Source organism: Actinosynnema sp. NPDC023587 (genome assembly GCF_040640215.1).
Classification (GTDB): domain Bacteria; phylum Actinomycetota; class Actinomycetes; order Mycobacteriales; family Pseudonocardiaceae; genus Actinosynnema.
In genome coordinates this window covers 1-57,671 of sequence record NZ_JBFABG010000018.1, presented here as the reverse complement: position 1 = coordinate 57,671, position 57,671 = coordinate 1, and the positions used below count along the sequence as shown (strand labels likewise).

Genomic DNA, 57,671 nt, shown 5'->3' with positions numbered 1-57,671 from the left:
TGGCCGGCCAGCAGCGCCAGGCGCACCGCGTTCGGGTCGACCTTCTGCGCCCGGAGCTTGGAGACGAAGACCAGGTTGCCCCGCGACTTCGACATCTTCTCGCCGTCCAGCCCGATCATGCCCGCGTGCACGTAGTGCCGCGCGAACGGGTGCTCGCGGGTGAGCGCCTCGGCGTGCGCGGCGCTGAACTCGTGGTGCGGGAAGACCAGGTCGGAGCCGCCGCCCTGCACGTCGAAACCGCTGCCCAGCCGGTTGAGCGCGATGGCGCTGCACTCGATGTGCCAGCCCGGCCGGCCCTCGCCCAGCTCGGACGGCCACGACGGCTCGCCGGGGCGGGCGGTGCGCCACAGCAGGGCGTCGAGCGGGTGGCGCTTGCCGGGGCGGTCCGGGTCGCCGCCGCGTTCGCCGAAGTACTCCAGCATGGTGGCCTCGTCGTAGTTCGACTCGTAGCCGAACCGGCCGGACGCGGTGTGGTCGAAGTACACGTCCGGGTGATCCGGGTCGTCCACCCGGTACGCCGCGCCGTTCGCGAGGAGCTTCGCGACCGCCTCCACGACCTCCGGGATGGCCTCCACCGCGCCGATGTACTCGCGGGGCGGCAGGACCCGCAGCGCCACCATGTCCTCGCGGAACAGCGCGGTCTCGCGCATCGCGAGCACCACCCAGTCGTCCTGGTCGCGCTCGGCGCGCTCCAGCAGCGGGTCGTCGACGTCGGTGACGTTCTGGACGTAGTGCACCTCGTGGCCGTTGTCCAGCCACAGCCGGTGGACCAGGTCGAACGTCAGGTAGGTCGCCGCGTGACCCAGGTGGGTCGCGTCGTAGGGGGTGATGCCGCAGACGTACAGCCTGGCGGTGTCACCGGGGGCCGTGGGGCGCACCTCGCCGGTAGACGTGTCGTACAGCCGTAGCGGGCGCGGCTCGCCCGCTACCCGCGGGACAGGGGTGGATGACCAGGTCTGCATGGTTTCGACCCTAACTCGCGCCCTCAGGTGCACGTCCGCCTGGCGGGACGTCGGGCGTACCCCGGCGGATCGGCCGAAAGACCCGTTGGTCTGCCGACTGCCCGGCCGAGTGATTGCCCCGGTAGGCGATCAGGTGGACCATGTGAAGTGGCTCACGCCCTGGGACGAGGGAGGCAGTTTCCATGACCGCGCTCAAGCCGGCACCCGTGGTCACGCACCCGGGTGCGGCGCGGCGACGACCCCGGGGCGCGGTGCTGCTCGGGCTGTTCAAGACCACCGACCCGAAGCAGATCGGTCTGCTCTACCTGACCACGTCGTTCGTGTTCTTCATGGTCGGCGGCCTGATGGCGCTGCTGATCCGCGGCGAACTGGCCCGGCCGGGCCTCCAGTTCCTGTCCACCGAGCAGTACAACCAGTTGTTCACCATGCACGGCACGATCATGTTGCTGCTGTACGCGACGCCGATCCTGTTCGGGTTCGCCAACTACGTCCTGCCGTTGCAGATCGGCGCGCCCGACGTGGCGTTCCCGAGGCTGAACGCGTTGTCGTACTGGTTGTACCTGTTCGGCGGGACGGTGGCGGTCGCCGGGTTCGTGACGCCGGGCGGCGCGGCGGACTTCGGCTGGACCGCCTACACGCCCCTGTCCGACGCCGTGCACTCCCCCGGCGTCGGCGCGGACCTGTGGATCATGGGCCTGGCGGTCAGCGGCCTGGGCACCATCCTGGGCGGCGTGAACATGGTGACCACGGTGTGCTGCCTGCGCGCGCCGGGCATGACCATGTTCCGGATGCCGATCTTCACCTGGAACATCTTCGTCACCAGCATCCTGATCCTGCTGGCGTTCCCGATCCTCACCGCGGCGCTGCTGGGCCTGGCGGCGGACCGGCACCTGGGCGCGCACGTGTTCGACCCGGCGAACGGCGGCGTGATCCTGTGGCAGCACCTGTTCTGGTTCTTCGGGCACCCCGAGGTGTACATCGTGGCGCTGCCGTTCTTCGGCATCGTGAGCGAGATCTTCCCGGTGTTCAGCCGGAAACCGCTGTTCGGCTACAAAGGACTCGTCTACGCCACGTTCGCCATCGCGGCGCTGTCCGTGACGGTGTGGGCGCACCACATGTTCGCCACCGGCGCGGTGCTGCTGCCGTTCTTCTCGTTGATGACGTTCCTGATCGCGATACCGACGGGGATCAAGTTCTTCAACTGGATCGGCACGATGTGGAAGGGGCACTTGACGTTCGAGACGCCGATGCTGTTCAGCATCGGGTTCCTGGTCACGTTCCTGCTGGGCGGCCTGACCGGCATCATCCTGGCGTCGCCGCCGCTGGACTTCCACGTGACCGACACCTACTTCGTCGTGGCGCACTTCCACTACGTCCTGTTCGGCACGATCGTGTTCGCCACGTACGCGGGAATCTACTTCTGGTTCCCCAAGATGACCGGGCGGATGCTCGACGAACCGCTGGGCAAGCTGCACTTCTGGACCACGTTCCTGGGCTTCCACCTGACGTTCCTCATCCAGCACTGGCTGGGCAACGCGGGCTTCCCGCGCCGGTACGCCGACTACCTGCCCGGCGACGGCTTCACCACCCTGAACACCATCTCGACCATCGGCGCGTTCCTGCTCGGCGCGTCGGTGCTGCCGTTCCTGTGGAACGTGCTGCGCAGCTACCGGTTCGGCGACCCGGCGGAGGGTGACGACCCGTGGGGCTACGGCAACTCCCTGGAGTGGGCCACGTCCTGCCCGCCGCCCCGGCACAACTTCACCGAGCTGCCCCGGATCAGGTCGGAGCGCCCGGCGTTCGAACTGCACTACCCGCACATGGTCGAGCGGATGCGCGAGGAGGCGCACTTCTCGCTGACGAAACCGGGCAAGCGGGACGTGTCGCCGGACCCGGCCACGGAGACCGCGCTGGCACCGACGGACCGGAACACGAAGAGCGACTAGGGCGTCGGGTCCGGGCTCACCTTCCCCGTTCCGGGCGGCCAGGTCACGCTACCGGGGTGCGCCGGAGGCGAGGGCGGTCCTCCGGGCGGGTGTCCAGGCTGATCGCGCGCTTGGCCCGCTCCAGCGACTCCTCGGACGCGCCCTGCCCGGGGTTCTCCGTGGCCAGCGCCTGGTTCACCTCGACGAACGGCCGCAGCCGACGGTCGTAGCGGGTCAGCGCGGCAAGGGGGTCGTCCGCGTCACCGAGTTCGTCGGCCAGCACGTACGCGCCCACCAGGGCCAGGCTCGTGCCCTGGCCGGACAGCGGGGACGCGCAGTGCGCCGCGTCGCCGACCAGCACGACCCGCCCGCGCCACCAGCTACCCATGCGCACCTGCGCCATCGCGTCGAAGTAGAAGTCCGACGCGTCGCCCATCGCCTTGAGCAGCCTCGGGGTTTCCCAGCCGACACCGGCGAACCGGTCGGCGATGAGGGCTTTCTGGTGCTCGACGTCGTGGCGGTCGTGGTCGAGCGGGTCCGAGGTGAAACCGAGGGTGGCCCGCAGTTCGGTGTTCCCGCGCGCCGGGTAGAGGCAGTAGCTCGCGGTGCGGGCGTCGTCGTGCAGCCACACCTGCCAGTCGTCCAGGCCGAGGAAGTTCCCGGTGCTGAACACCCCGACGTACGAGCCGAGGTGGTGCACGAACTCGTCCTCGGGACCGAACACCAGCCGGCGCACCGCCGAGTGCAGGCCGTCCGCGCCGACCACCAGGTCGAACGTGCGCGGCCCCCCGTGCCGGAAGGTGACGCGCACGCCGTCGTCGTCCTGGTCGAGGGCGGTGATCGCGTCGCCGAACAGGTACTCGACCCCGTCCCGCGCCCGGGTGTGCAGCAGGGCGGTGAGGTCGTCGCGCAGCACCTCGATGTCGTCGCCGTCGAGGCGGCCGGCGCTGAGGGTCATCTCGGTCGACCGCCACTGCTCGGTGCCGTCCGCGTCGAGCACCGCCATGCCGCGCATCCGGGTGCGCGCCCGCCTGGTCCGGCCGAGCAGGTCCATCCGGTCCAGCACGTCGAGGGCGACACCCCGGACGTCGATCGCCTGGCCGCCGGGGCGCGGGGCGGGCGCGCGCTCCACGACGGTGGGCGCGTAGCCCCGGCGGTGCAGCCAGTGGGCGGCGGCCAGTCCTGCGACACCGGCACCGGAGATCAGCACGGTCTTCATCGGGAGTCCCTTCGTCTGCGCTCTGCGAAACTGAATTTACGCAGTACGCACAGCCGAAACAAACCCTGTCCTAGCACAATAACGCCTGTTCAGGACGTTGGTACTGGTAGCTTCTGTACTAGTACAGGAGGAGGTACCGCATGATCCCGCCCTACCAGCGCATCGTCGCCGAGATCACGCGCCGCATCACCGACGGCGAGCTGAACCCCGGTGACCGCGTGCCGTCCGCCCGGCAGGTCGCGAAGGAGTGGGACGTCGCGCTGGCCACCGCAGCCAAGGCGTTGACCGCGTTGCGCCAGGAAGGGCTGGTCGAGGCGGAACCCCGGGTCGGCACCGTCGTGGCCGCCGCCCGGTCACGGCCGCGCGCGGCGGCACCCGAGCGCGAGCTGACGCGGGACCGGGTGGTGCGCGCGGCGATCGACATCGCGGACGCCGAGGGCCTGGCGGCGCTGTCGATGCGCGGCGTCGCGGCCCGCCTCGGGGTCGCGGCGATGTCGCCCTACCGGCACGTGGCGAGCAAGGGCGACCTCGTGCTGATGATGGCCGACGCGGTGTTCGGCGGGATGACCCTGCCTGCGCGGCCCGACCACTGGCGCGCCCGGGTCGAGGTGGGCGTGCGGGCGCTGTGGGCGCTGCACCGCGAACACCCCTGGCTGGCGCAGCTCGGGCCGCTGTCCCGGCCCTTGCTGGTGCCGAACCTGCTGGCCTACTCCGAGTGGGTGCTCGACGGCCTGGCCGGGCTGGGCCTGGACCCGAGGACCACGTTCGACCTCAACGTCCTGCTCTACAGCCACGTCCTGGGTCTGGCGGTCCACCTGGAGCGGGAGGCGCACGCCGAGGGGGCCACCGGTCTGTCCACCGAGCAGTGGATGAACGGCCAGGCGCGCGCCCTGGACCGCCTCGCCCCGGCGCACCCCACGTTCGCCCGCCTCCTGACGTCCTTCGCGGAGACCGGCTACGACCTCGACCTCGACGCGCTGTTCGAGCTGGGCCTCCGGTCGGTCCTCGACGGGATCGAGCGCCGGACCTCCTAGCCGGAGGACGTGCCGCCCCGGCGCGTCACTTCGTGGCCGGGGCCGGGGCGGGCGTCGGGAGATCGCCCTTCGACACCCGGATGACGTCCGCGCCGTACCGCTCCGCCAGCGCCGCGCGGTCGGCTTCGCTGCCGTCCGCGGTAGTCACGTCCACCGCCGAGCCGTCCACCGCCGGCCCCCACGTGGAGATCCGCACGGTCGTGGTCTTCCAGTGCTCGGCGTCGGCCGCGATCCGGTCGGTGACCTCCTTGAGGCGGCTCAACGGGAACTTCGCGTCGACCAGCGCCAGTCGGACCCCGTGCGCCGCCGCGCGGGCCGCGTCGTCCAAAGCCCGGTCCGGCAGCCGGTGGACGACGACCCGGTCGCCGTCGAGCCGCACGCCGGCGTAGGTCTGCGGGAAACCGCTTTCCAGCAGCGGTCCGAGCGCGGATGCGGCGGCCTCGGCTGCCGGGTCGTTGGTCGGGGTCACCGAGGACGACGGCGGCGGTGTCGCCGCGTCGCCCGCGATCTGGTCCACACCACAGCCACTCACCGCGAACGCCCCTGCCGCCACTACCGCGAGCACCACCCGGTTCACCGCTCCCGACCTCCTCGCGCCGTCCTGCCCGTCGGTGTCAGGACGGGACGGGCAGGCCGGGCGGTTGCACCACGACGAACGCCGGGCCGGGATCGCGCTCGCGGACGATCTTGCCGAGTGCGCGGGTGAAGATGGCGGTGTTCGGCGCTGGTTAGTGGAGGCGGATTCCGGGGGAACTTCGCGGGACTGGTCGCGGATTCCTGGGCCAGGTCGCGGTGGCTGAAGGGGCCGACCGCTCAGGAGCGGCTAGACCGCTCAGGAGCGGCTAGCCGACCTGCAAGACGAAGAACAGGAAGCCGAGGAAGTTCGGGCCTGCGAACCTGCTGAACTCTTCGGGGAACAGGTCGCGGGCGGCGGGCGCGGGCGGCGGCTCGCTGATGACGTCGATGCGGAAACCGGCCGCCGTGAAGGCGTCGGTCATCGCGTGCAGCGGGCGGTCCCAGAAGCTCATCTGGGCGGTCTGCCCGCCCATGGCCCATTCCTCGGTCCGGTTGCGGATCTGGAAGTAGTCGGGCTTGCCCCCGGCCAGGTGCTGCATCAGGGTGATGACGAACGGATGCTCGACCGAGACGATGAGCCGCCCGCCGGGTACCAGCACGCGTCGCAGTTCGGCCAGTGTCGGCCCCCAGTCCCGCAGGTAGTGCAGCACCAGGGATGCGACGACGTCGTCGAACGCGCCGTCGGGGAAGGGCAGCGGGTCGGCCAGGTCGGCGACCCGCAGGTCCGCGTCGGCACCCAGCCGCCGCCGGGCCAGCTCCAGCATGCCCGCGCTCGCGTCGATGCCGGTCACGGCAGCGCCCCGATCGCGCAGCGCGGCGAACAGGGGCCCCGAGCCGCAGCCGGCGTCGAGGATGCGCCGGTCGGTCACGTCCCCGGCGAGTTCCAGCATCGCGGGCCGCTCGTAGTACGCGTTCATGAGACTGGTCTCGTTCTCGGCCGTGTAATCCTCGGCGATGCGGTCGTAGTCGTTGACCTGAGCCGAATCGGTGAGAGACGCACGGCCTTCTGAAATCGACGTCATGCCACCAGGACGTCCGAGCGGTGCGGAGGTTGGGCGGGCAGTCGACGAGCAGGTCCCGGATCGGCACGATCGACCAGTGCTGCTCGCCTGCGCGTCACCGGGACCAGCGGTCCGCAGACCAGGTCCGCCGTCACCGTCGAGTAGTACGGGGTGCGCGGGGACGCGGTGTGGGCCGCGACCACGCCGAAGTGCTCAGCGCCGGCGGCGGGACCTGAGGTAGTCGCCCACCACGGCCGCGCCCAGGCCGTCCTCGTCCGGCGCGACGACCCGGCCGCCGCCGCGTCGCGCCACCAGGTCCACGAACCGGGCCAGCCTCGGGTCGTCGCCCAGCCGGAACACCGTGATCGACGCGCCCAGCCTGGCCAGGCCGTCCACCTCCACCAGGGTCTTCGCGATGGTGCGCGGCAGCGGCGGGTAGGTGAACTCGGCCTGCCCGTCCGCCTCCAGGTGCGCGGTCGGCTCGCCGTCGGTCACCACCAGGACCACCGGCTGCGCGTCCGGGTGCCGGCGCAGGTGCCTGCCCGCCAGCAGCAGCGCGTGGTGCAGGTTGGTGCCCTGCTCCCACACGCCCTCCAGCGCCGTCAACTGGCCGATGTCGACCGCTTCCGCGTGCCGGCCGAACGTGATCAGTTGCAACGCGTCGGTCCGGAACCGGGTGCTCACCAGGTGGTGCAGCGCCAGCGCGGTGCGCTTCATCGGCACCCACCGGCCGTCCTGCACCATCGACCACGACGTGTCCACGCACAGCGCGACCGCCGCCCGGGAGCGCTGCTCGGTCTCGCTGATCTCGACGTCGGCGACGTCCAGGCCGATCTCGCCGACCCCCGCGCGGAGCACGGCGTTGGTGATCGTGCGCGGCACGTTCCACGGCTCGGTGTCGCCGAACCGCCACGGGCGCGTGCTGCCCAGCAGCTCGCCCGCCGCGCCGGCCTGCCTGTTCTCCCGCCCGCCCCGCGCCCGCACGCTGTCGATCACACCGCGCAACGCCGTCTCCCCCAAGCGCCGCAGCGCTTTCGGCGTCAGCCGCAACGAGCCGTCCGGTGCGCGTTCGAGCAGGTTCTGCCGCCGCAGCTCGCGTTCCAGCTCGGCCAGCCGGCGCGCGTCCACGCCTGCCTCGTCGCCGAGCTGGCGGACCAGCGACTCCACGTCGAGGTCCTCCAGGCGCGCGCCGGGGTAGGACTGGGAGAGCTGCTCGGCCAGCGCGTCGAGCTCGGCCAGGTCCTCCATCGCCCGCGCGCCCTCGCCCAGCCCCAGCGGCTGCCCGCCCCGGAAGCGCGCCGAGCCGGTCCAGTCCTCGCCGGGCCGCAGGCCCCGCAGCAGGGAGTCCAGGGTGGACAACTGGGAACCGACGCCCGAGTCGCCGAACGCCTGCTGCGACAACGCGTTCAGCTCGTCGCGCTGCTGCTCGGTCATCGAGTTCGCCATCCGCTGCGCCGCCGCCGACCGCGCCGCGAGCGCGTCGACCAGCTCCTGCACGGTGCGCGGGTTCTCCGGGAAGAACTCGCCGTGGCGGCGCATGAACTCCTGGAACCGCTCGGTGGTGTCGGTGCCCTGGGCGTGCTCGGCCAGCAGGGCGTTGAGGTCGGTCAACATCTCCTGGATGCGCTGGACGTCCTCCTGCCCCACGCTCCGCATGGCCTGCTTCAGGCCCTGGAACCGCTGGTCGAGCAGCTCCCGGCCGAGCAGGTCGCGGATCTGCTCGTAGGACTCGCGGGCCTGCGGCGAGCGCCAGTCGTACTCGGCGAGCTCCCGCACGGCCGCCGCCGTGCCCTGCGGCAGGGCGGCGAGCTGCGCCTCGCGGAACCGCGCGTCGTCGTCCGGGTCGGGGAACAGCGCCGTCCGCTCGGCCTCCAGCGCCCGGTCCAGCAGCTCGCGGACCTCCTGGAGCGTGCCGTCCAGCCGGTGCCGGCGCTGGATGGCCGAGCGCCGCTGCCACAACCGCGCCGTCAGGTCGTCCAGGCCGCGCGCGCCCGGCACACCGCGCCGGAGCAGCTCGCGCAACGCCGACTCCGGGGACGCGCCCTCCATGACCTCGCGCCCGAGCTCGTCCATCGCCGCCCGCAGGTCGGCGGGCGGCGCGAGCGGGTCGGGCCCGTCGACGTAGCGGTCGTAGCGGTAGCCGGTCACCCGTAGACCGTCCGGTCCTCGTCGGTGTCCTTGGCCAGCCGGCGGGTGAGGTAGAGCGCCTCCAGGGCCAGTTCCACCGCGGACGCGATCCGGCCGGGCGGGTCCGCCGGGCCCGCGCCCACCCGCCGCGCCACGTCGTGCAGCACCGGGAGCTCGGGCAGCGCGGCCAGCACGTCCGCCGCCGGCACCTGCTCGCCGGTCGCCACCGGGTGGCCGGCGGATACCAGATCGGCCAGCGACCGCAGGTCCAGCCCGGCGAACGCGGCCCGCGCGGTGTCCGCGATCGCGCGCCGCAGCAGGTGGGTGAGCACCTCGTGCTCCCGCCCCTCCTCCCCCGCCTCGAACTCCAGCTTGCCGCGCAGCACGGCCGGCACCGAGTACAGGTCCACCGGGCGGGCGATGGGCGGGTGCTCGCCGATCAGCGCGCTGCGCCGCAGCGCCGACGCGGCCACCGTCTCCGCCGCCGCCACCGCGAACCGCGCCGAGACGCCCGACCGCTGGTCGATCGCGGGCGACTCGCGCAGGTGCCGCACGAACCGCGCCACCGCCTCCAGCAGGTGGTCGCCCACCTCCGCGACCAGCTCCGACTCCTGCCGGACCAGCGCCACCTCGGCGTCGACCTCCAGCGGGTAGTGCGTGCGGATCTCCGCGCCGAACCGGTCCTTGAGCGGGGTGATGATCCGGCCCCGGTTCGTGTAGTCCTCGGGGTTCGCCGTCGCCACCACCAGCACGTCCAGCGGCAGCCGCAGCGTGTAGCCGCGGATCTGGATGTCGCGCTCCTCCATCACGTTGAGCAGCGACACCTGGATCCGCTCGGCCAGGTCGGGCAGCTCGTTGACCGCGATGATGCCCCGGTGCGCGCGCGGCACGAGGCCGTAGTGGATGGTCTCCGGGTCGCCCAGGCTGCGGCCCTGCGCGACCTTCACCGGGTCCACGTCGCCGACCAGGTCGCCGACGCTGGTGTCCGGCGTGGCCAGCTTCTCCGCGAACCGGTCGGCGCGGTGCTTCCAGGCCACCGGCAGGTCGTCGCCGAGCTCGGCGGCCCGCCGCCGGGACTCCGGCGTGATCGGCACCATCGGGTGCTCGTGGAGCTCCGCGCCGTCGATGACCGGCGTCCACTCGTCGAGCAGGCCGACCAGCGAGCGCAGCAGCCGGGTCTTGCCCTGGCCGCGCTCGCCGAGCAGCACGACGTCGTGCCCGGCCAGGATCGCGCGCTCCAGTTGCGGCAGCACCGTCCGGTCGAACCCGACGATGCCCGGCCACGGGTCGCGCTTCGCGCGCAACGCCTCCACCAGGTTGTCCCGCAGTTCGGCCTTGACGCCGCGCGGCGCGTACCCGGCGGCGCGCAGCCCGCCCAGGGTCGTGGGAAGTCCAGGGGTCACCCCTGCGACGCTACGCACACCTCGGCGTCAGGTCGACGTGGAGCGACTCCAGGGAGCCGCTCCACGCCGACGGCTACTCCTGGAACTGGGGCAGGACCCAGTAGTTGCTGTCGTGCCACGTCTCGGTCGGGAAGCCGCCGTGCACCCCGTAGTGGTAGACGCCCGCGCCCGGCTCCACGATGAACGGGGCCTGGAGGATCGTGGCGGTGAAGTAGTTCTCGGACGCCCGGTAGCCCCACGACCGGTCGCTGAAGTACGACACGACGTAGTCCTGACCGGGGTGGACCGGGATCGGCGTCGGGAAGTCCACCCACTCGCGGCCGGTGCCGGGCGAACCGGACAGCGCGTCCGCCACCAGGTCGCCGCCGCCGGTCCACAGGCGGGTCCTGATCGGGCCGGTGTGGGTGCCCCGGTCGACGGTGACGCCGGTGATCGTGCCGGGCCGGTCCACCTGGAACTCCAGACCGAGTTCGACCGGCTCCCGGTCCGGGTCCAGCACCTGGTCGAACACCGGCAGGGTCAGCCCGTTGTTCGCGTCGTGGATTCGCGGCAGCGGGCCGGGCGTCGCGCCCACGTGCACCGTGGTGGCCGGGCTGGGGTGACCGGTCGTCGACCGGGTATGCGCGCGGGCGATCACCGCGACGTCACCGGGCGCGGTGGGCGTGAACCGGAACCTCCACTGCTCCCGCGACTCCTCGGCGGGCTGCCAGGTCGTGCCGCCGTCGACGGACACGTCGACCGCCGTGATGCCGCCCGCCTCGCCGTTCACCGCGCCGCCGGTGACCAGCAGGGGTTCGCCGACGGCCGCGTACGAGCCGGTGCGCGGGGTGTGGATGCCGGCGGTCGGGTGGTCCTCCGCGTACGCCGTGCCGGAGCCGGCCAGGATCGCCGCGAACACCGCCGCGAGCAGCCTGGGTAACCGTGCCATGAGCCCTCCTCGGGCTGTCGGTGGGACGGGCTGTCCGAGGAGCATCGTCCGGTGCGGGCCTGCCGCTACGGCCCGCCGGCGGTATCCGGCACCATTGGACCGATGAGGTGACCTGGGTGCGGTTCCGTGCGCCTGTCCACCGCCGCCGGCCCTACGATGCGCCTCCCGGTCACCGCACCGGGTGATCGGCGTTGGAGGGGCATGTGGCGCGGGTGGTGAACGATTTCGACGACGTCGGAGGCCCCGAGTTCGTCGTGGCGACCGCCGTGACCGCCACGGGTCTCTGGGGCTACTTCGCCTTCTTCGTCGGCGATCCCGTCTCCGGCGGTGTGCTGGGCTTCGCGATCGTGATGGGTGCGTACCTGGTCAACGGCTTGGCGCAGACCGCCCTGTTGCTGCTGCTGCGCGCCTGCCACCCGCTGCGGGTGAGGCTGGTGCTCGGGCAGATGGACAGCTCGGCGAGCGGGACCCGCTTCGCCCGGAGCAGGCCGCACGGGCAGTGGCTCCGCAGGGCCACCCACCTCGGCCCGGTGATCCTCAACTCGTACGCCATGCTGGTCTTCACCCCCGCCGGGACCTCCTCCGGTTCCGACGACTTCGGCATCACGATCTTCCTGTTCACGCTGCTCGGCGTGGCCGCGACGTTGCTCGGCGCGGTGGCGTACTTCTTCTTCGTGCTCCCCTTCACCGGACTCGTGGGAGCGCTGCTCCCCGAATCGCTGGGCCGGATCGAGGCGTCCCGCGCGGAGGTCGCCGCCAGGTCGTGGATCTTCCCCTGCACGGCCCTGTTCGGGGTTGCCATGGGCGTCGGCGAGGAGATCCGGGACTCCGACGCCGGTCGGTGGTTCGTCGACGAGCTCGGCTCGCCCCTGCCGCTGCCCGGTGTGCTGCTGGTGGTGTCCGTGGCCGGGATCACCACCCTCACGGTCATCAACAACCGGGCCCGCCGCAAGCACAGGCGGGCGTCCGGGCGGGTCTGAACCACAGCCCGCCGGCAGGCCCGGACGCGCGCCCCGCTCCTCAGGGGCGGCGGGTGGGGACGGCCGACTGCCCCACCCGCCGATCGTCCGGCAGGGCCGCGCCGCTACCCGGTGATCCGCAGCGCCAGTTGCTCGTTGTTGGAGGTGAAGCACAGGTACTCGAACGACAGGTCGTGCTCGGCCACGTACTCCCGCCACGCGAGGTGCTCGTGGACCTCCCAGCCGGGGTAGTTGAAGTACTCGTCGAACAGCACCACGCTGCCCGGCCGCAGGCGCGGTCCGACGTGCTTCAGCGCGGTGACCGTCGAGGAGTACAGGTCGGCGTCGAGGTGCAGGAACGCCACGTCACCGGGGTGCTCGGCCATGAACTCCGGCAGCGTGTCGTCGAACCAGCCCGCCACGATCCCCGCGCCCGGCACCTCCGGCATGTCGTCGTTGCGGAACCAGCCGGCGGGGCGCTTGGGCCGCCAGTCCTCGGGCAGGCCCTCGAACGAGTCGAAGCCGTAGACGCCCTCGCCGCCCCGGGTGTCGGCGATGATCTTCAGGGTGGTGCCCCGGTACACGCCGAACTCCAGGGCGAGCCCGGTGGCCGGGGCCTGGGCGAGGGCGTGCCGCAGGGTGTCGAACCGGTTGTCGAAGGTCGTGGCGTTGAGCAGGTTCTCCCGGACGAACCGCTCCGTGGTGCGCAGCGCGTACCGGTCGGCCTCCGCGAGGATGTCCCGCCGGCCCTCGTGCTCGATCTCCCGGACGGCCGCCACCAGCCGGTCCGTCTCCTGCCGTGCGACGTCCTCGTACTCGCGGCGCAGTCGCCGGACGAGGTCGTCGCGGTCCACCGCGGCACCCGCCATCCGGGTCAACGAGCCGCGCACCGCCTCGCGCAGTCTGTCGAGCACTGGGGTCTCCTCTCTGCCGACCCCCAGTCAATTACCCGGTCCGGAGGACGACGGGAAGACCGTGACCTGGAATATCCGGTATTCGGCCGGGGCGAATAGTGGCGACCCTACGTGGAATGGCCCCGGATGAAGCTCCCCCACGCGGAGGAATCGACTCGACCCCGGCCGCCGGCGGCCGGGGATCGTTCAACAATCCCCACGTGTCAGGCGTCAGCGGAGTTGGCACCTCGACGATTGAGTCGGCACCTGGTCGGCGTTCGTGACACCGGCCTTGGCGCGTCCTGGTCAGCGCGACGCCCGGTCGTGGGGCTCAGTGTGGCGGCTTCGGGATGGCGGCGACGAGGGCGTCGAGGAAGTCGCCGTGGGATCGGTCGCCGTCGCGGTGCCGACGCAGGACCTCAAGTGGCGGGATGCTGATCAGGACCACGTCCACGAGCCCGAGGCGGCCGGCCGCGAAGGCAGTGCGCACCGCGGCGAACTCGTGCTCGAACCGGGCGCGGGCGCTGCGCCGATCATGCTCAGGCACCAGCCGTAGTGCAGCTTCACCGGGTCGCTGTCACAGACGGCCAGTCCGGTCGCGCTCTCGGCGTGGCGTGCCCGCGCCCAGCGGTGGCTGTTCACCGTGACCCAGTAGTCCGCCTGAACTGACAGGTCGGTGTCGTCGGGCTCGGTCCCGGCAGGCGCATGCTCCGGTATGACGCCGGCTGCCGCCACGTGCCGCCGGCGCACTGGCCAACTGTCTGCGATCCCGAAGCCGCTTCCGCTCGGCGGACCGACAGCCGGCGGAGCGATCGGGAAATAGGCCCGCGACCACCACCCGAACCGTGGCCGCCGCAAGTTCGGCCACTACACCTTCACGAACGAAAACCGCCAACTGAACCGACGCGCCACCGGCGGGCACCGACAGATCAACGGGCACCCCACCAGGTCCGCATCCTGCGCCTCGCCAACTACAACGCCGCCAGACACCACGTCAACGCCCGGCGGGCAGGGCGGGACGGTGGCGGCTGGTGCGGGTCGGTGATGTTCGGTGCGGGTCGGTGATGTTCGGTGCGGGGCGGTGGCGCTCAGTGCCGGCCCGCGCCCTGGTCGGACAGCACCCGCACCGCCTCGTCCACCGCCGCCAGGCGGGCCCGGCGGACCGCTTCCGACAGCGGGCGCAGGGCCTCGTCCCGCCCCGCCTGCGCCGAGGCCGACATCGCCCCGCCCGGCGCGTCCGACGCCGCCACCGCGAGGATCGCCGCCACCTCGGCCGCCCGCTGCAACACCCGCAGCGCGCGCGGCGGCATCCCGGCCGGCCACGCCAGCTTCGAGTGCTCGGCCGACAGTTCCGCGATCTCCGCCCGCACGTTCGGCCGGTGCCGCGCCACGTCCAACGTGACCAGCGCCGTCGCCGCCTCGCGCATCGCCGACGCCAGACCGTGCTCGGCCTCGCCGATCGGCACGTGCTCCACCGCGGTCACGGTCGGCAGGTCGAACACCGTCCACCTCATCACGCCGTCCGCGACCAGCTTCGGCACCAGGCCGAGACCGACCTCCGGCAGCACCGCCGCGTGCCCGACGCTCAGCGCGAACCGGCTCAGCGGCCCCCGGCCGCCCAGCCCCCGGACGTCGCCCGGGATCGGCAGCACCAGGCGCGCGGTGGTCGCGTCGGCCCGGCGCAGCGCGGCCAGCAGCAGCGCCGGGCCCACCGGGCGCTCGTCCGGGCCGGGGAGGTCGAGCGCGGTGGCCGTGCCGTCGTCGTCGGCCACCACCTCGTGCAGCCCCGCCCAGAAACCCACAGCGTCGAGGACGTCGTCAGCCGCAGCCGCGCCATGCAGCCAAGCAGACGTCCACACGACCAGCGTCGCACTCGCACAGGACACGCTCGCCAAGGTTACGCGCGCCCCGGCGCGGTTCAGGCGGCCGGGCCGACGTGTTCCACCAGCAGGGACCGGAACCGTTCAACGTCATCCGTTCCGGTGAAGGCGCGGTGCGGCACGGCGTACATCGCGGCCGTGCCGGTGCGGAGCACGAACCCGCGCGGCGTTTCCGACCAGCCGGGCAGCTCGGCCCAGGCCAGCTCGCTGCGCGCGGCCTCGCCGACGGCCATCCGCACCGCGCGCCCGTCCGCCGAACCGGTGACGGTCTTCGCCGCCAGCGGGTGGTTGTGGAAGTTCAGCGCCGTGCCGATCGGCACCAGTGCGATGATGATCACAGCCAGCGCGAGGCCGAACACGCCCGCCCAGGTCATGTCCAGGAACAGCACGACCACCCCGAGCACGCCCGTCGCCAGCCCGAACCACGGGGCCCACCGGTAGAGGGGCACCGCCGTCCGCAACGCGTCGCGCCAGTCCGCCGCACGCGGCGACCAGGTGAAGTCGACGCTCACCGCGCGGGCCTCTTCGGCGGTTCGCAGCACAGCGGCGCGCACAGCTCGCCGTTCACCGTGCACCCGGACGCCGGGAACGCGGACAGCTTGCGCGCCGGCGCGCCCGCCAGGTGCTCGGCCACCAGCTCCGCGACCAGCCGGGCGAACCGGGGGTCGTCGTTGGGCGTGGCCGCGCGGGCGAAGCCCAGCCCCAGCTCCACCGCCCGGTCCTTGGCCTCGGTGTCCAGGTCCCACACCACCTCCAGGTGGTCGGAGACGAACCCGATCGGGCACACCACCACGTTCGCCACGCCCTTGGCGTGCAGCGCGTCGACGTGGTCCACGATGTCCGGCTCCAGCCACGGCACCTGCGGCGGCCCGGACCGGGACTGCCACACCACGTCGTAGTCGTCCACGCCGACCGACCGGGCGACCAGCCGGGACGCCTCGGTCACCTGCCGGGAGTAGCGGTGGCCGCCCTCGGCGGGCGGGCCGGCGGCCAGGTCGGCGGACGAGGGCACCGAGTGCGCGGTGAACACCAGGCGGTACTCGGCGAAGTCCGCGGCGGCGGCGCGCACCGAGTCCGCGAAGGACTCGACGAACAGCGGGTGGTCGAAGAACTGGCGCAGCTTCACCAGCTCCGGCGCGTCCGGCACGGCGGCGCGGGCGCGCAGGATGTCCTCGTCGTACTGCCGGCACGCCGAGTAGCCGCCGTAGGCGCTGGTGGGGAACACCAGCGCGCGCCGCACGCCGGCCGCCTTCATCTCGGCGAGGGTGTCCTCGACCATCGGGTGCCAGTTGCGGTTGCCGAAGTAGATCGGCAGGTCGACCAGGTCCGCCACGGCCGCGATCGCGGCGCGGTTGAGGGCGTTGATCGGCGAGACGCCGCCGAAGTGCCGGTAGTGCTGCTCGACCTCGTCCAGGCGTTCGGGCGGCACACCCCGGCCGCGGGTCACGTTCTCCAGGAACGGGCGGACGTCGTCCGGTCCTTCCGGTCCCCCGAAGGACAACCAGAGCAGCGCGTCGTAGCTCACCCCGTCATCCTCGCCCCGACCGCTCCGGGCCGCACAACCGGGTCGGCGTGATCGACGGCACGCCGACCCGGTCGGGTGGCCGGGTCCGGTCCGAGCGGGGCCGGGACGCGGTCAGCGGCCGGTCACAGGCCCAGGAAGTGCACGCCGCCGTCCACGAACACCATGGAGCCGGTGGTGGCCGGGAAGAAGTCGGACAGCAGGCCGCACACCGACTTGGCGACCGGCGTCGCGTCGTCCACGTCCCAGCCGAGCGGGGCCTTCTCGCCCCACATCGCCTCCAGGTCGGCGAACCCCGGGATCGACTTGGCGGCCATCGTGCGCACCGGACCGGCCGAGATCAGGTTCACCCGGATGCCCTGCGGGCCCAGGTCGCGCGCCATGTAGCGGTTGACCGACTCGAACGCCGCCTTGGCCGCGCCCATCCAGTTGTAGGCGGGCCACGCCTGGCGGGCGTCGAAGTCCAGGCCCACGACGGACGCGCCGCGACCCAGCAGCGGCAGCGCGGCTCGCACGAGCGCCTTGTACGAGAACGTCGAGACGTGCATGGCCGTCGCCACGTCCTCCCACGGCGCGTCCATGAAGGGCGCGCCGAGGCACGAGGCCGGGGCGTAGCCGATCGCGTGCACCACGCCGTCCAGCCCGTCGACGTGCTCGCGCACCCGGTCGGCCAGCGTGTCCAGGTGCTCCTGGTTCTGCACGTCGAGCTCCACGACCGGGGCGGGTCGCGGCAGCCGCTTCGCGATCCGCTCCACGAGGCTCATCCGGCCGAACCCGGTGAGCACCACCTCGGCACCCTGCTCCTGGGCGACCTTGGCCACGTGGAAGGCGATCGACGCATCCGTGATCACGCCGGTGATCAGCAGCCGCTTGCCTTCGAGCAGACCCGTCACGTGTGTTTCCTCCGAGAGTTGTGTTGTGCGGTCGGTGCGTCAGTGGCCCATGCCGAGGCCGCCGTCGACCGGCAGCACCGCGCCGGTGATGTAGGCGGCGGCGTCGGAGGCCAGGAAGGTGACGGCGGCGGCGATCTCCTCGGTGGTGCCGTACCGGCCGGCGGGCACCTGGGCGAGGATCTGCTTGCGGCGTTCCTCGGGCAGCGCGTCGGTCATGTCCGTGGTGATGAAACCGGGCGCGACGACGTTGGCGGTGATGTTGCGCGAGCCCAGCTCGCGGGCGATCGAGCGGGCGACGCCCACCAGGCCCGCCTTGCTGGCCGCGTAGTTGACCTGGCCCGCGCTGCCCAGCAGGCCGACCACGGACGAGATGAACACGATCCGGCCGTACCGCTTGCGCAGCATCCCCTTGGACGCGCGCTGCGCCACCCGGAAGGAACCGCCGAGGTTGGCGTCCACGACGCGGGTGAACTGCTCGTCGGTCATCCGCAGCAGCAGGGTGTCGTCGGTGATGCCCGCGTTGGCGACCAGCACCTCGACCGGCCCGTGCGCGGCCTCGACCTCGGTGAACGCCGCGTCGACCTCGGCGCTGGAGGTGACGTCGCACCGGACGCCGAGCAGGCCGTCCGGAGCGCCGGACCCCCGGTGGGTGACCGCGACCTTGTCGCCCTGCGCGGCGAACGCCCGCGCGATCGCCAGGCCGATCCCCCGGTTGCCGCCGGTGACCAGTACGGACCTCGACACGCCTTGCTCCCGTCGCCGCTGGTTGGTGCCGGGCGAGGCTATCCCCTACCCCTCGGTACACCACCACTGGCCGGGGTGGATCACAATCACCTGGTGACCGGATTCGTCGAACGGCTGCGGGCCGCGGTGGACGGGGACGTGCTGGCCGACCCGGCCGGCCGCGCGCTGTACGCCGCGGACGCCTCCAACTACCGGCACGTCCCCCGGGTCGTGGTCCGGCCGCGCACGACCGACGCGGCGGTGTCGGCGGTCCAGGTCGCGGCGGAGTTCGGGGTGGCGGTCACCAATCGCGGCGCGGGCACCAGCGTCGCGGGCAACGCGACCGGGTCCGGGCTGGTGCTCGACTTCTCCCGGTACCTGGACCGGGTGCTCTCGATCGACCCGGACGCGCGCACCGCCGTGGTGGAGCCGGGCGTGGTGCTCGACCGGCTCAACGACGCGGCCCGGCCGCACGGACTGCTGTTCGGCCCCGACCCGTCGACGCACTCGCGGTGCACGATCGGCGGGATGATCGGCAACGACGCGTGCGGCGCGCACTCCGTGGCGTGGGGCAAGACCAGCGACAACGTGCGGGGCCTCGACGTGCTGACGGGTGACGGCCGGCGGTTCGACACCCGCACGCCCCCGCCGCTGCGGCTGCCCGAGGTGGACCCGGCGTGGTTCCCGGCGCTGGACCGCCGCGTGTCGGGCTACCGGCTGGACGCGCTGCCGGACCTGACCCGGGCGCTGGTCGGCACCGAGGGCACCTGCGTGACGGTGCTGGGCGCGACGCTGGACCTGGTCGAGGCCCCGCCCCGGCGGGTGCTGGCGGTGCTCGGGTTCGACGGCCCCTACGGCGCGGCCGACCTCGCCGAGCAGGTCCGCCACCTGGACGTGCTGGCGGTGGAGGGCATCGACCGCGCGCTGGCCGAGGCGGCGGGCGGTGCGCGGCGGCTGCTGCCGCGCGGCGTGAGCTGGCTGTTCGTGGAGACCTCGGACGAGGCGGTGGCGCACCTGGCGGCGGCGCTCGCGCCGCACTCGGTGGTGGTGACCGACCCGGCGCGGCAGCGGGCGCTGTGGCGGGTCCGCGAGGACGGCGCGGGCCTGGCGACCCGGATGGCCGACGGCGGCGAGGCGTGGCCGGGCTGGGAGGACGCGGCGGTGCCGCCCGAGCGGCTCGGGTCCTACCTGCGGGAGTTCGACGCGCTGCTGGCCGGGCACGGGCGGCGGGGCGTGACCTACGGGCACTTCGGCGAGGGCTGCGTGCACGTCCGGATCGACTTCGACCTGCGCGCCGGGCACCGGTCGTTCCTGGAGGACGCGGCGGACCTGGTGGTCGCGCACGGCGGCTCGCTGTCCGGCGAGCACGGCGACGGCCAGGCCCGCTCGGAGCTGCTGGCCCGGATGTACCCGCCGGCCGCGATCGCCGCGTTCGGCCGGTTCAAGGCGGCGTTCGACCCGGCGAACCGGATGAACCCCGGCCGGATCGTGGACCCGCTGCCGCTGGACGCCGACCTGCGGGTGGTGGTCGCGCCGCCGACCATCCCGACCCGGGCGGCGCTCGCGCTGCGCGCCGACGGGGGCGACCTGGCGGCGGCGGCGCGGCGGTGCGTGGGCGTCGGGAAGTGCCTGAACACCACCGGCGGCGTGATGTGCCCGAGCTACCGGGTGACCCGCGAGGAGAAGCACTCCACCCGGGGCCGGGCGCGGCTGCTGTTCGAGATGCTCAACGGCTCGGTGGTGCGCGACGGGTGGCGGTCGGCGGAGGTGCGCGACGCGCTGGACCTGTGCCTGGGGTGCAAGGGCTGCAAGCGGGACTGCCCGGTCGACGTCGACATGGCCACGTACAAGGCGGAATTCCTGCACCACCACTACAGGCGGCGGCTGCGGCCGTTGGCGCACTACTCGATGGGGTGGCTGCCGCTGTGGCTGCGGCTGCGCCTGGTGAACCGCGTGACCACCCGGTTCGCCCGGTTCGCCGGCGTCGCCGCCGAACGCCCGCTGCCCGTGCCCGCGCGCCGGTCGTTCCAGCGCGGGTTCGCCGGCGGTGGGACGGGTGATCGGGTGCTGCTGTTCCCGGACACGTTCACCAACCACTTCGACCCCGTGGTGGGGCACGACGCGGCGGCGGTGCTGGCGTTCGCCGGGCAGGGCGTCGAGGTGCCGGGGTCGGCGGTGTGCTGCGGTCTGACGTGGTTCTCCACCGGCCAGGTGGACGTGGCGCGGCGGGTGGTGCGGCGGACCGCGCGGGCGCTGCGGCCGTGGACGCGGGCCGGGGTGCCGGTGGTCGGGCTGGAGCCGGGCTGCACGGCGTTCCTGCGGTCGGACGCGCTGGAGGTCGCGGGGGACGACCACGACGTGGTGCGGCTCGCGGAGTCCGTCCGGACCTTCGCCGAACACCTCGCGCCCCTGCTGGAACCGTTGCCGCGCAGCGCTTCGGCGGTCGTGCAGCCGCACTGCCACCAGTACGCCGAGATCGGCCTGGACGCCGACCGGGAGCTGTGGGCGAAGGCCGGGGTCGAGGCGTCGGAGCTGGCCGGGTGCTGCGGGCTGGCCGGGAACTTCGGGTTCGAGAAGGGGCACCACGAGGTGTCGATGGCGGTGGCCGAGCAGACGTTGCTGCCTGCGGTGCGCGCCGCGTCGCCGACGACCGCCGTGGTGGCCGACGGCTTTAGCTGCCGCACCCAGGTCCGGCAGGGTGCCGGTGTGGAGCCCGTGCACACGGCGACGTTGGTGGCGCGGGCGCTGGGCGTGGCTAGCGGGTCTGCGCGGTGATCCAGGCCAGGTAGTCGGTGCTGCCCCCGAGCACGGGCAGTGCCAGCACCTCGGGGGTGTCGTAGGGGTGGTTGGCCTCGACGAATTCGGTGAGGGCGTTGAGGCGGTCGTAGGTGGTCTTGATCCAGAGCTGCCACTCCCGCTCGTCCTGGACCGCGCCGTCCCAGCGGTAGATGCCGCGCACCGGAGCGCTGATCTGCACGCAGGCCGCCAGCCGTGCCTCCACGACCGCGCGGGCCAGGGTGGCGGCGGCGTCCTCGCTGTCGGTGGTCGTGATCACCACCACGTGGTTGTCGCTCATCCACGCAGCGTAATGCGGCCGGGGTTTCCTATCCTGTGCACGTGACCCCTGACGAGGCCGTGGCCGTGCTGACCGATCCGGCTGCCGCAGCGGATGTGCGCTACCAGGCGCACGCGGACCTGAGGGCGGCTGCGGCGGGCGGTGACGCCTCGGCGGAAGCGGCGCTGACGTGGCTGCGCTTCTCCCGGTCGGAGCGCTCCGCGTGCGAGGTGGAACAGCCGTGAACTGCCCCTGCGGGCTGGGTGAGCCGTACGGGACGTGCTGTGGCGCGTTCCACTCCGGATCGAGGACCGCGCCCACGGCGGAGGCGCTGATGCGGTCGCGGTACTCGGCGTTCGCGGTGGCGGACGGGGCGTACCTGCTGGCCACGTGGCACCCGACCAGCCGACCGGGGGAACTGGAGCTGGACCCGGACCAGGAGTGGTTGCGCCTGGAGGTCCTGGGCCGCACGGGCGGCGGTCTGCTGCACACGACGGGGACGGTGGAGTTCCGCGCCGTCTACCGGTGGCGGGGGAAGCGGGACGAGCTCCACGAGACCAGCCGCTTCACCCGCGACGACGGCCGCTGGCTGTACGTGGCACCCGTCGGGGACTGAACCGGCGGCGGTGGGGTCGTCACGGGCGGTCGTCGGCCCGGGGCCGCGCCGCCGAGGCGGCACGTCCGCGCCGGGACTACGTCTTCCGCACCGAGTCGAGCAGGTTCCGGGCGACCACCCGCAGCTTGGTGTTGTGCGTCTGCGACTCCTCCACCAACCGCTGGAACGCCTCGGCGTCGCTGATCCCGTGCGCCGCCATGAGCACGCCCTTCGCCTGCTCGATCTCGCCGCGCGACGCCAACGCGCGCTCCAGGTTGTCCACCAGCCCCCGCGTGCGCTCGTAGCGGCGGAAACCCGTGATCGCCGCCGCCGACGCCGTCGTGAACAGCCGCAACAGCGCCTCGTCGAACGGGTCGAACGCGGCCTCGACCGAGCTGTAGAGGTTCAGCGCGCCCAGCACGTCGCCCTCCACCACCAGCGGCGCGGACAGGTACGCCCGCACGCCGGCCTTCTCCGCGGCAGCCGCGAACTCCGGCCACTTCTCCCGTCCGCCCTCGGCCGTGGCCCGTACCGGCCGGTGCGTCTTCGCCGCTTGCAGGCACGGTCCGTTGCCCGCGGCGTACTGGTCGGTGTCGATGGCGACGACCTTCCGGTCGGTCGCGGCGGCCGTGGTCGCCCCGTCCGGGCCCACCACCGTCACCGAGACGTTCTCCGCGTCCGGGATGACCCGCGACGCCGACTCGGCCAACTGGTGCAACACGTCGTCCAGCGTTTGCTCCTCGGCCAGCACACCGGCGAGTTCTTCCAGCGCCTCGCTGGCCTCGTCGAGCTGGGAGGCGGGCACGCGGTCTTCGATGCTCACCAGCATTGTCTACACCGCGCACGCCATAATCGCCGCTACCGGTCGAGGGGGGTGGGCCCGTGCGGGTGCTGCTGGTCGAGGACGACGACGGGGTGGCCAACGCCCTGCTGGAGGCGCTGGAGGCCAACGGCCACCGCCCGGGGCGGGTCGCGCGGGGCGCGGACGCGCTGCTCCGGCACCGGGACTTCGACCTGCTCCTGCTGGACCTGGGACTGCCCGACACCGACGGGCTGGAGGTGCTGCGCAAGATCCGCAAGGTCGCCCGGACGCCCGTCGTGGTGCTGACCGCGCGCGGCGACGAGCGGTCCGTCGTGCGCGGCCTGCGGCTGGGCGCGGACGACTACCTGGTGAAGCCGGTGCGGCTGGGCGAGCTGCTGGCCCGGATGGACGCGGTGGTCCGCCGCACCGCCCTGGTGGGCCCGGCGGACCGGGTGGTCCGGGTGGACGACGTGGCGATCGACCTGGAGGCCCGGCGGGTCACCGTGGCCGACCGGGAGGTCTCGTTGACCACCAAGGAGTTCGACGTGCTGGCGGCGCTGGCCGAGCGGGCGGGCGCGGCGGTCAGCCGGCAGCAGTTGATGGACCAGGTGTGGGGGGACGCGTACCTGGCGGTGTCGCGGTCGCTGGACGTGCACCTGACCGGGCTGCGCGCCAAGCTGGGCCGCCCCGGGCTGCTGACCACCATCCGCGGCTTCGGCTACCGGCTCGGCGACTAGTGCGCCGCCGGCTGCTGCTGGTGCTGCTGCTGTTCTCGGCGGCGGCCGTGACCGCGTTCGCCCTGCCGCTGCTGGCCTCCACCGCCGCCGAGCGCACCCAGCGGTTCGTGATCGATCGCACCTCCGGGCTGGACCGGTTCGCCGTGCTGGCGCAGCAGGCCGAGACCACCGGCGACACCGCTGCGCTGGTGGAGGAGGTGGCGGCGTACGTGCGGCTCTACGGCGAACCGGTCGTCGTGGTGAACGCGCGGCGACAGCCCGTGGCGCAGGCCGGGTCCGCCGCCGACGACCCGGAGCTGGCCGACGTGCTCGACGCGGCGCTGCGCAACCAGCCCGCGCCCACCGTGGCGACGGTGCTGCCGTGGTCGTCGGGCACGGTGGTGTTCGCGCGCCCGGTCGGCACCGGCACGCGGGTCGCGGGCGCGGTGGTGCTGCGCGCGTCGGTGGACCGGGCGGCCTCCGACGTGGCGCGGCGCTGGCTGTGGGTGCTGTCGGGCGCGTTGGCCGCCGGGGTGGGCTCGGTGCTGCTGGTGCTGGCGGTGGCGCGGTGGCTGCTCAAACCGCTGGCGGACCTGACCGCCGGGGTGCGGGCGGTGGCCGCCGGCGAGCGGCGGGCGCACGTGCCGGAGCGCAGCGGGCCGCCGGAGGTGCGCGAGCTGTCCGAGTCGTTCAACCGGATGTCCGACGCGGTCACCGAGGCGGCCGACCAGCAGCGGCGGCTGATCGCCGACACCTCGCACCAGTTGCGCAACCCGCTGGCCGCGCTGCGGCTGCGGGTGGACACGTTGGGCGGTCAGGTGAAACCCGGCGGCGTGCGCGCCTACACCGCCGGCGTGGCCGAGATCGAACGGCTGGAATCGTTGCTGGACGGGCTGTTGGCGCTCGCCTCGGCCGAGAGCGCGGCCACCGAGGTCGCGGCCGGGGGACGGCGGCCGGAGCTCTCGGACGTGGGCGCGGTGGCGGTGGAGCGGGCGGAGTTCTGGCAGGTGCCGGTGCCGGCCGTGCCGCCGCTCGCGGTGCTGGTCCGGTGCCCCGAGGGGGACCTGGCGCAGGTGCTGGACGTGCTGCTGGACAACGCGCTCAAGTACGGAGGGGGCGAGGTGCGGGTGGCGCTGGGCGCGGACCGCGCGGCGGGCGTCGGCTGGGTCGAGGTGTCGGACGACGGACCCGGGCTCGGTCCCGCCGAGCTCGCCCTGGCCACGTCGCGGTTCTGGCGCGGCCGGTCGGACCGCCCCGGCACGGGGCTGGGCCTGGCGATCGCGGACCGCCTGGCGCGCGCCCGGGGCGGCGTCCTCGAACTGTCCTCTGTGGACGGACTGGTGGCGCGGCTGGTGCTGCCGCTGGAGCCGGCGCTGTGAACCGCCGGGCGTTCCTGCTGGGCCTGCTGGCGACCGGGTGCGCGGCCGGTGGCTGCACGGCCGGCGGGCCGGCGGCGGCGCTGTCCGTCGCGGCCGGCGAGCGCGGCGGGATGTACTTCGACTTCGCGACCCTGCTGGCCGCTCAGCTCGACCCGCCCGGCCGGGTGGTGGAGACCCGGGGCAGCCTGGCGAACCTCGACCTGCTCGGGTCCGGTGCCGCGCAGGTCGCGCTGACGTTGGCCGACGCGGTCGGCGCGGCCGACCCGGCGCTGCGGCTGCGGGCGCTGGGCCGGGTGTACGAGAACTACCTGCAACTCGTGGTGCGCGCCGACGACCCCGCGCAACACGTCGCGGACCTCGCCGGGCGCACGGTGTCGCTGGGCGCGGCGGGCTCCGGCGCGTCCCTGTCCGGCGAGCGGATGCTCGGCACGACGGGCCTGGCGACGTCGGTGCGGGTGGAGCACTACCGGCTGGCGGACGCCGTGCGGGCCCTGGTCGACCGGCGGGTCGACGCGCTGCTGTGGTCCGGCGGGGTGCCGACGCCGATCCTGGCGCAGGTGGCGGACATCCGCCTGCTGCCGCTGGCCGAGGTCCTGCCCGGCCTGCGGGCGGCGCACGGCCGCGTCTACGAACAGGTCGCGGTGCCGGCCGGCGTCTACGGCGCGCCCCGCGAGGTGGCCACCATCGGCGTGGCGAACCTGCTGGTGTGCCGGGATTCCCTGCCCGACACCGTGGCCGGCGCGGTGACCCGGACGCTGGTGTCCAGGGCGGCGGCGCTGGTGCCCGAGCAGGCGCTGGGCACCCAGTTCCTCGACGTGCGCAGCCTCATCGGCACGACCGGCCTGCCACTGCACCCCGGTGCCGCTGCGGCGTACCGGGATCTGCACGGCTAGCGCCGAGCCGGCCCGCCCGCGAAGCGGACCCGCTCCGCGACCCGAGGGGCGCGGAGCGGGTCCGGAAACGTCGGGGCGTCAGGGCAGGCGTTGCCCCAGCAGCAGCGCGGCGGCCAGGGCCGCCAGGCCGATCAGCGTGCCCAGCACCACCCACGGGCGGCTGGCGTCGGCCTGCTTCTTCTCGTAGCCGATCTGCTCGCCCAGCGTGTCGTAGACCCGGCGCAGCTCCTCGGCGCTGGCCGCCTTGAAGAACTCGCCGCCGGACAGCTTCGCGATCTCCTTCATCGAGTCGTCGTCCACCGGCACCTCCTGCCGGCGGCCTTCGATCTCGACCACGCCGTCCTCGGTGCCGAAGGAGATCGTGGAGATCGGGATGCCCGCCTTCTTCGCGTCCTCCGCCGCGTCGAACGCCCGCCGCGTGCCGACCGTCTCCTTGCCGTCGGTCATCAGCACGACGCGCGCCGGGGGCGGCCCGTCCGCTCCCCCGACGACCTTGCCGAACGAGTCGATCGACGCCAGCGCCGCGACGAGCGCGTCACCGGTCGCGGTCGCCTGCGCGAGCTTGAGGCCGTCGATGCTCTGCGTCACCGCGCCCCGGTCCGTGGTCGGCGCGACCAGCACGGTGGCCGACCCGGCGAAGGAGATCAGGCCCAGGTTGATGCCCGGCGTCAGACCGTCGGCGAACGACTTGGCCGCGACCTGCGCCGCCTCCAACCGGGACGGTCGGACGTCGGTCGCCTTCATCGACAGCGACGTGTCGATCACCAGCATCACCGTCGCCCGGTTGCGCGGCACCTTCTGCTCGGCGGTCGGCCCGGCCAGCGCCACCGTCAGCAGCAGGAACGCCACCAGCAGGAACACCGGCGGCACGTGCCGCCACCAGCCCTGCCGCTTGGGCGCGACCTTCTCCAGCATGGGCAGGTTGGCGAAGCGCAGCACCCGCTTGCGCAGCACGCGCTGCATCACCACGTAGCACGCCGCCACCGCCGCGACGGCGAACAGCAGCAGGAACCACCACGGAGTGGCGAAACCCGTGAAGCTCATCAGGCCACCCCTCCCGACCAGCGGCGCTTGCGGGCCACCACGAAGCGCACGACGTCCGCGATCCAGTCCGAGTCGGTGCGCAGCACCAGGTGCCCGGCACCGGCCTGCCGCAACCCGGCCGCCACCGCCGCGCGGTGCTCGGCCGCGGCGGCGGCGAACTCGCGGCGCAGCAACGGCGACGCGGTCACCTCGCGCTGCCTGCCGGACTCCGGGTCGGCGAGCACGACGGTGCCGATCTCCGGCAGATCGATGTCGCGCGGGTCGACGACCTCGATCGCCACCAGGTCGTGCCGGGCGGACAGCGCGCGCAACGGCCGCTGCCAGTCCGTCTCGCCCAGGAAGTCCGAGAGCACCACGACCAGGCCGCGCCGGCGCGGCGGTCGGCGGAGCTGCTCGACCAGGTCGGCCAGCGAACCGCGCGTGCCCTCGGGCGCGCGCGGCGTCTCGGCCACCTTGCGGACCAGGCCCCGGGAGTGGGCCAGGCCACCCCGCGCGGGCACCCGGACCAGCTCGGCACCGGTCGACACCAGCGCGCCGATCCGGTTGCCGCCGCCCCGGGTCAGGTGGGCGACGGCGGCCGTGGCGGCCACCACGAGGTCGCGCTTCTCGCACGCGGCCGTGCCGAAGTCCAGCGAGGGCGACAGGTCGATCGCCAGCCACGTCTCCAGTTCGCGGTCCGCGACCGTCTCCCGGATGTGCGGCACGGTGGTGCGGGCGGTGACCGCCCAGTCCATCCGGCGCACGTCGTCACCCGGCTGGTAGGGCCGCGCCTCGCCCGGCTCGGAGCCCGGACCGGGCACCAGGCCGAGGTGGTTGCCCTGGAGCAGCCCGTCCAGCCGGCGGCGGACCTCCAGTTCGAGCGTGCGCAGCGCGGCTTCCATCCGGCCGTCGAGCAGGGCGGGCGGTGCCCACCTGGGGCGGTCGGGAGCCGCGTCGCCGGGGTTCGCCCCGTCGGGGTTCGCCTCGGAGGTCACGGCCTGCCCGCGGGCTGCGGTGCCGCCTGCGCGGGCCGGGCGGAGACCTGCGGCAGCGGCACGGTCTGGAGCACGCGCGTGATGATGTGGTCCAGCGGCACGCCGTCGGCCAGCGCGTCGTAGGACAGCACCAGGCGGTGCCGCAGCACGTCCGGCACCACGTCCACGACGTCCTGCGGCAGCACGTAGTCCCGGCCGCGAACCAGGGCCAGGGCGCGCGCGGCGGCGATGATGCCGAGGCTGGCGCGCGGCGACGCGCCGTAGGCGACCCAGCCGGCCACGTCGGTGAGCTGGTGCTCCTTGGGCGCGCGGGTCGCGATCACCAGGCGCACCACGTAGTCCACCAGCGCGTGGTGCACGAACACCCGCGCGGCCACGCCCTGGAGCCGGACCAGTTCCTCCGGGCCGAGCACCTGCGACGGGACGGGGGCCTCGACACCCATCCGGTAGACGATCTCGCGCTCCTCCTCGGCCGTCGGGTACTCGACCTGGATCTTGAACAGGAAGCGGTCGCGCTGCGCCTCGGGCAGCGGGTAGACGCCCTCGTTCTCGATGGGGTTCTGGGTGGCCAGCACCAGGAACGGGTCGGGCATCGGGAAGGTCTTGCCGCCGATCGACACGTGCCGCTCGGCCATGACCTCCAGCATCGCGCTCTGCACCTTGGCGGGCGCGCGGTTGATCTCGTCGGCGAGCACGAAGTTGGCCACGACGGGGCCGAGTTCCACGTCGAAGCTCTCGCTGGCCTGCCGGTAGATCCGGGTGCCGAGGATGTCGGCGGGCACCAGGTCGGGCGTGAACTGCACGCGGGAGAACGATCCGCCGACCACGGTCGCGAACGTCTCCACGGCGAGCGTCTTGGCCACACCGGGCACGCCCTCCAGCAGCAGGTGGCCCTTGGCCAGCAAGCCGACGAGCATCCGCTCGACCAGCCGGTCCTGACCGACGATCACCCGCTTGACCTCGAACACGGTGCGTTCGAGCAACTGGGCGTCACGAGCCGGCGTGTTGGGCGCCTCGGCGGCGGGCTCGGACAACAGGTCCTCCTACGACAGGGATGTGCGACGGTGCCAAGTCTTCCCTGTCGCCGGTATGGCTCTTGTGAAGGGGTAGGCAACCGCCGGGGGACCCGGCGCGCGGTGACCGCCGGCACCGCGAACACGCCGGAAGAACCGCGTCAGCCGCCCAGGTCCGCCGGTGTGTCCACGTCCCGCGCCTCGCCGGGCAGCGCCACGACCGGCACGGGGTCGAGCGGGCCCAGCACCGAGCGCATCGACACGCCGTGCGGGTCGTCGGGCAAGGCGGTGCGCAACCGGTCGGTCCGCCACGCCCCGGCCAGCCACTGCGACCGGCCGTCCTCGTCCACCAGCACGGCGGGTGCGCCGGTGGCGAGCAGGCGTTCCACAGTGGACGCCGTGACGCCGGGCTGGTCGACGGCGAGCACCACCACCACGTCCGCGCGCACGTGCCGCAGTCCGGCCGCGACACCGGCCGCCGGTCCCCCGCCGGGCGGGTCCTCGCGGGTCCACAGCACGCCCGGAACGTCCTTCTCCGGTCCGACGACGACCACCCGCCCGGCACCGCGCACGGCGTCGAGCGCGTGCTCCAGCAGCGTCCGGCCGCCGATCCGCACCGCCGCCTTGTCGACGCCGCCCAGCCTGCTGCCGCGACCCCCGGCGAGGACCACGGCGTCCCACTCATCCCGCACTGTTCTCCCCGTCCGCCGACTCCGCGCCGGCGCGGACGTGCCCGGTCGTCCCGAGGACCTCGTCCAGCTCGGCGGACACCGGCATGACCACGTCCTTTCCGGGTGGGACCGCCGTCAGGCCGGATTCTCACGGCTCGGCCCCGGTCCCGCCCGACGATCATCCCCCGCCGGCGACACGCCACCCGTTCGGCCCCGGGGTGCTCGCCGGGTGCGGATCGACGGGTGTCGTCGGGTCGGTGCACCTGCCCGACGACACCCGTCACCCCCCAGGTGATCCGCTCGCGCGGCATCCGAACCCCCCGCGGATGCCACCCGGCACCGTCGCCCCGTACCTTCCCCCCGCGTGGTGCGACCGGCATCCACGAGGATGCTCCACCCCGTCGGAACGTTTCCTGAACGATTCTTGAATCCGCAGGTCAACGGCTTGCGAACGGGGTCGCGGCCGGACCCGGCGACGCTCAGAGCAGGCGGGTCGCATACGGCATGATGCCGCCGTAGCGGACCGGCGCGATGCGCACCGACGAGCCCGAGTACGGGGCCTCGACCATCATGCCGCCGCCGAGGTAGAGCGCCACGTGCGTGCCGCCGCCGGGACCCCAGAACAGCATGTCGCCGCGCGCCGCCTGGGACAGCGGCACCTTGACGCCGGCGTTGTACTGGTAGCCGCTGTAGTGCGGCAGGTAGACGCCGGCACCCGCGAACGCGTACATCATCAGGCCCGAGCAGTCGAAGCCGACGCTGTAGTAGTCGCCGTAGGAGTCGGCCACGCCGCCGTCGCGGATGCCGATCGTGGGGCCGTCGTAGTTGCCGCCGCCCCACGAGTAGCGGACGCCGAGGTGCGCCATCGCGCGGGCCACGACGGTCTCCACGCCACCGCCGGGCGCGACCGCGACCGGCGTGCCACCGGTGGCCGGCGCGGTCGGCAGGGTCGCGCCGAGGGCCGCCTCGCGGGCGGCGTCCTCCTCCTCGCGGCGCTTGTCGTCGACCCACTGGTCGTACTGGGCGCGCTGCCCCTCCAGCCCCTCCACGGCGGTGAGCGCCCGGGTCAGCTCGCCCTCGACGCGGGTCTTGTCGCCCTGGATCGCGGCGGCCTGGTCGGCCTGCCCCCGCTGGGCCTGCTCGGCGAGCTGCCGAACGGCGTCGGCGTCCCGCGCGGCCTGGTCGGCCACGGCCTGCTTCTCGTTCGCCAGGTCCAGCGCGGCGCGGGCCGAGGAGTCCTTGTTGACCTTCTCCGAACGGGCCCGCTCCACGTCGTCCAGGGCGTCGAGGCCGGAATCGCCGACCGCCGCGAGCAGTTGCGAGCGGGCCAGCAGGTTCTCCGGGCTGGTCGAGCCGAAGTAGGCGGACAGCGAGCCCATCGTGCTGCCCTGCTGGAAGCTGGCGGCGGCGAACTCGTCGAGCTCCGCGCGGGCCTCCTCGACGGCCCGTCCCGCAGCGGCGGCTTCGGTGCCGGCGGCGTCCGCGTCCCGCTTGGCCCTGACCGCCGCGTCCTGGGCGGTCTCCAGGTCGACGCGGGCCTTGTTCGCCAGCTCCATCTTGAACGCGACGTCGTCGGTGAGCCGCTGGAGCTCGGCCTCGGCGGCGGTGAGCCGGCTGGTCAGCTCGCCTACCCGGGCGGCCTTGGCGTCCGCCTCCTGGCGGCTGGTGCCGATCTCGTCGTCGCCCGGGTTGGGCGGGGGCGGTGGGACGGCCGTCGCCACGCCGGGGAACAGGGTCAGCACCGCGATCACCACGATCAGCCAACGAGCCACGACACCCGCCTCCCCGCCACCACCCGGTCGATCCGCGTTACACCGAATGGCGTCACCCGGACACGTTCCGGAACTGTGCCACCTGAACACCGAGGTTTCCAATTGACCCGGCAATAACTTCAGCCACACGGGTCACACGGGTTTCACCGCGGAAAGTGTCAGTTGACCTCGCGATCCAGCCCTGACCAGTACGGTTCGCGCAGCTTGAACTTCTGCACCTTGCCGGTGGCGGTGCGCGGGATGGCGTCGCGGAACTCCACGGACGTGGGAGCTTTGAACCCGGCGAGCCGCGCTTTGCAGTGCGCGATCAGCTCCGCCTCGGTAACCTCCGCGCCCGCCACCCGCACGACCAGCGCTTTGATCGTTTCGCCCCACTTCTCGTGCGGCACCCCGATCACCGCCGCCTCGGCCACGGCCGGGTGGCCGAACAAGGCGTCTTCCACCTCGATCGAGGAGACGTTCTCACCGCCCGTGATGATCACGTCCTTGCGCCGGTCGGAGATCGAGAGGTGCCCCTCGTCGTCGAGCGACCCGCCGTCCCCGGTGTGGAACCAGCCGCCCTCGACCGCCTCGGCGGTGGCGTCCGGGTTGTCCCAGTAGCCGGCCATCACGTGGTTGGACCGGGCCAGCACCTCGCCGCTGTCCGAGATCCGCAGCCGCACGCCGAGCCCCGGCGCGCCGGCGCGGGCCAACCTGCGGGCGCGCTCCTCGGCGGGCAGCGCGTCGTCACCGGGGCGGGTGCGGTTGACCGTGAGCAGCGGAGAGGTCTCGGTCAGGCCGTAGAGCTGGAGGAACTCCCAGCCGAGCTCGTCGCCGACGCGGGCGATCGTGCGGCTGGGCGGCGGCGCACCGGCGCACACGACGCGGACCCGGCCCCGGCCGGGGATCTCGCCGTCCCACGTCCGCGCGGCGTCCAGGACGGCGTTCCAGACGGCGGGCGCACCGCACATCAGGGTCACGCCGTGCCGGTCGACGCGGCGCAGGATCTCGGTGCCGTCGACCTTGCGCAGGACCACCTGGGGCACGCCCAGACCGGCCAGGCCGAACGGCATCCCCCAGCCGTTGCAGTGGAACATCGGCAGGACGTGCAGGTAGACGTCCCGCTCCCAGGCGCGGGTGTGCAGGGCGAAGGTGACCGCGTTGAGCCAGATGTTGCGGTGGGTCAGCCGGACGCCCTTGGGGCGGGCGGTCGTGCCGGAGGTGTAGTTGACGGTGGCCGTGGCGTCCTCGTCGGGATGTGCCCACGGGCGGGGCTCGGTGTCGAAGCGGAGCAACTGGTCGCTCTCGTCGCCGAGGGTGGCGCGGTGCCGGGCGGTGACCCGGTCGAGCTCCAGCTCGGGGTCGACCAGCAGGACCGACGCGCCGCTGTGCTCCACGATGTAGGACACCTCGTCCGGCCGGAGCCGGAAGTTGATCGGCACGCACACCCGGCCGCTCGCGGGGACGGCGTGCAGGAGTTCGAGGAGGCGGGCGGAGTTGTGGCTGACCACGGCCACCCGCTCGCCCTCGCCGACGCCGAGCGCGTCCAGACCGGCCTGCCAGGCGCGGACGCGGGTGGCGAGGTCGCCGTAGGTGGTCGTGGGGAGCGGCGTGGCGGGTTGGTCGGGCTCGTCCACGGTGGCGGTGGTGTCCGCGAAGACCTGCGCGGCACGGTCGAGGAAATCGGCGACGGTCAGGGGTACGCGCATGCACCGTCACCTTATTGACCGGCACCGGGCTCGGCTACCGCTCGGTCACGCGGAGTTCGCACCCGGTGTTGGACCACATGGGCGAGGTGTGGCGCGGGGCGACGAGGTCACGCAGGCGGGCCGCGAACCCCGGTGCCGGCCCACCCCGGGGGGTGATCACCAGGTGCTCGGGTCGCCCCAGGTCCGAAGTGGACCGGACTCGACGACCGGCACGGCCACCAACTCCGGCAACGACTCCCCCACCGGCCCGCGCACCACTGCGGTCGCCGTGGCGTCGTAAGGCGTCGGTTCGTCGTTGCAGATGACCACCGGCGTGCCGACCCGCACGGCCAACCCTACCAACGCCGCCGCGGGATCGACCGCCAACGAGGTCCCCGCCACCAGCACGAGATCGCAGTCCAGCACCGCGGTCCTGGCCTCGCGCAACACGTCGGCGTCCAACGGCTGTCCGAAAGCGACCGTCGAGGACCGCAGGACACCGCCGCACGCGGGGCAGTCCGGGTCCTCCTCGCCCGCCCGCACCCGGTCCAGCGCCGCGCTCATCGACCCCGTCGCGCCGCAGTCGACGCACACCGTCCCCGACCACGACCCGTGCAGCTCGACCACCGCGACCGACCCGGCGCGCTGGTGCAGCCCGTCCACGTTCTGCGTCAGCAGCGACCGCACCCGGCCCGCCCGCTCCAGCTCCGCCAGCGCCCGGTGCGCCGCGTTCGGCTCGGCCGCCCACACCGGGTGCGCGAGCCGCACCCGCCACGCCGCCCGCCGCACGGCAGGGTCGGACAGGTAGTCGTCCAGGGTGAACTCGCGCCCGAGGGCGGTCCCCGCCCCGCTCGCACCCCGGAAATCCGGGATGCCGGAGTCCGTCGACACCCCCGCGCCGGTCAGCGCGGTGACCCGCCGCGCCGCCGCCACCACGTCGCGCGCTCGCATCCCGCCACCATTCCACGCCCCGGGTTTGCGAGCATGGGGACGTGCGCGGGACTTGGGGTGCGGTGGTCGGGGTTGTCGGCTTGGTCACAACCGTGGTGGGGACGTTCCTGCCGTGGCTGCGATCGGGATCGGTCACGAGGGACAGTTACGAGGTGCTCGCGCTCCGTGGTTTCGCGGGGTTGGACGGCACGTGGGGGGAGGTCATCCGGGCCGTTTGGGTGGGCATCACGCCCGTGGCCGTGGTCTGCGTGGTGCTCTGGTCGGTACGACTTCGCCGGTTCGCCGCTTTTTCGGCCCTGGTCTTTGGCACGATTGCGGGAACGGTGGGGGCACTTGCCGCCGTCCAAGGGGGTAACGAGGGAGCGCTGGTCGGGATCAGCCTGACCGGGCCGGTCGTCACCCTCGGTGGTGCTGTGCTGGGGATCGCGGGGGCGATCACGGTGCTCACCGCGAAGACCCGCACAGCGATCAGTCCAGGAGGAGCACCGTGAGCCACCCAGGCGGCGGCGGTGGCGAATGGCCACCCCAGAACAACCCGTACGGCCAGCCGCAGCAGGGCGGGTGGCAGCAGCAGCCCCAGGGGAACCCCCAGCAGGGCGGCTACCAGCAGCCCCAGCAGGGCGGTTACCAGCAGGGATACCCCCAGACCGGTCCGCAGCCCCAGCAGCAGGGCTTTCCCCAGACCGGCCCGCAGGGTTTCCCGCAGCAGGGCTACGGCCAGCAGTTCGGCGGCCAGCAGCCGCCCTACGGCCAGCAGCCGTTCGGCTACGCGGGCGGTGAGCCGCCGAAGAAGAAGCGGACCGGCCTGGTCGTCACGGCCATCGTCGCCGTCCTCGCGCTGGCGGCGGGCACGTTCTTCACCGTGCGCGCGCTGCGCAGCTCCGATTCCGTCGCCGCCGGCTCCGAGAACCCGCAGACCGCGGCGAACAACCTGCTCAGCGCGCTGGGCAGCGGTGACGTGCTGGGCATCATGAACGGCCTGGCACCCGCCGAGGCCAAGCTCAGCAAGGACTACACCGAGGCCACCGTCAGCGAGGCCAAGCGGCTGGAGATCCTGAAGCCCGACGCGGACCCGCAGAAGATCAGCGGCGTCACCATCAAGAGCGAGGGCATCAAGTTCGACGAGGCCGCCGCGGAGAAGGTCAACGACCGGATCACGATCAACAAGGTGGTCGAGGGCAGGATCACGGTCACCTCGGACGTCAAGCAGATCCCGCTGACCGACAAGCTGGTCCAGGCCATGGGCTCCAAGGCGGACCAGGCCCCGGAGACCGAGACGCTGGACTTCGCCAAGGAGAAGGCCGACCGCAAGGGCAAGCCGATCGGCATCGCCACGATCAAGGTCGGCGACGAGTGGTACCCGTCGCTGTTCTACACGCTCGCCAACGCGGCGCTGGAGGAAGACGACCTGAAGTGGCCCGCCCAGGGCTTCGCGCCCGCCGGTGCGGACTCCGCCGAGGCCGCCGCCAAGGGCGTCCTGGAGAAGGCGCTGGCCGGTGACATCAAGGGTGTCATCGCCCTGCTGCCGCCGGACGAGATGGGCGTGCTCCAGGACGTCGGCCCGGTCATCCTGGACAAGGTCGGCCGGGTGCCGAACACCGGCGCGAAGCTGATCGAGCTGGAGACCGACGCCAAGGACGTCGAGGGCGGCAAGCAGCTCACGGTCCGCAAGCTGGTCCTGGACGTGAAGGGCTCGAAGGGCGAGATCACCCGCGACGGCGACTGCTACACCGCCAAGGCGGACGGCCAGACCCAGCGGCTGTGCGCGGACGAGATCGCGGACCTGGTCAAGCAGCAGGGCGGTCGCAAGATGCCGCAGGCCGCGGTGGACGTGATCGCGCGGATCGGCGCGCAGGTGCTCAAGGACGGCGTCGGCGTGGTCGCGACCGAGGTCGACGGCAAGTGGTACGTCAGCCCCATCCGCAGCTACAGCGAGATCTTCCTGACGCTGATGCGCGGTCTGGAGCCGAAGGACATCGACGAGCTGCTGAAGCTCGCCAAGTAGGGGTCCCGCGAGTCGGGATTGCGTGGGAGGAGCCCCCGCCGGTGCGCCGGCGGGGGCTCCTCCGCGTTCGCGGTCCGGCGTCCGGGCCGACACCGCGACGACGGCGATCCGGCGGCACCGGAGCCCCGGCACCGGGTCCCCGTGGACGCGGCAGCGCCGGTCTTCAGGGCAGGCTTGGCCGATCCCGGCTAGTTCCGGCGGGGGCCGAGCACCCGGGACAGCCAGGTCGCGCCCACCACGAGCGCGACCGCGCACCCGGCGGACACCAGCAGGTGCGGGACCAGGTCGTACTCGTGGCCGAGCGCGCCGAGCAGGTTCCCGATCGGCGGGCTCTGGCCGAACAGGTACGCGAGCACCACGAGCGCGGCGGCGGCCAGCACGGACCAGCCGTGCCCGGTGATCACCGGACGCGCGCACAGCACGCCCACGCCGACCCCGACCAGGCCGCACACCAGCAGCGAGGCGAACCCGAGCGCCACCGCGCCGGGCGGGTGGGGGCGGCTCTGGACGAGCACCGGCAGCAGCGCCGCGACGGCCGCCACCACGGTCACCAGCAGGCACGACAGCACGCTCACCGCCGCCTGGGACCGGCCCCACCCGCCGGCGGCCACGACGGTCACCGCGCGCCGCACCGGGTCCTCGGCGGTGGCCACGACGACGGTCAGCCACACCGCGACCGGGTACAGGAACGCGCACGACCCGGCGTAGGAGGACGGCGGGGGCCCGGCGTCGCCGGCGTTGAACACGGCCAGCACGGCGGCGAAGGCCAGCAGCGGCGGCAGGTAGCGCTGGGTGCGCAGGACGTCCGCGAGCAGGTACCGCACCAGGGCCGTCACGAGCGCACGCTCCGCACCGAGCAACCCAGCCGCAGCGCCTCGGCCAGCACCCGGTCGCTGTACCCGGGCTCGACCTCGACCCGCGCGCCGCCGCCGACCACCCGCGCTTCCCGCACCCCCGCCAGGACGCTGAGCTGCTCGAACGCCTCCCCCACCCGGTCCAGCTCGACCACCACGCCGGTCCGGCGGGCACCGAGCGCGAGCTCCCGCGCGCCGGGCAGGTCGTGGCCGTGGTGGTCGGTGACGAGCCGGGCCACCGCGCCGCCGGTGACGAGTTCGGCGAGCACCGCGCCGGCCTCGGCGTCCAGGCCGGACCACGGTTCGTCGAGCACCAGCAGGCCGGTCGCGGCGAGCGCCTGGGCCAGGGCGACCTTCTGGGTGTTGCCCTTGGACAGGGTCGCCATCGGCGCGTCCGGGTCGCCGACGAAGCCGAGGGCCTCGACCAGGTCCCAGCGCGCCGGCACGCCGCGCACGGCGGCCTGGTGCCGCAGGTAGTCCCGCGCGGACAGCTTCACGCCGGGCGGGAACCGCTCGGGCAGGTACCCGACGGAGGCCGGGCGGTGCACCCGGCCGGTCGTGGGGCGGCTCAGCCCGGCGGCGATCCGCAGCAGGGTCGACTTGCCGGAGCCGTTGCCCCCGGTCACCACGACCGTTTCACCCGGTTCGACGACGAGCGCCACCTCGCGGAGCACCCACGGGCCGCGCCCGTACCGCTTGCCGACTCGATCAAGACGGACCACGGGTGTGATGATGCCCCGATCTAGGTAGGACCGGGTTGAAGCCGAATACAGGACACGCGTACTGTTTACGGCGAAGGAGCGCCGCGCCGGCGGGTGCGGAAGACTCACCAAGCAGTTCCCAACCGACTTTGCGCGTCACCAGATGGAGTTTCACGTGACTGCACCAGCTAGCAAGGACAGCTTCGGCTCCCGTGGCACGCTCACCGTGGGGGACTCCTCGTACGAGGTGTTCCGGCTGAGCGCGGTCGAGGGTGCCGAGCGCCTGCCGTACAGCTTGAAGATCCTGCTGGAGAACCTGCTGCGCACCGAGGACGGCGCGAACATCACCGCCGACCACGTCCGCGCGCTGGGCAACTGGGATCCGACAGCCGCTCCCGACACCGAGATCCAGTTCACCCCGGGCCGCGTCGTCATGCAGGACTTCACCGGCGTGCCCTGCGTGGTCGACCTCGCCACCATGCGCGAGGCCGTCACCCAACTGGGCGGCGACCCGACGAAGGTCAACCCGCTCGCGCCCGCCGAGCTGGTCATCGACCACTCGGTGATCGCCGACATCTTCGGCCGCCCGGACGCGTTCGAGCTCAACGTGGACCTGGAGTACCAGCGCAACAAGGAGCGCTACCAGTTCCTGCGCTGGGGCCAGACCGCGTTCGACGAGTTCAAGGTCGTCCCGCCCGGCACCGGCATCGTGCACCAGGTCAACATCGAGCACCTGGCCCGCGTGGTGATGGTGCGCCGCCTGCCCGGCAGCGGTGACGACGCGCTGCCCCAGGCGTACCCGGACACCCTGGTCGGCACCGACTCGCACACCACGATGGTCAACGGCATCGGCGTGCTCGGCTGGGGCGTCGGCGGCATCGAGGCCGAGGCCGCGATGCTCGGCCAGCCGGTCTCCATGCTGATCCCGCGCGTGGTCGGCTTCAAGCTGCACGGCGAGCTGCCCGCCGGCGCGACCGCCACCGACCTGGTGCTGACCATCACCGAGATGCTCCGCAAGCACGGCGTGGTCGGCAAGTTCGTCGAGTTCTACGGCTCGGGGGTCGGCGCGGTACCGCTGGCCAACCGCGCCACCATCGGCAACATGAGCCCGGAGTTCGGCTCCACCTGCGCGATCTTCCCGATCGACGGCGAGACGATCGACTACCTCAAGCTCACCGGCCGCACCGCCGAGCAGCTCGCGCTGGTCGAGGCGTACGCCAAGGAGCAGGGTCTCTGGCACGACGCCGAGCGCGAGCCGGTGTACTCCGAGACGCTGGAGCTGGACCTGTCGACGATCGTCCCGTCGATCGCCGGCCCGAAGCGCCCGCAGGACCGCATCGACCTGGTCAACGCCAAGCCCGCCTTCCGGCAGGCGCTGGGCGCGTACGTGTCGAACACCGACGCCGACGCGAAGTCCAACGTCGACGAGGCCGTGGACGAGACCTTCCCGGCCAGCGACCCGACCGCGGTGTCCAACGGCGACGCGGGCGGCGAGCCGCACGTGTTCCACTCCGCCGCCCGGGGCGCGGACGGCCGGCCGTCCAACCCGGTGAAGGTGAGCCTGGACGGCGCGGAGTTCGAGCTCGACCACGGCGCGGTCGCGATCGCCGCGATCACCTCGTGCACCAACACGTCCAACCCGTCGGTGATGATCGGCGCGGCGCTGCTCGCGAAGAAGGCCGTGGAGAAGGGCCTGGAGCGCAAGCCGTGGGTGAAGACCACCCTCGCGCCGGGCTCCAAGGTCGTCATGGACTACTACGAGCGCGCGGGCCTGATGCCGTACCTGGAGAAGCTGGGCTTCCACCTGGTCGGCTACGGCTGCACCACGTGCATCGGCAACTCCGGTCCGCTCCAGGACGAGATCTCCGCGGGCATCGGCCAGGGCGACCTCGCCGCGGTGTCCGTGCTGTCGGGCAATCGGAACTTCGAGGGCCGGATCAACCCGGACATCAAGATGAACTACCTGGCGTCCCCGCCCCTCGTGGTGGCGTACGCGCTGGCCGGCTCGATGGACATCGACATCACCACCGAGCCGCTGGGCACCGACCAGAACGGCGAGCCGGTCCACCTGGCCGACATCTGGCCGTCGGCGCAGGAGATCTCCGAGGTCGTCGCGGCGTCCATCTCGCCGGAGGGCTTCACCAAGGGCTACGCGGACGTGTTCGCGGGCGACGAGCGCTGGCAGTCGCTGCCCACGCCGACCGGCAAGACGTTCGAGTGGGACGCGCAGTCCACCTACGTGCGCAAGCCCCCGTACTTCGAGGGCATGGAGATGGAGCCGAAGCCGGTCACCGAGATCGGCGGCGCGCGCGTGCTGGCCCTGCTGGGCGACTCGGTCACCACCGACCACATCTCGCCGGCCGGCGCGATCAAGGTCGACTCCCCGGCGGGCAAGTACCTCACCGAGCACGGCGTGGAGCGCAAGGACTTCAACTCCTACGGCTCGCGGCGCGGCAACCACGAGGTGATGATCCGCGGCACGTTCGCGAACATCCGCCTGCGCAACCTCCTGCTGGACGACGTCCAGGGCGGCTTCACCCGCGACTTCCTGGAGGAGGGCGCGCCGCAGACCACCATCTACGACGCGTCGGAGTCCTACGCCGCCGCAGGCGTGCCGCTGGTCGTGCTGGCGGGCAAGGAGTACGGCTCGGGCTCGTCGCGCGACTGGGCCGCGAAGGGCACCTCGCTGCTCGGCGTGCGCGTCGTGATCGCCGAGTCCTTCGAGCGCATCCACCGCTCGAACCTGATCGGCATGGGCGTCCTGCCGCTCCAGTTCCCGGAGGGCAACACGGCCGCCGACCTCGGTCTGGACGGCACGGAGACGTTCGACTTCACCGGCATCACCGCGCTGAACGACGGCGACACGCCGCGCACGGTGCACGTGGTCGCCACGAAGACCGACGGCGCGAAGGTGGAGTTCGACGCGGTCGTCCGCATCGACACCCCCGGTGAGGCCGACTACTACCGCAACGGCGGCATCATGCAGTACGTGCTGCGCAAGATGGTTCGCAGCTAGTCACCCGTTCCACGTCGAAGGGCCGTCCACTCCGGTGGGCGGCCCTTCCGCGTATGACGAAGCCGTGCACCGGGCGGCCACCATGGCGCGATGGCTCGCACGGCCATCGCGGACTTCGGCTGCGTCGCGCTGGAACCCTTCGAGTGCCGCACACCTCTCCCCCGCCGCGCTCGGTCCGGTCGCCGCCGATGCCGCACTGCAAAGGCCCTCGGGGGTCAGCCGAGGCGGTGGCCGCTACGTGGGGCGTGCCGGAACGACCCGTGGCGCGCCCCGGGCGTGCGGTCGTTCGTCGACGCCACTGAATCCGCGCCGGTCGGACGCGGGTCGCTAGGGTGTGTCGCTTCAGGGGGTGGGGCGCGGTGGCTTGGCTGCCTTTGGTTCTGGTCGGGCTGCTCTGCGGGATCTGGGAGCACGGCTCGCTCGCGGGTGTGGTGGTGCTGCTCGTCGCGGCCGGCTGGATGCGGGATCGGCGACTGGTGGCGGCGGACGCGGTGTTGGTGGTCGCGGTGGTCTACGGGTCGCCGCCGCTGCCGGCCGTGGTGGCGGGCACGGCGGCGCTGCTGCTGGCCGCGCACGACCTGCACGCCCGTCGCCCCGGGCTCTGGTTCCCCTTGCTGACAACGGGACTGGGGGTGTTCCTCGTCTGGCTGGGCGGGTTGTGGCTGGTCGACGAACCACTGCGGGCGTGGGCACCGGTGGTGCCGGCGACCGGCGAGTCCACGATGTCGTCGGTGGCGTACGAAGACCACGTCCCACCCGTCGACCTGACGTGGATTCCCGTCGCCGTCCTCGCCGTCCTGTGCGGGGGTGCGGCGATCGCGTTCGCGCGGGATCGGGAGTGGGTGCCGTTGGCCGTGGTGGGACCGCTCAGCGCGGTCTGGGAGTACGGGCCGCTGGTCGGGATCGCCGTGCTGACGGTGGTCGCCGGGTTCCGGCGCGATCCCCGGCTGGTCGCGGCGACGGCGGCGTTCGGGGTGGCGGCTCTCGTGGACCGGCAACCGTTCCCGGCGGTCGTGGCACTGGCGGCGGCCCTGCTGATCGCGGCGCACGACCGGCACGCGCGCCGGCCCGGCGGCTGGTTCCCGTTGCTCGCCTTGGGCTTGGGCGTGGCCGTGGCGACGTTCGACACCGCCTCGCTGCGAACGCCGTCGCCGCCGATGGACTACGAGGTGCACTCGACGGAGCTGTCGAGCCACGCGATGAGCGCGGCGACGTCCTTGGCGCTGGAGATGAGCGCCGAGATCCACGCGGCCCGCGTCCTCGCCGCGGTGATCGCGGTCGGGCTGGCGCTCTGGGCGTGGCGGTCACGTGACCTGCTGGTCACCGTGACCGCCGCCGCCTACTGGGCGCGGCCTGGTACGTGCCGGGGCACCCGGAGCTGGTGGTCCTGGCGGGTGCGGTGGTCGCGGTCGCCCGCGACCACCGCACCCGGACGACCTAGAAGGGCTGGGCGTTGGGCTGGAAGACCTGCCCGTCGGCCGGTGCCCTGAGGTTCACCAGGTAGTCGGTCACCAGGGTGTCCGCACCCGCTGCCTTGCCGAGGATGCAGTGCCCGAACGCGTCGACGGTGATCAATCGCGCGTTGCCGAGCTGGCGGGCCATCCGCTGCGAGAACTTGTACTGGGTCGCCGGGTCGTAGTGGTTGCCCACCACGACGACGGGGTTCGGCGTGCGCCTGTTCCACGGGCCGGCCCACCGGTCGGGGTCGCGGACCGGCCACGTCGGGCAGGTCAGCAGGTCGGACGCGGCCTGCTGGCGGCCGAACGTGGGCGACTCGCGCTCCCACTTCGCGGCCACCGCCGGGAACAGCCCCGGCACCCGGAGGAACGGCTTGTCGGTGCAGTTGACGCCGTAGTACGAGTCGTCGGACAGGTACTCGGCCTCGCCCACGACACCCGCGTTGACGTCCGCCAGGCCGTTCTTGTTGGCCAGCGGGGCCGCCGGCACGGGCGTCTCCTGCACGGACAGCGCCGCAGACGGGTGCAGCACGCCGTAGACCGCCTGCAACCAGGCGGCCAGCGGCTTCAACCGGGCGATGCTGTACAGGTCGCCGCTCACCCGGCCGACGTAGCTCTGGTAGGTGACGACCTCGCCGGAGGGCAGGGTGATCGGGTTGTCCCGCAGCGAGTCGCGCACCTCGTCGAACTTCGCGCGCGGGTCGCCGTCGCTGTAGGCGCACTTCGCGCCTTCGGCGTCGCAGCGCTTCAGGAACGCGTCCAGGGCCAGCTCGAAGCCCTGCGCGCGCTGCCGGTCGTACTCCGCGCCGTTGGTGGTGCGCAGCGCCGGGTCGACGTTGCCGTCCAGCACCAGGGCGCGGGACTTCTGCGGGAAGATGTTGGCGTAGGTCGCGCCGAGCAGCGTGCCGTAGGAGAAGCCGACGAAGGTCAGCGCCTTGTCGCCCACGCCCTGGCGCAGCAGGTCCAGGTCACGCGCCACGTCCTCGGTGGACATGTGCCGGAGCAGCGGACCGGCGTTGCGCCCGCACTCGGCCGTGTACTCGCGCGTCGCCCGCGTGGTGTCGCGGATCTCGGCGCGGGTGATCGGGGCGGAGGAGATGCGGCCGAAGACGTCGTCGGCCTCTTCCTGGGTCTCGAAGCAGCGCAGCGGCGCGCTGCGGCCCACGCCGCGCGGGTCGAACCCGATCAGGTCGAACCGCTCCATGACCTCCGGCTGGAAGAACGAGGTGCCGAACGCGGAGTAGATCAGGCCGGCCCCGCCGGGGCCGCCCGGGTTGATGAACAGCGAGCCGACCTTGTTCGCCTGGTCGGTCGCGGGTGCCTTCATCAGGGCGATGGTGATCTTCTCGCCGCGCGGCTCGCGGTGGTCCAGCGGCACGGGGTGGTTCGCGCAGGTCACGCGGTCCCGCTGCGCGGCGGGGATCGAGGCCAGCACGTCGTCGGCGCACTTGCTCCACCGCACCGGCGACGCGCCCCGGGCCTCCTGGGCGACGGCCGCGCCGGTCGCCACGAGGCCGGGCACGGCGGTGCCCAGGACCATCGCGACGACCAGCGCTCTGCTTCCAAGCTTCACGGGACACGCTCCTCACGTCCGGCGACGCCGCCCCTCGTTCCGACAATCCACGGCGTCGTCGCGCGAGGCTCTCACCCGCAGGAGTGGTAGCGCACCCGCAGAACGGATGATTTCTTCACGCTGTGTCAGCCCACGACTCGGGCGAGTGACAACGCGAAGCGTTCCTGCGGGTCGGTCCACCAGCGGTGGAGCTCGAACCCGGCGGCGGTGAGCTCGCGCTCCACGCCTTCCCGCCGGAACTTGGCCGACACCTCCGTGCGCAACTCCTCCCCCTCGGCGAACTCGACGTCGAGCTCCAGCGCCGCCACGTGCGCCCGCACCGCGCGGACCGCCCGCAGCCGCATCTCGATCCACTCCTGGTCGGCGTTCCACAGCGCGACGTGCCGGAACGCCAGCGGGTCGAGGTCCGCGCCCAGCTCGCGGTTGAGCACCCGCAGCACGTTCCGGTTGAACTCCGCGGTGACGCCGCGCGCGTCGTCGTAGGCGCGCACCAGCACCTCGGGGTCCTTCACCAGGTCGGTGCCCAGCAACAGCCACTCCCCCGGTTCCAGCACGTCCCGCACCGAGGTCAGGAACTTGTCGCGCTCCTCGGGGATCAGGTTGCCGATGGTGCCGCCGAGGAACGCCACCAGCCGGGGCGACGAGCCCGGCAGCAGGCCCAGGTGCTCGGTGAAGTCGCCGACCACGCCGTGCACCGACAACCCGGGGTAGTCGGCGAGGATCTGCCGGGCCGCGTCGGTGAGCGCGCTCGCCGACACGTCCAGCGGCACGAACTCGGTCAGCGTCCCGTGCTCGCGCAGCGCGTCGAGCAGCAGCCGGGTCTTCTCCGACGAACCGGAACCCAGCTCCACCAGGGCGTGCGCCCCGGTGGTCGTCGCGATCTCGGCCGCCCGCGCGACCAGGATCTCCCGCTCGGCGCGGGTCGGGTAGTACTCGGGCAGCCGGGTGATCTCCTCGAACAGCTCGCTGCCCACCGCGTCGTAGAACCACTTCGGCGAGACCCACTTCGGCCGCGCCGTGAGGCCCGCTTTCGCCTCGGCCCGGAGCGCGACCACCGCGTCCTCCGGAGTCAGGTGCACGTCCAGCACTGGCTCGGTCATCTATCGTCCTATCGGTTGAACGCCCACGGCGATCGCGTTGTCGGGGGAGGTGGTGGCGGTGACGACGTGCCGGTCGGGCACTTCCCGCCAGCGCGGGTCGTCGTCCAGCGGCTCGGAGGACACGGTCACCGCGCCGTCGCCGGAACGCACCCACAGGGCGTGCGTCCAGGTCGTGCCGACCAGCACGGTTCCGTTGGTGAGCAACAGGTTCAGCCGCGAGCCGGGCGCGGCGGCGGCCACTTCGGACACCACGGACGCCAGCGCGGCGGCCGGTGGCGCGGTGGCCAGGCGCGCCCGGACCAGCGCCCACAGCAGGGCGGAGTCGGTGGGCGCGTCCAGCGTGAGCAGGTCGGTGACCGGCAACGTCGCCGCCAGACCGGCGACCGAGCCGGGCCAGTCGACGATCCGGCCGTTGTGGCTGAACAGCCACGTCCCGTCGGTGAACGGGGCGCACGCGGTCTCCACCACCGGCATCCCGGTGGTGGCCGACCGGACCGCCGCGAGCACCGCGCCGGAGACGACGACCCGGCTCAGCGCGGCCAGGTTCTCGTCCGACCAGAGCGTCCCGGTGCGCCGGTAGCGCACCGCCGGGCCGCCCGGCGCGGGGTACCAGCCCACGCCGTAGCCGTCGACGTTCACCGTGCCGCCGCCGCGCATGTCCCGCGGTGCGTACGACTGGCGCAGCAACGAGTGCGGCGGGTCGTGCACCAGGGCCGCGATGGGCACGGCGGGGCCGAGGTAACCCAGGTGGCGGCACACGTCAGCCCAGTTCGTCCGGCGTCGCGTCCCGCGCGCAGCGGAACCCGGCGAAGATCTGCCGTCGGATCGGGTAGTCCCAGTTGCGGAACGTCGAGCGCACCGCCGACCGGTCGGTGCCGAACGAACCGCCGCGCAGCACCTTGTGGTCGGGACCGAAGAACACCTGCGAGTACTCGGCGTAGGGGAAGACCTCGAACCCGCCGTAGCCGTGGAAGTCGGAGCTGGTCCACTCCCACACGTCGCCGATCAACTGGTGCACGCCGAGCGGGGACGCGCCCGCCGGGTACGCGCCGACCGGTGCCGGCGACAGGTGCCGCTGCCCCAGGTTGGCGTGCGCCTCGGTCGGCTCCTCGTCACCCCACGGGTAGCGCCGCGACCGACCGCTCGCCGGGTCGAAGCGGGCCGCCTTCTCCCACTCGACCTCGGTCGGCAGCCGGCGGCCCGCCCAGCGGGCGTACGCCTCGGCCTCGTAGTAGCAGACGTGCACCACGGGCTGGTCCGGGTCGAGCGGCGCGGTCACGCCGAACGCCGTGCGGAACCACTGCTCGCCGTGCCGCTCCCAGAACCGGGGAGCGACCAGCGGGGCCTTGCGGACGTGCGCCCAGCCGGCGTCGGACCACCAGCGCGGGTCGCGGTACCCGCCGTCCGCCACGAACGCCGCGTACGCGCCGTTGGTGACCGGCGCGGTGTCGATGAAGAACGGGTCGGTGTGCGCCTGGTGCGCGGGGCGCTCGTTGTCCAGCGCCCACGCCTCGGTCGACGTGCCCATGGTGAACGGGCCGCCCGGCACCAGCACCTCGGCGGGCCCGACCGGTCCGGCGGGCGGCGGCGGCGGGGCGTCCAGCACCGGCGGGCCGGTGCGGAGCTGGTGGGTGGCCAGCATGGTCTCGTCGTGCTGCTGCTCGTGCTGGACGATCATGCCGAACGCGAACCCGCCGTCGAGTAGCCTGCGGCCCTCCAGCGGACTGGTCTCCAGCACGTCGAACACCTTGTCGCGCACCTCGCCCACGTACCGGCGGGCTTCGGCGGGACCGAGCAGCGGCAGTTCCGGGCGCGCGGACCGGGCGTGCTTGAACGCGTCGTAGAGCTCGTCGATGTCCTGGCGCACCGGCTCGCGCCCGCCGACGTCGCGGACCAGCCAGAGCTCTTCCTGGTTGCCGATGTGGGCGAGGTCCCACACCAGCGGGGACATCAGCCCGGAGTGCTGGCGCACCAGGTCGTGGTCGTCCACGGCGTCGGTGAGGACTTCGCTGCGCCGCCGCGCCCTGGTCAGTTGGGCGGCGACGTGGTCCCGGATGCGCTCGACACCGGTGGTGTTGTCGATGCTGGTCATGAACGGCCCCCTCCGGCATTCTCAGCGGTCTTCTCGGCGAGCGTGCGGTGCAGGTCTTCCGCGATGGCGTCGGTCTGCCCGACGGACAGGTCGGTGTTGCGCAGCGCCGCGCAGCCCAGGGCGACCACGTCGCGCGCCGCGCGCGCGAGCACCGGGTCGGCCAGGCCGTACCGCGCCGCCGCGAGCCAGCGCCCGCCGGCGGCCCCGGTGGCCGCCAGCGCCGCGTCCACGACGGACCGGTCGCTGAACAGCGCGGCCATCAGCACGACGGGCGGCAGCCACCCGCCGTCCGGCGGCGTGTCGAGGTAGCGGACCTCCACGTACCCGCGCGGGCGGACCGGCGGGAACTGCAACGACAGGTGGTAGTCCAGGTCTTCGGCGGTCGGCCGCGCCCCCAGCGCTCCGCCGATCCAGTCGGCGAAGGTCAGGGGGCGCGGGGGCAGCCAGTCGTTGCCCGGTCTTCGGACCACGATCACCGGGGCGTCGACCACCCGCCGCGCCCAGGCCGACGCCGGGTCCGCGCACACCGCGGCGGGTCGGGTGCGCACGGGGTCGGTGGCGTAGAGGGTGCGCATCCGGGCACTGGCCCAGTCGGTGCGCCGGCCGCCGACGCCGGGCGAGTTCGCGAACAGCGCGGTGAGCACGGGACCCAGCGCGTGCACGGCGGCCCAGCGCGTGGCGAGGTCGGCTTCGTGGCCGAAGTCCAGGCACACCTGGAGTCCGGCGGTGCTGCACATCATGGTGATGCCCTCGGGCCCGACGGGTGCGAAGGCGTGCTCCATCGCGGCGTAGCGGGGCACCTGGAGCAGGCGGCGAGGGGGGCGGTGCGGATCGGCACCGCGGTGACCGAGTACCAGGCCCGCGGGCTCCAGCAGGCCGGTGAGGTGGTCGACGTCCGCGGCGACGGTCTTGAGCAGTTCGGTGAGCGAACCGCTCGGCGGGGTGGAGATCTCGACCTGGCCGCCCGGTTCGACGGTGAGCGGCGTGCCGCCGGGCAGCGGGTGCTGCGGGCTGTCCGGGACGAGGGTCGGTGGTGCGTGCTTGCCCAGTGCCGCGGCGAGCACGCTCGCGTCGAGCGGTTTCGCCGGGTTTTCGCGGTGGTGGACGGTCCATTCGATCTCGACGCCGAGCAGCCGTGGAGGCCCGTGCTTGAAGCACACCGAGGCGACGTAGGCCTCGGCTTCGGCACGGTCTCGGAATACCGCCGGGGTCGGCCCCTGTGCCGGAGCGTTACGTAATGCAGTCAAATCGCACACTCCCCGTGATCATCCTTGGTCGATTCGACGCTACACGGGGGGACCGACAGTCGCACGCCTGCGAAACCCTTACGGATCAACGACAAGCGGCCGACTCCGCAGGTCGGCGGCTCGTTCCGGACAGACCGGACGAGGGGGGACACGACGTGACCCGCCGGCAATCTACCGGCGGGTTAAGTTGCGGGTGGTCCGAATGGCCGCCGGTTCACCGCTGGGCGCGGTCCCGCCGGTGTCGCCGGACCGGGAGCGGCGACCCGCGCTTTGCCGCTGTGCCACCACGTCCGGACCGCGATCGTCCACACTTCGCCGGGATCACGACCGGGGCCGGTCGAGCGCGGGTCCGACGGCGGCGCGGGTACCCCGGTGTCGGTCAGGAACGGTGCCCACCTTCGCGCGACTCCCCGGACAGGGCTTCGGCGGCACGCGCGAACGCCTCCCGCGACTCGTCCGGGCCCAGGGCGCACTCCCGCAGCACGTCCGCCACCACCTGGTAGCGCGCCACCACGTCGTGGCACCCGCACAGCGTTTCGACGTGCACCGCCGGACCGCCCGTCGCGAACCCCAGCAGGGTGAACGACTGCCGGAACTCGGGCCGCCCGCCCGCCGCGAACGGCACCAGGCGGGCGGGCGAGGACGTGAGCGCGCGCAACTGCTCGGCCAGCACCCCGGGATCGCCCGACCACGTGTGCAACGCGGTCTCGTGCACGAAGAACTCGCACGCGGGTGCCGGATGCCGGTCCAGCACCTCGCGCCGCTCCGGGTCCGCGCCCTGGACCAGCCCGTAGGACGGTGTCTGGAGGAGCACCGGCACCACGAACGTGTCGAACGCCACGATGGTCGTCGCCCGGCGCTCGGCGGCGCGCAGGGCGTCCGGGTCGAGGTGGTCGTGGTGCGCGAGGCGGACCAGGTCGATCAGGTCGATGCCCCGCCGCACGTCGTCCACCTGCGAGAGCCGCCCGAGCCGGTAGTCCTTCACGGTGCGCCACCGTAGTTCGGCGGGCCCGCCGGTTCGAGCCGGCCGAGCCAAGATCACTCCAAAGTGGAATCCCTCAATCCGTACGTACTGATTGGATTTCCGGGGCCACGACTGGCAACATCGACAGGTGCCCAGGGTCAGCCAGGACCACCTCGACGCCCGCCGCCGCCAGATCCTGGACGGTGCCCGTACGTGTTTCGCGCGCTACGGCTACGAGGGTGCCACCGTACGCCGGCTGGAAGAAGCCACCGGGTTGTCCCGGGGAGCGATCTTCCACCACTTCCGCGACAAGGAGTCGCTGTTCCTCGCCCTCGCCGAGGACGACGCGCTCCGGATGGCCGACGTCGTCGCCCGGCAGGGTCTCGTGCAGGTGATGCGGGACCTGCTGGCCGCGCCCGAGCCCGACGCCGAGCACCCGGCGGACTGGCTGGGCACGCGGCTGGAGGTGTCCCGGCGGCTGCGCACCGACCCGGAGTTCCGCAGCCGGTGGGCCGAGCGGTCGCGCCAGCTCACCGACGCCACCAGGCAGCGCCTGCTGCGCCAGCGGGAGGCCGGGAACCTGCGGGACGACGTGGACGTCGACGTGCTCACGTCCTTCCTGGAACTGGTGCTGGAGGGACTGGTGTCGCACCTGGCGATGGGCCTGCCCGCCGACGACCTGGAACCGGTGCTGGACCTGGTCGAGGAATCGGTCCGCCGACACCGCCGCACCGGCTGATCGACAGCTTCCGCTCGGCACTCGAATCCCGTTCGGGTGCCCCCTAGGATTCCCGGCATGGCCGACCCGCGAGCTGCCCACGTGCACCGGGTGCGGGTGCGCCCGGTCGACTGCGACCGCCAGGGGGTCGTCCACGCCTCGCGGTACCCGGTGTTCTTCGAAGCCGCGATGGTGGAGGCGCTGCGATCGCTGCTCGGCTCGTACAAGGAGCTGGAGAGGCACGGCGTCGACCTCGTGGTGGCCGAGACGTCCATCCGGTACCTGGGCCCGGCGCGGTTCGACGACCTGATCAGGATCAACGTCCGGGTGCGCACGCTCGGCACCACGACGCTGACGATGGGGTTCGACGCGGACGTCGACGGCGCGCCGGTCGCGACGGGGTGGAACCGGTACGTGTCGTTCGGGACGCCGGAACTGCGCAGCACCCCGATCCCCGAAGACTTCCGCCGCCTCTTCGAACCCCGCCGCCGACCAGACGAGCCGACCGAGCCGACCGAGCGCACCACCCCGACCGGCCGCACCGCGCCGACCGCGCCGACCGCGTCACGCACCTCGTCCGCGATCCGCGCCAGCCGCGCCGGTCGCTAACGCGACACGTGTTGCATTAGTTGCGCTTAACGCGACACCAGTCGCGATAATGCGGAGTGGCGCGAGAGCCGACAGTCACGCGAGTGGGCCGCCAGTAGCGACCCGAGTGGGCCGACAGCTACGCGAGTGGGCCCGCAGCCAAGGGGGCGTCAGCGTGAGCCGGCGACGGCGTGGCAGGCGGCGAACCCGTCCGCCCGCACCAGGATTCGGCCGTTCCGCACGCGGAGCGCGGTCTCGGTCTCGTCGCTGAACGCCGGTACGCCGAGCGACTTCGCGAAGGTCCCGGACTCGTCGCACACCACCCGCACGTCCGGCCACGCCTCGACCGGGAACGCCTGGCGCAGCGGGCCGCAGACCTGCGCCACGGTCAGCCGGGCGAGCGGCCCGAGTTCCCGGGGCTCGCTCGTCGCCAGCACGACCGTCGTCGGCTCGCCGTGCCGCACCGCCTCCTCGACGGCGGCCAGCCGGTTCAGGCCGAGCACCGCGACCACGCCGTCCCGTGGTCGGAGCGGTTCGCCGCGCACCAGGTCGACGGCCGGCGGCGGGGTCCACGGTTCCTCGACCGGACGGATCGGCGGACCGGGCGGCGGGGTCGACCACCAGTCCTCCAGGTGGAGGTCGGCCAGGTGCTCGCACGCGACGACCACGTCGTAGGGCTGGAGGAAACCGGGCGCGGTCGCCGCGAGCCGGCTCGCGCCGTGCAGCGCGCCGAGCACGATCTCGGCTTGGCGGACCCGGCGCGCGGGCGCGCCACCCGGCCCGGGTCCGGTGGGGCGCAAGCGTTCCAGAGCCAGGCTGAGCAGCAACGCGTCGAGCTTGAGCAGGTGCGTGTAGGGCAGGCGCACGTCCTCGGCGAGCAGTTCCGGGGTGAGGTCGCGGCCCAGCCGGTCCTCGGCGAGGGGGCGTACCCAGGCCAGCGCGAACGCGCCCAGCGCGGCGCTGAGCCCGACCCGCGCACCCATCGGCGGGAGGGTGACGGGGCTCCCGGTCGAGAGGTGGTGGGCGTACGCACCACCGCCGGGACCGGGGTCGGAGCGGCGGTGGCGGAACGCGCCGCCGTCGGGGCCCGGGTCGGCTCGGGAGCCGGGTCCGGGCGGGTAGGCGTGTTCGGCGGCGTCGGCGAGGACGGCGAAGTACAGCGCGCGCTTGCCGGGGAAGTTCGAGTAGACCGCTCCCCTGGTCAGCCCGACCCGCTCGGCGATCGCGTCGACCTTCGCGTCCCGGAAACCGCGCTCGGCGAACTCGTCGCGAGCTGCGGCGAGCACCTTCGACCGGGTGCGCTCCTGGGTCTCCGCCCTGCTCACGCGGACCATCGGTGGACCTCCCCGCCGCTCGTGCCGGTGCCGTCGAGGGGACCTGGCTTGCCGCTCCGCCGTGATCCACGATAACGTCCGCATTCAGATGATGAGAACATCTGTTATGAACATCTGGAGCGCGAGATGACTGTTCCCGAGATCGACATCACCGATCCCGCCGTCCTGTTCGACCCGTTCACGGCCTACTCCGACGCCCGGGAGGCGAGTCCCCTCGCCCGGATCACCGTGCCCGGGATGGGCTCGCCCTGGGTCGTCACGCGCCACGCGGACGTGAAGGCCGTGCTGGGTGACGCGCGGTTCGCGCTCGACACCGGCTCGTTCCTGCCGATGCCCGGAATCCCCGAGCACTGCCGGCGCTACCTGCGCACGATGAGCGAAATGGAAGGCCCCGAGCACACCCGGCTGCGCCGACTCGCCGCACCCGCCTTCACCGCCCGCCGTGCCGAGGAGTTCCGGCCTCGGATGCGCCGGATCGTGGACGACCTGCTCGACGCGCTGCCGCCGGGCGGTGAGGTGGACCTGCTGGCCGACTTCGCCCGGCCGCTGCCGATGGACGCGATCTGCGAGCTCGTCGGCATCCCGGACGCCGACCGTCCACAGTGGAGGGAGTTCGGGGCGGCCGTGGCCGGCGGGTTCGGGCCCGCGTTCCTCGACGCCGTCCCGCGGGTCGTCGAGGGCGCGCGGGCGGCGGTGGCGCGCTGCGCCGCCGAGCCCGGCGACGACCTGATCTCCTCCCTGCTGCACACGCCCGAGCGGTTCACCGAGACCGAGCTCGTCACGCTGGTGTGGCACCTGGTGCTGGCCGGCCAGACGCCGACCAACCTGATCGCGAACGCGGTCGAAGCCCTGCTCACGCACCCCGGACAACTGGCCGTGCTGCGCGCCGACCTCTCACTCGTGCCGCGCGCGGTCGAGGAGCTGACCCGGTGGAAGAGCCCGCAACTGCTCACCGCGCCGAGGTACGCCCAGGAGGACGTGGCTTTCGGCGACGTGGTGGTCCGGAAGGGCGAGGGGGTGATCACGGCGCTGGTGTCGGCGAACCGCGACCCGCGCGTGTTCACCGACCCGGACCGGCTGGACGTGACCCGCGCGGAGGCCGCGCACCTGGCCTACTCGCACGGACCGCACTTCTGCCTGGGCGCGGGATTCGCGCGGGTGCAGACCGAGGAGGCGCTGACCGCGCTGCTGACCCGCTTCCCCGAGCTGGCGCTCGCGGGACCGCTGGAGCACTCGCCGGACCCCGGCACGTGGCGGCTGACGTCCCTGCCGGTCCGGCTTCGAGCGGAATGACCGGCTCCGTCCTTGAGACTTTCCCGCGTCGGCGTCACCGTTGCCCCATGCCGTCCGTGGTGAAGAACGCAACGTTGCTGTTCCTGGGGCGCGCCGCCGTTCGCGGCCACGCGCTGCTCGGCGATCCGGGAGCGCGGCTGTTCGCGATGAGTTCCGCCCAGGACCCCTACCCCGCTTACGAATCCGTCCGGCGACGCGGCCCGGTGGTGACGAGCAGGCTGGGTCTGCACATCACCGCGTCGCACGAGCTGTGCGACTCGCTGCTGCGCGATCCCGGTTTCGGACCGCTGCCGGCCGGCGAGTTGTCGCCGGTCGACTCGGTCGCCTACACCGGGGCGCGCCGGTTGGTGAACCCGGTCGAGGAGTCGTTCCTGGTGCTCAACCCGCCGGACCACACCCGGTTGCGACGGCTGGTCTCGCCGTGGTTCACCCCGCGCGGGCTGCGGGACCAGGTGGCCACCGTGGAGCGGGTGGTCGAGGAGTACCTGGACGAGGTGGCCGACCAGCCGACGTTCGACCTGGTCGGCGACTTCGCCGCGCGGGTCCCGATCCAGGTGATCGCGGACCTGCTGGGCGTGCCGGACGCGGACCACGCGGCGTTCGCCCGCTGGGGCGGTGCGGTGGTCAACGCGCTGGACGGGGTGCGGACCCTGACGGAGATGCGCGCCCTGCACAGCGGGTTGCGCGAGTTCGAGGCGTTCCTCGACGACCTGATCGCGCACCGCCGCCGGCACCCCGGCGACGACGTGGTGAGCCGGCTGGTCGCGCACGAGGACCTCCGGCGCGAGGACCTGATCGCGACCACCGAACTGCTGCTGGTGGCCGGGTTCGAGACGACGGTCAACCTGATCGGCAACTCGGTGCTGGCCGTGCTGGCGCACCCGGAGGTGCGCGAACGCCTGCTCGACGACCCCGGCCACGCGGAGGCGGTCGTCGAGGAGACGCTCCGGCTGGACCCGCCCGTGCAGTACACGGTCCGCGTGCCGTTCCAGACCACGGAGGTCGCCGGCACCCGGATCTCCCGGGGCACGCCGATCATGCTGCTGCTGGCCGGGGCGAACCGCGACCCGGCGGTGTTCACCGACCCGCACCGGTTCCGGCCGGGGCGGCCGAACGGCCGCGAGCACCTCGCGTTCTCGGCGGGCATCCACTACTGCCTGGGCGCGAACCTGGCCCGGGTGGAGGGCGCGGCGGCGCTGCGCGGGCTGTTCCGCCGGTTCCCGGACCTGCGCGCGGCGGGGCGGGTCCGCCGTCGCGCGTCCCGGGTGATCCGCGGCCCGGAGCGCTTCCCGGTCGGCACCGGCGCGGCCGAACACCGCCCGATCGTGGAAATCATCAGCTGAACCACAGGAATGTGGGGCATCCTGGACACCGCGCGGGTCCGACCCGCCGCACCGCCGCCGTGGCGGGTCGCCCGCGCTCCTCTTCTCCGCACCAGTGCGGATCGCGCGGTGTCCACCGCGACGTGCGCCCGGTCAGTTGACGCCGTGCATCAGCTTCCGGATGTTGTTGGTGCCCAACGCGAGCAGCAGGCCGAACACGATGGCGGCACCGCCCAGCACGCCGAAGTACACCTGGGCGTTCTCCTCGCTGTAGAACCGGACCACGATCGCGCCCACGCCCTGGCCGGCGGCCGACGCGAGGAACCACAGGCCCATCGTCTGCGAGGCGAACGCGCGCGGCGCGAGCTTCGTGGTCGCCGACAGGCCCACCGGGGAGAGCAGGAGCTCGCCGCAGGTCATCACCGCGTACATCAGGATGATCCACATGAAGTTCGCCCGCACCGACGGGTCGCCCGAGCTGGCGATCATCATCAGCACGTAGGACGCGCCGACCAGCAGCAGCGAGATCGCGAACTTGCGCGGCGTCGACGGCTGGCGGTTGCCGAGCTTCACCCAGAGCAGGGCGAACAGCGGCGCGAAGGCGATGATCATCACCGGGTTGATGGACTGGATGAACGACGGCGGGATGTCCAGGCCGAGGAAGTTCCGGTCCAGCCGGGTGTCCGCGAACGCCGCGATCACCGTCGCGCTCTGCTCGAACAGCAGCCAGAACATGGCCGCCGCGACGAACAGCGGGATGTAGGCGGTCAGCCGCGACCGCTCCACCTTCGTGGTCTTGGGGCTGCGCATCATCACCACGAAGTAGCCGACGGGCAGCACCACGGACACGAAGCTGATCAGGTTGATGACGCCCTCGCCGCCGAGCACGCCGGTCAGCACCAGCACGACGACCACGGCGGTCAGGCCGAGCGCGATCGCGGTGATCCGGGTGAGCACGCGGACGCGGTCCTCGGCGGGCAGCGGGTTCGGCGGCGTCGCGGCGGCGTCGCCCAGGTTGCGCCGGCCGAACCAGTAGGCGATCAGGCCGAGCGCCATGCCCACCGCCGCCGAGCCGAAGCCCAGGTGCCAGTCCACCTTCTCCCCGAGCGTGCCGGTCACCAGCGGCGCGATGAAGCCACCGATGTTGATGCCCATGTAGAAGATCGTGAAGCCGGCGTCGCGGCGCGAGTCGTCCGGCGCGTACAGGCCGCCGACGACCGTGGAGATGTTCGGCTTGAGCAGGCCGGTGCCCAGCACGATCAGGATCAGGCCCAGGTACACCCCGGCCACGCCGATCGGCAGGGCGAGCCCGACGTGGCCCAGCATGATGAGCACGCCGCCGTAGAAGACCGCCCGCTGCCCGCCGAACACCCGGTCGGCGAGCCAGCCGCCCGCGACGCCGGACATGTAGACGGCCGAGCCGTAGATGGCGACCAGGGAGAGCGCGAAGCTCTGGTCCAGCCCCAGAGCGCCTTCCGCCGTCGAGCGGTACAGGTAGTAGGCGAGGATCGCCTTCATGCCGTAGTAGGAGAAGCGCTCCCACAGCTCGGCGAAGAACAGCGTGGACAGTCCCCGGGGGTGCCCGAAGAAGCCCTTCTGGGGAGCGGAAGCCGCGCTCGTGGCGCTCAAAGGTTCCTCCTGGTGTCAACGTTGTCACCCACGGCGTTCCGGGACAAGCTACGCCGTACGGTCGTACTGGAAGAAATCGACGGGCGGAGCCGTGGGGAGGAGCACACGTTCGGGGTGCGGCGCGGGTCGATCTTTGGTGCACTCGTGTGGTGGATCTGATCGAAGCTCACGGACGCGCGATGACGGAGTTCGACTCCCGGGTGCGCCGGGTGCGCCCCGACCAGTGGGGGCTGGGCACGCCCTGCGCGGAGTGGTCGGTCCGCGACCTGGTCAACCACCTGGTGTACGAGCAGCTCTGGGCCCCCGAGCTGCTCGCCGGGTGCACGGTCGACCAGGTGGGCGACCGGTTCGAGGGCGACCAGCTCGGCGAGGACCCGGTGCACGCCTGGGTGCTCGCGGCGGCGGCGGCGCGCGAGGCGTGGATCTCGCCGAAGGCGCTGATCCGGCCGGTGCACCTGAGCGGCGGGCGCTCGACGTCGACGGAGTACGGGTGGCAGATGACCCTCGACCTCGGGGTGCACGCCTGGGACCTGGCGCGGGCGATCGGGGCGGACGAGCGGCTCGACCCGGACCTGGCCCGGACGTTGCTGGGGTTCGCGCGCGAGCACCTGGCGGACTTCGCCGGCAGCGGGATCTTCGGCTCGTCGGTGCCGGTGCCGGAGGACGCCGGCGACCAGGACCGCCTGGTCGCGCTGCTGGGCCGGACCCCGTGACGGGGCGGTGGCTCCCGGCCTCCCGCCGGCGCGGTGGGGGCGGGCGCGGCGGCGCGGTGCACGGCGAGCTCGGCCGTGGGTGGTGCGCATACCGCTAGTGGTGCGCCCGGACCCGGTGAGGCAAACGTGATCTACGGGACAGTCGTGGGCACGGGGCGGCGCGTGGCCAGCGGTGTGGTGGGTGACGGTGTGGTGGGTGACGGTGCGGTGGGTGACGGTGCGGTGTTGTGCGTGGTGTGTGGTGGTGTGGCGCATCTCGTGGTGTCGGTCGGCTGAGTGGAAGTGGTCTGCCGGGGCCTCTCCCCCCGATCTGTGGCCTGGCCCGGGATCGCCCGGCGACGGAGTTCTGTTCGTGCACGTCCCGCCCCGCGTACCTCCCCCGATCTACGCGGAGCGGGACGTGCTCCCCCCTTACCGATGTGCGGAGTAGAGCCCCCCGGTCGTGCCGCACACCGACTGTGATAGTCCCTGGTCGTTGTCCGGTGTCGAGGGGCTGCCGGCTGACAACGATTGCCGGACAACGACGTCGGGCCCCGGCCGCGGGCTTGCGGCGGGGGCCCGACGGGTGCCGGACGGATCCGAAGATCGACATCCGCACCGCGGAGTGGTCTTCTCGGCGTGGCTGCCCGGGGCGTTCCACCGGGTGCCGGGAGGGTGTCGCCGGCAGGACGCGCTGGTCAGCGTGGCAGGGGTGGGTGAACTCGCGGGAACGGGCGCGTCACGTGCGGTGGACGGCGCGATGAGCGTCGCAGGACAGCGCGGGCGGTGCGGGGTCAGGGACCGTTGTGGCCGGGGGTCCAGCTCTCCGGCCGGCCGCTCTCGGTCAGCACCAACTGCCAGTCGGCGAAGCCCTCCGGGGCGTTCGGGTGCCAGGGCCAGCGGCCGTCGGTGGTGGGGATGATGATCTGGACGGCCGCGAAGTCGCCCTTGCCGTAGAGCAGGAAGGCGCTGCCGAAGAACTCCGGGTAGAAGCCCTTGAAGACGCGTTCGAACGTGACCGGGACGCCCTCGAAGAAGTCGTGGTAGAGCTTGCCGGCCACGAAGCGCTCGCCCTGGCCGGCACGGGTGACGTACATGCGGATCAGCATTTCGGCCATCTCCGGCGGCAGGCCGATCACCACCGCTTCGGCCACGCCGAACCTGCGCCACGCGCCCACCGAGAACGCGTACTGGGCACCTTCGGCGTCGGCCGGGACGGTGACGACCGCGTGGCCGTGGCGTTCGGCTTGGTCGAACAGCCAGTCGCGGAGGTTCGCTTCCTGGGGGTTCAGCGCGGGACTCGACACGCTCGCCATTGTGCACGTGACGCGCGGGGTGCCGGCGGGGGCCGTTGGCCCGGGAGGGCCGGGAGTCCTCGTCGGGACGCGCCGGCCGCCGGGGACGACTCACCCACCGCGTCGTGCCATCCCGGTGCACGCCATCCGGAGCAACGTGAGGGCGCTTGCCGACAGGCGGGGTTCGAGGCGGTCGATGGTATCCGCCGTGAAA

At 72.9% G+C, this 57,671-nt stretch carries 52 protein-coding genes (1 of these 52 running past the window's edge); 18 read left to right on the top strand and 34 right to left on the bottom strand.

Annotated elements, in window-relative coordinates; genetic code table 11:
• Positions 1-962, bottom strand: partial view of a cysteine--1-D-myo-inosityl 2-amino-2-deoxy-alpha-D-glucopyranoside ligase gene (gene mshC / locus AB0G01_RS31490; protein ID WP_360953197.1) — the 5' portion only. The gene continues 277 nt to the left of window position 1, outside the view; the window shows 962 of its 1,239 coding nt (coding positions 1-962); its start codon is at positions 960-962; its stop codon lies off the left edge, out of view.
• A 182-nt stretch (positions 963-1,144) separates the two neighbouring features.
• On the opposite strand from mshC, the gene ctaD reads away from it, so the two are divergent.
• Complete coding sequence (gene ctaD / locus AB0G01_RS31485; protein ID WP_360953194.1) at positions 1,145-2,908, top strand: cytochrome c oxidase subunit I; 1,764 nt, start codon at positions 1,145-1,147, stop codon at positions 2,906-2,908.
• A gap of 43 nt (positions 2,909-2,951) precedes the next feature.
• Here ctaD and AB0G01_RS31480 read toward each other — a convergent pair whose 3' ends face one another.
• Positions 2,952-4,106: an FAD-dependent monooxygenase gene (locus tag AB0G01_RS31480; RefSeq protein ID WP_360953191.1), complete on the bottom strand. Its 1,155-nt coding sequence runs from the start codon at positions 4,104-4,106 to the stop codon at positions 2,952-2,954.
• 140 nt (positions 4,107-4,246) lie between these two features.
• Between AB0G01_RS31480 and AB0G01_RS31475 the strand changes: the two genes are divergently transcribed.
• Positions 4,247-5,140: a GntR family transcriptional regulator gene (locus AB0G01_RS31475; protein WP_360953188.1), complete on the top strand. Its 894-nt coding sequence runs from the start codon at positions 4,247-4,249 to the stop codon at positions 5,138-5,140.
• A 25-nt stretch (positions 5,141-5,165) separates the two neighbouring features.
• On the opposite strand, the gene AB0G01_RS31470 is transcribed toward AB0G01_RS31475, so the two are convergent.
• From AB0G01_RS31470 to AB0G01_RS31450, 5 genes are all read right to left on the bottom strand, one after another.
• A complete protein-coding gene (locus tag AB0G01_RS31470) occupies positions 5,166-5,717 on the bottom strand; it encodes a hypothetical protein (protein WP_360953185.1) in 552 nt (183 codons plus the stop codon).
• A 265-nt stretch (positions 5,718-5,982) separates the two neighbouring features.
• Positions 5,983-6,738, bottom strand: a complete 756-nt coding sequence (locus AB0G01_RS31465; protein ID WP_360953182.1) for a class I SAM-dependent methyltransferase — start codon at positions 6,736-6,738, stop codon at positions 5,983-5,985.
• Between the two features lie 192 nt (positions 6,739-6,930).
• Positions 6,931-8,865, bottom strand: coding sequence for a VWA domain-containing protein (locus AB0G01_RS31460; protein ID WP_360953179.1), 1,935 nt, complete (start codon positions 8,863-8,865; stop codon positions 6,931-6,933).
• On the bottom strand, positions 8,862-10,247 hold the full coding sequence (locus AB0G01_RS31455; protein ID WP_360953176.1) for an ATP-binding protein: 1,386 nt from the start codon (positions 10,245-10,247) through the stop codon (positions 8,862-8,864). Before AB0G01_RS31455 ends, AB0G01_RS31460 begins: the two co-directional genes overlap by 4 nt.
• A gap of 73 nt (positions 10,248-10,320) precedes the next feature.
• Entirely contained in the window at positions 10,321-11,175 is an 855-nt protein-coding gene (locus AB0G01_RS31450; protein WP_360953173.1) for a DUF4082 domain-containing protein, read from the bottom strand.
• Positions 11,176-11,378: 203 nt separating this feature from the next.
• On the opposite strand from AB0G01_RS31450, the gene AB0G01_RS31445 reads away from it, so the two are divergent.
• Positions 11,379-12,155 (top strand): hypothetical protein, encoded by a 777-nt coding sequence (locus AB0G01_RS31445; RefSeq protein WP_360953170.1) that lies wholly within the window; start codon positions 11,379-11,381, stop codon positions 12,153-12,155.
• A gap of 104 nt (positions 12,156-12,259) precedes the next feature.
• Here AB0G01_RS31445 and AB0G01_RS31440 read toward each other — a convergent pair whose 3' ends face one another.
• The 7 genes from AB0G01_RS31440 to fabG form a co-directional block, all read right to left on the bottom strand.
• Complete coding sequence (locus AB0G01_RS31440) at positions 12,260-13,048, bottom strand: TylF/MycF/NovP-related O-methyltransferase (RefSeq protein WP_360953167.1); 789 nt, start codon at positions 13,046-13,048, stop codon at positions 12,260-12,262.
• Between the two features lie 310 nt (positions 13,049-13,358).
• Entirely contained in the window at positions 13,359-13,574 is a 216-nt protein-coding gene (locus AB0G01_RS31435; RefSeq protein WP_360953164.1) for a hypothetical protein, read from the bottom strand.
• Between the two features lie 541 nt (positions 13,575-14,115).
• Complete coding sequence (locus AB0G01_RS31430) at positions 14,116-14,913, bottom strand: hypothetical protein (RefSeq protein WP_360953162.1); 798 nt, start codon at positions 14,911-14,913, stop codon at positions 14,116-14,118.
• A gap of 32 nt (positions 14,914-14,945) precedes the next feature.
• Positions 14,946-15,449, bottom strand: a complete 504-nt coding sequence (locus AB0G01_RS31425) for a YcxB family protein (RefSeq protein ID WP_360953159.1) — start codon at positions 15,447-15,449, stop codon at positions 14,946-14,948.
• Complete coding sequence (locus AB0G01_RS31420; RefSeq protein ID WP_360953156.1) at positions 15,416-16,432, bottom strand: ferrochelatase; 1,017 nt, start codon at positions 16,430-16,432, stop codon at positions 15,416-15,418. The genes AB0G01_RS31425 and AB0G01_RS31420 overlap by 34 nt, the downstream gene beginning before the upstream one ends.
• Positions 16,433-16,554: 122 nt before the next feature.
• Positions 16,555-17,322: an enoyl-ACP reductase FabI gene (gene fabI, locus AB0G01_RS31415; protein ID WP_360953153.1), complete on the bottom strand. Its 768-nt coding sequence runs from the start codon at positions 17,320-17,322 to the stop codon at positions 16,555-16,557.
• A gap of 39 nt (positions 17,323-17,361) precedes the next feature.
• Positions 17,362-18,066: a 3-oxoacyl-[acyl-carrier-protein] reductase gene (fabG, locus tag AB0G01_RS31410; protein ID WP_360953148.1), complete on the bottom strand. Its 705-nt coding sequence runs from the start codon at positions 18,064-18,066 to the stop codon at positions 17,362-17,364.
• Positions 18,067-18,159: 93 nt separating this feature from the next.
• Between fabG and AB0G01_RS31405 the strand changes: the two genes are divergently transcribed.
• Complete coding sequence (locus AB0G01_RS31405) at positions 18,160-20,820, top strand: FAD-binding and (Fe-S)-binding domain-containing protein (RefSeq protein WP_360953146.1); 2,661 nt, start codon at positions 18,160-18,162, stop codon at positions 20,818-20,820.
• On the opposite strand, the gene cutA is transcribed toward AB0G01_RS31405, so the two are convergent.
• Positions 20,801-21,121 (bottom strand): divalent-cation tolerance protein CutA, encoded by a 321-nt coding sequence (gene cutA, locus AB0G01_RS31400; RefSeq protein WP_360953144.1) that lies wholly within the window; start codon positions 21,119-21,121, stop codon positions 20,801-20,803. The genes AB0G01_RS31405 and cutA overlap by 20 nt on opposite strands.
• Positions 21,122-21,162: 41 nt before the next feature.
• On the opposite strand from cutA, the gene AB0G01_RS31395 reads away from it, so the two are divergent.
• Together AB0G01_RS31395 and AB0G01_RS31390 are read left to right on the top strand one after the other, a co-directional pair.
• Positions 21,163-21,345 (top strand): hypothetical protein, encoded by a 183-nt coding sequence (locus tag AB0G01_RS31395; RefSeq protein ID WP_360953142.1) that lies wholly within the window; start codon positions 21,163-21,165, stop codon positions 21,343-21,345.
• On the top strand, positions 21,342-21,716 hold the full coding sequence (locus tag AB0G01_RS31390) for a YchJ family metal-binding protein (protein ID WP_360953140.1): 375 nt from the start codon (positions 21,342-21,344) through the stop codon (positions 21,714-21,716). Before AB0G01_RS31395 ends, AB0G01_RS31390 begins: the two co-directional genes overlap by 4 nt.
• Before the next feature lie 76 nt (positions 21,717-21,792).
• On the opposite strand, the gene AB0G01_RS31385 is transcribed toward AB0G01_RS31390, so the two are convergent.
• A complete protein-coding gene (locus tag AB0G01_RS31385; protein ID WP_360953138.1) occupies positions 21,793-22,524 on the bottom strand; it encodes a GAF and ANTAR domain-containing protein in 732 nt (243 codons plus the stop codon).
• Positions 22,525-22,577: 53 nt separating this feature from the next.
• Between AB0G01_RS31385 and AB0G01_RS31380 the strand changes: the two genes are divergently transcribed.
• The 3 genes from AB0G01_RS31380 to AB0G01_RS31370 are packed head-to-tail and all read left to right on the top strand — an operon-like array spanning position 22,578 to position 25,485.
• Positions 22,578-23,234: a response regulator transcription factor gene (locus tag AB0G01_RS31380; protein ID WP_360953135.1), complete on the top strand. Its 657-nt coding sequence runs from the start codon at positions 22,578-22,580 to the stop codon at positions 23,232-23,234.
• Positions 23,234-24,592 (top strand): HAMP domain-containing sensor histidine kinase, encoded by a 1,359-nt coding sequence (locus tag AB0G01_RS31375; protein WP_360953132.1) that lies wholly within the window; start codon positions 23,234-23,236, stop codon positions 24,590-24,592. The genes AB0G01_RS31380 and AB0G01_RS31375 overlap by 1 nt, the downstream gene beginning before the upstream one ends.
• Positions 24,589-25,485: a TAXI family TRAP transporter solute-binding subunit gene (locus AB0G01_RS31370; RefSeq protein ID WP_360953129.1), complete on the top strand. Its 897-nt coding sequence runs from the start codon at positions 24,589-24,591 to the stop codon at positions 25,483-25,485. The genes AB0G01_RS31375 and AB0G01_RS31370 overlap by 4 nt, the downstream gene beginning before the upstream one ends.
• A 78-nt stretch (positions 25,486-25,563) precedes the next feature.
• Here AB0G01_RS31370 and AB0G01_RS31365 read toward each other — a convergent pair whose 3' ends face one another.
• The 7 genes from AB0G01_RS31365 to AB0G01_RS31335 all read right to left on the bottom strand — a co-directional run bounded on the left by AB0G01_RS31365 (position 25,564) and on the right by AB0G01_RS31335 (position 33,577).
• Positions 25,564-26,529 (bottom strand): VWA domain-containing protein, encoded by a 966-nt coding sequence (locus AB0G01_RS31365; protein ID WP_360953126.1) that lies wholly within the window; start codon positions 26,527-26,529, stop codon positions 25,564-25,566.
• Complete coding sequence (locus tag AB0G01_RS31360) at positions 26,529-27,410, bottom strand: DUF58 domain-containing protein (RefSeq protein ID WP_360953328.1); 882 nt, start codon at positions 27,408-27,410, stop codon at positions 26,529-26,531. Before AB0G01_RS31360 ends, AB0G01_RS31365 begins: the two co-directional genes overlap by 1 nt.
• An 89-nt stretch (positions 27,411-27,499) precedes the next feature.
• On the bottom strand, positions 27,500-28,537 hold the full coding sequence (locus tag AB0G01_RS31355; protein ID WP_360953123.1) for an AAA family ATPase: 1,038 nt from the start codon (positions 28,535-28,537) through the stop codon (positions 27,500-27,502).
• 140 nt (positions 28,538-28,677) lie between these two features.
• Positions 28,678-29,208 (bottom strand): NTP transferase domain-containing protein, encoded by a 531-nt coding sequence (locus tag AB0G01_RS31350; protein WP_360953120.1) that lies wholly within the window; start codon positions 29,206-29,208, stop codon positions 28,678-28,680.
• A gap of 458 nt (positions 29,209-29,666) precedes the next feature.
• Complete coding sequence (locus AB0G01_RS31345) at positions 29,667-30,959, bottom strand: NlpC/P60 family protein (RefSeq protein WP_360953117.1); 1,293 nt, start codon at positions 30,957-30,959, stop codon at positions 29,667-29,669.
• 158 nt (positions 30,960-31,117) lie between these two features.
• Positions 31,118-32,647, bottom strand: a complete 1,530-nt coding sequence (locus tag AB0G01_RS31340; protein WP_360953114.1) for an AMP-binding protein — start codon at positions 32,645-32,647, stop codon at positions 31,118-31,120.
• Positions 32,648-32,803: 156 nt separating this feature from the next.
• Positions 32,804-33,577 (bottom strand): Sir2 family NAD-dependent protein deacetylase, encoded by a 774-nt coding sequence (locus tag AB0G01_RS31335; protein ID WP_360953111.1) that lies wholly within the window; start codon positions 33,575-33,577, stop codon positions 32,804-32,806.
• An 80-nt stretch (positions 33,578-33,657) separates the two neighbouring features.
• On the opposite strand from AB0G01_RS31335, the gene AB0G01_RS31330 reads away from it, so the two are divergent.
• Positions 33,658-34,068 (top strand): hypothetical protein, encoded by a 411-nt coding sequence (locus tag AB0G01_RS31330; RefSeq protein WP_360953108.1) that lies wholly within the window; start codon positions 33,658-33,660, stop codon positions 34,066-34,068.
• A complete protein-coding gene (locus AB0G01_RS31325; protein WP_360953105.1) occupies positions 34,065-35,582 on the top strand; it encodes a flagellar basal body protein FliL in 1,518 nt (505 codons plus the stop codon). The genes AB0G01_RS31330 and AB0G01_RS31325 overlap by 4 nt, the downstream gene beginning before the upstream one ends.
• A gap of 188 nt (positions 35,583-35,770) precedes the next feature.
• On the opposite strand, the gene AB0G01_RS31320 is transcribed toward AB0G01_RS31325, so the two are convergent.
• Together AB0G01_RS31320 and AB0G01_RS31315 are read right to left on the bottom strand one after the other, a co-directional pair.
• Positions 35,771-36,418: a hypothetical protein gene (locus tag AB0G01_RS31320; RefSeq protein ID WP_360953102.1), complete on the bottom strand. Its 648-nt coding sequence runs from the start codon at positions 36,416-36,418 to the stop codon at positions 35,771-35,773.
• Complete coding sequence (locus AB0G01_RS31315) at positions 36,415-37,158, bottom strand: ATP-binding cassette domain-containing protein (protein WP_360953099.1); 744 nt, start codon at positions 37,156-37,158, stop codon at positions 36,415-36,417. The genes AB0G01_RS31320 and AB0G01_RS31315 overlap by 4 nt, the downstream gene beginning before the upstream one ends.
• Positions 37,159-37,312: 154 nt before the next feature.
• Between AB0G01_RS31315 and AB0G01_RS31310 the strand changes: the two genes are divergently transcribed.
• Positions 37,313-40,153 (top strand): aconitate hydratase, encoded by a 2,841-nt coding sequence (locus AB0G01_RS31310; protein WP_360953096.1) that lies wholly within the window; start codon positions 37,313-37,315, stop codon positions 40,151-40,153.
• Positions 40,154-40,512: 359 nt separating this feature from the next.
• A complete protein-coding gene (locus tag AB0G01_RS31305; protein WP_360953093.1) occupies positions 40,513-41,643 on the top strand; it encodes a hypothetical protein in 1,131 nt (376 codons plus the stop codon).
• Here AB0G01_RS31305 and AB0G01_RS31300 read toward each other — a convergent pair.
• The 6 genes from AB0G01_RS31300 to AB0G01_RS31275 form a co-directional block, all read right to left on the bottom strand.
• Positions 41,591-43,183: an alpha/beta hydrolase gene (locus AB0G01_RS31300; protein ID WP_360953090.1), complete on the bottom strand. Its 1,593-nt coding sequence runs from the start codon at positions 43,181-43,183 to the stop codon at positions 41,591-41,593. The two genes, AB0G01_RS31305 and AB0G01_RS31300, sit on opposite strands and share 53 nt — an antisense overlap.
• 125 nt (positions 43,184-43,308) lie before the next feature.
• A complete protein-coding gene (gene egtD / locus AB0G01_RS31295; protein ID WP_360953087.1) occupies positions 43,309-44,283 on the bottom strand; it encodes an L-histidine N(alpha)-methyltransferase in 975 nt (324 codons plus the stop codon).
• Positions 44,284-45,042 carry an ergothioneine biosynthesis protein EgtC gene (gene egtC, locus AB0G01_RS31290; RefSeq protein WP_360953084.1) on the bottom strand — a complete coding sequence of 253 codons (759 nt, stop codon included), beginning with the start codon at positions 45,040-45,042 and terminating at the stop codon, positions 44,284-44,286.
• Position 45,043: 1 nt separating this feature from the next.
• Positions 45,044-46,375 (bottom strand): ergothioneine biosynthesis protein EgtB, encoded by a 1,332-nt coding sequence (gene egtB, locus AB0G01_RS31285; protein WP_360953081.1) that lies wholly within the window; start codon positions 46,373-46,375, stop codon positions 45,044-45,046.
• Positions 46,372-47,535: a glutamate-cysteine ligase family protein gene (locus tag AB0G01_RS31280; RefSeq protein ID WP_360953078.1), complete on the bottom strand. Its 1,164-nt coding sequence runs from the start codon at positions 47,533-47,535 to the stop codon at positions 46,372-46,374. The genes egtB and AB0G01_RS31280 overlap by 4 nt, the downstream gene beginning before the upstream one ends.
• A gap of 466 nt (positions 47,536-48,001) precedes the next feature.
• Positions 48,002-48,607: a DUF5753 domain-containing protein gene (locus tag AB0G01_RS31275; protein WP_360953075.1), complete on the bottom strand. Its 606-nt coding sequence runs from the start codon at positions 48,605-48,607 to the stop codon at positions 48,002-48,004.
• Between the two features lie 127 nt (positions 48,608-48,734).
• Here AB0G01_RS31275 and AB0G01_RS31270 point away from each other — a divergent pair, with 127 nt between their 5' ends.
• Together AB0G01_RS31270 and AB0G01_RS31265 are read left to right on the top strand one after the other, a co-directional pair.
• The gene (locus tag AB0G01_RS31270) at positions 48,735-49,325 is read left to right on the top strand and encodes a helix-turn-helix domain-containing protein (protein WP_360953072.1); all 591 of its coding nucleotides are present in this window, start codon (positions 48,735-48,737) and stop codon (positions 49,323-49,325) included.
• A gap of 57 nt (positions 49,326-49,382) precedes the next feature.
• Positions 49,383-49,913, top strand: a complete 531-nt coding sequence (locus AB0G01_RS31265; RefSeq protein WP_360953069.1) for a thioesterase family protein — start codon at positions 49,383-49,385, stop codon at positions 49,911-49,913.
• 149 nt (positions 49,914-50,062) lie between these two features.
• Here the strand turns inward: AB0G01_RS31265 and AB0G01_RS31260 are convergent, their stop codons facing one another.
• Positions 50,063-51,226, bottom strand: a complete 1,164-nt coding sequence (locus AB0G01_RS31260; protein WP_360953066.1) for a TetR/AcrR family transcriptional regulator — start codon at positions 51,224-51,226, stop codon at positions 50,063-50,065.
• Between the two features lie 126 nt (positions 51,227-51,352).
• On the opposite strand from AB0G01_RS31260, the gene AB0G01_RS31255 reads away from it, so the two are divergent.
• Positions 51,353-52,519: a cytochrome P450 gene (locus AB0G01_RS31255; protein WP_360953063.1), complete on the top strand. Its 1,167-nt coding sequence runs from the start codon at positions 51,353-51,355 to the stop codon at positions 52,517-52,519.
• A gap of 47 nt (positions 52,520-52,566) precedes the next feature.
• Positions 52,567-53,862 carry a cytochrome P450 gene (locus AB0G01_RS31250; protein WP_360953060.1) on the top strand — a complete coding sequence of 432 codons (1,296 nt, stop codon included), beginning with the start codon at positions 52,567-52,569 and terminating at the stop codon, positions 53,860-53,862.
• A gap of 132 nt (positions 53,863-53,994) precedes the next feature.
• On the opposite strand, the gene AB0G01_RS31245 is transcribed toward AB0G01_RS31250, so the two are convergent.
• The gene (locus AB0G01_RS31245; RefSeq protein WP_360953057.1) at positions 53,995-55,470 is read right to left on the bottom strand and encodes a peptide MFS transporter; all 1,476 of its coding nucleotides are present in this window, start codon (positions 55,468-55,470) and stop codon (positions 53,995-53,997) included.
• A gap of 179 nt (positions 55,471-55,649) precedes the next feature.
• Here AB0G01_RS31245 and AB0G01_RS31240 point away from each other — a divergent pair, with 179 nt between their 5' ends.
• Positions 55,650-56,183: a TIGR03086 family metal-binding protein gene (locus AB0G01_RS31240; protein ID WP_360953054.1), complete on the top strand. Its 534-nt coding sequence runs from the start codon at positions 55,650-55,652 to the stop codon at positions 56,181-56,183.
• A gap of 773 nt (positions 56,184-56,956) precedes the next feature.
• Here AB0G01_RS31240 and AB0G01_RS31235 read toward each other — a convergent pair.
• The gene (locus AB0G01_RS31235; RefSeq protein WP_360953051.1) at positions 56,957-57,478 is read right to left on the bottom strand and encodes a DUF4262 domain-containing protein; all 522 of its coding nucleotides are present in this window, start codon (positions 57,476-57,478) and stop codon (positions 56,957-56,959) included.
• Positions 57,479-57,671: the final 193 nt, after the last annotated feature.

Bases quoted from the DNA above. Each gene is read 5' to 3' on its own strand.
- ctaD (WP_360953194.1), top strand. From the start codon at position 1,145: ATGACCGCGCTCAAGCCGGCACCCGTGGTCACGCACCCGGGTGCGGCG.
- AB0G01_RS31480 (WP_360953191.1), bottom strand. From the start codon at position 4,106: ATGAAGACCGTGCTGATCTCCGGTGCCGGTGTCGCAGGACTGGCCGCC.
- AB0G01_RS31475 (WP_360953188.1), top strand. From the start codon at position 4,247: ATGATCCCGCCCTACCAGCGCATCGTCGCCGAGATCACGCGCCGCATC.
- AB0G01_RS31465 (WP_360953182.1), bottom strand. From the start codon at position 6,738: ATGACGTCGATTTCAGAAGGCCGTGCGTCTCTCACCGATTCGGCTCAG.
- AB0G01_RS31450 (WP_360953173.1), bottom strand. From the start codon at position 11,175: ATGGCACGGTTACCCAGGCTGCTCGCGGCGGTGTTCGCGGCGATCCTG.
- cutA (WP_360953144.1), bottom strand. From the start codon at position 21,121: ATGAGCGACAACCACGTGGTGGTGATCACGACCACCGACAGCGAGGAC.
- AB0G01_RS31385 (WP_360953138.1), bottom strand. From the start codon at position 22,524: ATGCTGGTGAGCATCGAAGACCGCGTGCCCGCCTCCCAGCTCGACGAG.
- AB0G01_RS31365 (WP_360953126.1), bottom strand. From the start codon at position 26,529: ATGAGCTTCACGGGTTTCGCCACTCCGTGGTGGTTCCTGCTGCTGTTC.
- AB0G01_RS31360 (WP_360953328.1), bottom strand. From the start codon at position 27,410: ATGGAAGCCGCGCTGCGCACGCTCGAACTGGAGGTCCGCCGCCGGCTG.
- AB0G01_RS31340 (WP_360953114.1), bottom strand. From the start codon at position 32,647: ATGCGCGTACCCCTGACCGTCGCCGATTTCCTCGACCGTGCCGCGCAG.
- AB0G01_RS31335 (WP_360953111.1), bottom strand. From the start codon at position 33,577: ATGCGAGCGCGCGACGTGGTGGCGGCGGCGCGGCGGGTCACCGCGCTG.
- egtD (WP_360953087.1), bottom strand. From the start codon at position 44,283: ATGACCGAGCCAGTGCTGGACGTGCACCTGACTCCGGAGGACGCGGTG.
- egtB (WP_360953081.1), bottom strand. From the start codon at position 46,375: ATGACCAGCATCGACAACACCACCGGTGTCGAGCGCATCCGGGACCAC.
- AB0G01_RS31265 (WP_360953069.1), top strand. From the start codon at position 49,383: ATGGCCGACCCGCGAGCTGCCCACGTGCACCGGGTGCGGGTGCGCCCG.
- AB0G01_RS31260 (WP_360953066.1), bottom strand. From the start codon at position 51,226: ATGGTCCGCGTGAGCAGGGCGGAGACCCAGGAGCGCACCCGGTCGAAG.
- AB0G01_RS31255 (WP_360953063.1), top strand. From the start codon at position 51,353: ATGACTGTTCCCGAGATCGACATCACCGATCCCGCCGTCCTGTTCGAC.
- AB0G01_RS31250 (WP_360953060.1), top strand. From the start codon at position 52,567: ATGCCGTCCGTGGTGAAGAACGCAACGTTGCTGTTCCTGGGGCGCGCC.
- AB0G01_RS31240 (WP_360953054.1), top strand. From the start codon at position 55,650: ATGACGGAGTTCGACTCCCGGGTGCGCCGGGTGCGCCCCGACCAGTGG.
- AB0G01_RS31235 (WP_360953051.1), bottom strand. From the start codon at position 57,478: ATGGCGAGCGTGTCGAGTCCCGCGCTGAACCCCCAGGAAGCGAACCTC.